Genomic DNA, 56,678 nt, shown 5'->3' with positions numbered 1-56,678 from the left:
GTGTGGCGTTGCTGGTGTTCACAGCAGCGGTAATGGTCAGCAGAGTGTCACCGCGAACCAACGGATCGTAATTGACGCTCACATTCGAAATCAGGCGTTTTTCGCGCACCAGGTCGCTATACAGCAGTGAGCTGTCGCCCTTGCCGAGCATGTCGCAGATAAGTTCCAGTGTTGGCGCTAACGTTGGGTCAAGCGCCGTCGCGCAGCTCGGGACGTTGAACGACATACGCACGCCATTGCTGAGTGCCGGCAGTGCTACGGTGTGTTTGCGTTCATAAGGGACGGAGCCATGGCGGGGGATGGGTGGTTTCGCCAGGGGGGCTCTGGGCAAGCTGGTGAAGTACCGGGATACGTGCAGCCGAAGCGTAGACAGGGCGACATTACCTACCACCACCAGCGTGGCGTTGTTGGGGTGGTACCACGTGCGATACCAGGTTCGCAGTGTTTCAAGCTTGATGTTTTTCAGATCTGCAGGGTAGCCGAAACTCGGTGTGGCATATGCACTCTCGCCATGGGCGAGCATGTCGTGTTGGTTGTATGCCTGCTCCCGCACATTGCTTGCGAACTTGAGCCGATACTCGTCCTCGACCGCTTTGACTCCCTGCCCCATCTCGGGTTGACCGAATGTGGCGGTGCTCATTGCGTCTGCCATGATTTCCAGGGCGATCGGCAAGCGAGCGGCCGGCAGCATCATCTGGTATGCAGTAGCGTCATCCAGGGTGACGGCGTCGCTGGAGCCGCCAAGTCGCGCGATCACTCTGCTGAACTGGCCGGCCGCAAGCTTGCTGCTGCCTTCGAAGACCAAGTGCTCCAACAGGTGTGACAGATTGCTATGGCCGACAGGCTCATGGCTGACCCCCACGTGCACCCACAGCTGGACTGCAGCCAGCGAAGTGCCGAGATCCTCGCGCAGGTAGACGGACAAGCCATTGTCCAGCGTGAAGTGCTGTAAAGGGACGGGGGCAGCGGCCGCGACAGATGCTAGTCCGTCGTTGACCTTTTCAATGTCGAGAGGGGATGTGGATGTCATCGCTGAAGTGCTCCGGTTGCGGTAAACCGGAACAGCTTCAGTGAAAGGGTCAGCCGGGTTGCACTACTTGTTTAGCCCCGCTGCCACAGCGCGTAATGCACCTGGCCGGTTTTTTTCTCGCGGTGCAGGCGCCAGCTGCCGGGCATCTGCAGGCTAGACGGCGCAGCCTCGCTTTCGGTGTAGACCCAGGCTTGCTCGCGCAGCCACCCATTTTGCTCCAGCAGGTTGCAGGTATTGGCCAGCAGGTCCTGATGGAACGGCGGGTCGAGGAACACCACGTCGAACTGCTGCTTGGCCGGGCCTTGCAGGTAGCGCAGGGCGTCGGTCTGCAGGATTTGCCCGCGCGGGCAGCGCAGCAGTTCGAGGTTGTTCTTCAGGTTGGCGATGGCTGCCGCGTTACTGTCCAGCGCCACAGCATTTTCGGCCCCGCGTGACAGGGCTTCGAGCACCAGGGCACCGCTGCCGGTGAAGGCATCCAGTACCTGGGCACCCTCGATATACGGGGCCAACCAGTTGAACACGGTTTCGCGCACGCGGTCGGGCGTTGGCCGCAGGCCCTCGCCCTCGGGCACCGCCAGGCGGCGGCTGCGCCACTCGCCGGCGATAATGCGCAGGTGGCCCTGGCCCTTGCTTTGGCCCGTCTGCGGGCGGGCGGGGGAGGTGGATCTTGGCATTAGTGCTCCGGTACCCCGAGCGCTTGCTCGGAGGGCTTGTCAGTAGGTGCTGGCAGCGGTTGTTGCGGCACTTTCGGGCCGGCGGTGACGATAACCAGTTTATCGGCTGACAGGTGTTTGTTCATGGCCGCCTTGACCTGCTCGACGGTCAGGGCCTGGGACTGCTGCATGAAGTCCTCCAGCCAGGTCAGCGGCAGGTTGTAGAAACCAATGGCGCCCAGTTGGCCGACGATACTGGCGTTGCTGGCATTGGACAGCGGGAAGCTGCCGGCCAGTTCGCGCTTGGCATCGTCCAGCTCCTGCTGGGTGGGGCCGGTCTTGAGGTAGTCGGCAAGAATATCCTGCACCAGCTTGAGCGTGCCTTCGCTGAGTTCGGCGCGGGTTTGCAGGTTGATCATGAACGGACCACGCACCTGCATCGGGCTGAACACCGAGTACACGCCATAAGTGAGGCCGCGCTTTTCACGTACTTCGCTCATCAGGCGGGTGCCGAATGCGCCGCCGCCGAGGATCTGGTTGCCCAGCGACAAGGCCGGCCAGTCCGGGTCCTGGCGGTCGATGCCGAGCTCGGCCAGCATCAGGTGGGTCTGCTTGGACGGGAAGTCGATGTGCGTCAGACCGGCCTTGGCTTCTGCAGGCTGGGCAGGTGCGGCGAGCGCCGGGCCTTTTGGCAGGCCGTCCGATACCTGTGCGGCAATGGCCTCGGCTTCGGCGCGGCTGAGGTCGCCGACCAGGGCTATGACCGCGTTGCTGCCGGTGTAGGCCTTGGCGTGGAACGCACGCAGCTGGTCGAGGGTAATGCCGGTGACGCTTTCGGCAGTGCCGTCGCTCGGGTGAGCGTACGGGTGATCGCCGTAGAGCTTGCCGAACAGCGCCTTGCCGGCAATCTTGCCTGGGTTCTGCTTCTCGTATTCGAAACCGGCCAGCATCTGGTTCTTGATGCGCTTGAGGGCGTCTTCCGGGAAAGTCGGTTTGCCGGCTACCTCGGAGAACAGCTTGAGCGCCGGCTCACGCTTGTCCTTGGCGCTGAGGCTGCGTAGCGAGGCCACGGCCATGTCGCGGTAGGAGCCGTTGCCAAAATCCGCGCCCAGGCCTTCGAAGCCCTCGGCGATGGCGGTCACATCCTTGCCGGCCACGCCCTCGTTGAGCATGGCGTTGGTCAGGGCTGCCAGGCCAGGTGTGCCGCCGTCCTGGCTGCTGCCGGCAGCGAAGGTTACGCGCAGGTCGAACATGGGCAGTTCGCGGGCTTCGACGAACAGCACCCGGGCGCCTTCGGCGGTGGTCCAGTGCTGGATGTTCAGCTCACGCCGGCTGGGTGCCTTGCCATCCAGTTCGGCCAGCGACTGCAACGTGTTGGCCGGGCGCGCGGCGCTGCTGTCGGCCTTTGCTGCGTTATCCGCCATGGCCGGGGTGACCAGCACTGCTGTCAGCGTCAGGGCGCGGATGCCCGTGGCCAGCAAGGTTGGGCGTGATGCGCGGCGATCACTCATGAGCGGACTCCTCGGGCAGTACATGGGCAACGCTCAGGCGTTCGCGGGTGAAGTAGGTGCGCGCGGCGTTCTGGATGTCCTGCGGGGTCACGCGCTTGAGCTCGTCCAGCTCGCTGTCGATAAGCTTCCAGGACAGGCCGACGGTTTCCAGCTGGCCGATGGTGGTGGCCTGGCTGCTGATGGAGTCGCGGTCGTAGACCAGGCCAGCGATGACCTGGGCGCGAACGCGTTCGAGTTCCTCGGCGCTGGGCGGTGTGGTCTTGAGTTCGTCAAGCAGCTGCCACACGCCCTTTTCGACATCGGCGAGGGTTTTCTGCTTTTGCACGTTCGGCGTGGCCGAGATCAGGAACAGGCTGTCGCCGCGGGTGAAGGCGTTGTAGCTGGACGAGGCGCCGGCTACCAGCTCCTGGCCACGCTCCAGGCGCGCCGGCATGCGGGCGCTGTAGCCACCGTCGAGCAGGGCCGAGATCAGGCGCAGGGCATGCACCGTGCGCGGCTCCTTGGCGGTGGGCAGGCCGGGGACGTTGAAGCCGTAGATCAGGCTGGGCAGCTGGGTGCGTACGTGCAGGGTCAGCTGGCGCTGGCCAGGTTCGGCCAGCTCCAGGGGCAGTTTGGCCGGCGGCACCGGGCGCTTGGGGATGGCGCCGAAGTACTTCTGCGCCAGGCCCTTGACCTCGTCGGCGGTGACATCGCCGACCACCACCAGGGTGGCGTTGTTGGGCGCGTACCAGGATTCATACCAGTGGCGCAGCTCCTCGACCTTCATGCGCTCCAGGTCGGCCATCCAGCCGATGGTCGGGGTGTGGTAGCCGCTGGCCGGGTAGGCCATGGCGCGGAATAGCTCGAACGCCTTGGAATTGGGCTGGTCATCGGTGCGCAGGCGGCGTTCTTCCTTGATGACCTCGATTTCGCGGCTGAACTCGTCGGCGGGCAGGCGCAGGCTGGCCAGGCGGTCGGCTTCCAGTTCCAGGGCTACCGGCAGGCGGTCGCGGGCCAATACCTGGTAATAGGCGGTGTAATCGTCGCTGGTAAAGGCATTTTCTTCGGCGCCGAGGTCGCGCAGGATGCGCGATGCTTCGCCGGGGCCGACTTTGGCGCTGCCCTTGAACATCATGTGTTCCAGCGCATGGGAAAGCCCGGTCTGGCCCGGGGTTTCATAGCTGGAGCCGACCTTGTACCAGATCTGCGAGACCACCACCGGGGCGCGGTGGTCCTCGCGCACGACCACTTTCAGGCCATTGTCGAGGATGAATTCGTGGGTGGGTTGCACATCGGCGGCCAAGGCCGCGAGCGGCAGGCAGAGCGTGCCGAGCAACAGGCCAGCGGCGCGGCGGGCTAGAGCATTCATACGGTGTTTAACCTGTTCGGCGGCCTGCTGGGTTTAGCGTCGGCGGGCCAGGAGATGCTAGGATACTGATCCGGTTGCCTGGCGACCATGCCTGTCGCCGTTCTGGCCCACAGGACACTTCGACAAAACGTTGCGCATGAACCAGCCGGCTTCAAGATAGTCTGTTCTGCGTAGAAAGAATTCCCGATGCGCCATTGCTGGCTCATCGCTACCCTGAGATAGCCGTCTTCCATGTTTGGTTCCAACGACGACAAGAAAGCGCCGGCCGAGGCTGGTGAAAAGAAAGGCCTGTTCAGCTGGTTTCGCAAGAAACCGCAGCAACCCGACTTGCCCGCGAATGAAGCCCCCGCCGTCGAGCCGCCAGTAGCCGCTCCGGTCGAGGTATCGCCTGCCGAAACACCGCATGCCGGCGAGCCCGTCAAGGCCCCTGCGGCTGCGCCGCTGGTTGAGCCGACGCAGGTCGCGGAATCCGTCCAGTACCCGGTAGCCGAAGCCTCCGAGGCTGAACCGGTTGCCGTTCAGCCGTTGCCGGCTCCGGAGCCGGTCGCGGTGCCGCCGCTGGATGCACCAGCCGTGCAGCCTGTCCAGGCCGCGCCGGCCGAGCCTGGCCCGGTCGTCGAGCAGGCCGCGCCAGTCAGCAACCTGGTATTGCCAGTCGCCGAAGAGCCTGTGGCCCTGGTGCCAGATCTGGAGCCCAAAGCGCCGCCCGTCATCCCTGAGCGTCCTGAGCCAGCGCCTGCTGCGCCGGTGGCCACCGCCGCGGTAGCGACCACCGTCGTCGAACCACAGGCTGAAGCCGCGCCCGCCGTGGCCGAGCAGGCCAAACCCGGCTTCTTCGCCCGCCTCAAGCAGGGCCTGTCGAAGACCAGCGCCAGCATCGGCGAGGGCATGGCCAGCCTGTTCATGGGCAAGAAAGTCATCGATGACGACCTGCTCGACGAAATCGAAACCCGCCTGCTGACCGCCGACGTCGGCGTGGAAGCCACGTCGGCCATCGTCCAGAACCTGACCCAGAAGGTCGCGCGCAAGCAGCTGGCCGATGCCGATGCCCTGTACAAGTCGCTGCAGGAAGAGCTGGCCGCGCTGCTGCGCCCGGTCGAGCAGCCGCTGAAGGTGCAGGCGCAGAACAAGCCCTACGTGATCCTGGTTGTTGGCGTGAACGGCGCCGGCAAAACCACCACCATCGGCAAGCTGGCCAAGAAGCTGCAGCTTGAAGGCAAGAAGGTGATGCTGGCCGCTGGCGATACCTTCCGCGCTGCAGCGGTCGAGCAGTTACAGGTGTGGGGCGAGCGCAACCAGATCCCGGTCATCGCTCAGCACACCGGTGCCGACTCCGCCTCGGTGATCTTCGATGCGGTGCAAGCCGCCAAGGCCCGTGGCGCCGATGTGCTGATCGCCGACACTGCCGGCCGCCTGCACACCAAGGACAACCTGATGGAGGAGCTGAAAAAGGTTCGCCGGGTCATCGGCAAGCTCGATGCCGACGCGCCGCACGAGGTGCTGCTGGTGCTCGATGCCGGCACCGGCCAGAACGCCATCAGCCAGGCCAAGTACTTCAACCAGAGCGTCGAACTGACCGGCCTGGCCCTGACCAAGCTGGACGGTACTGCCAAGGGCGGGGTGATCTTCGCCCTGGCCAAGCAGTTCAAGCTGCCCATCCGCTTCATCGGTGTCGGTGAAGGCATCGACGACCTGCGCACCTTTGAAGCCGAGCCGTTCGTCAAGGCTCTGTTCGCCGAGCGAGACTGACCATGATCCGATTCGAACAGGTTGCCAAGCGCTATCCCAATGGTCATGTGGGTTTGCATGAACTGAGTTTCCGGGCGCGCCGGGGCGAATTCCTGTTCGTCACAGGCCACTCGGGTGCTGGCAAAAGTACCCTGCTGCGCCTGCTGCTGGCCATGGAACGCCCGACCAGTGGCAAACTGCTGCTGGCAGGCCAGGACCTGGGCCAGATCAGCAATGCGCAGATCCCGTTCCTGCGCCGGCAGATCGGCGTGGTGTTCCAGAATCACCAACTGCTGTTCGACCGCACGGTGTTCAACAACATTGCCCTGCCGCTGCAGATTCTGGGCCTGTCCAAGGCAGAGATCAGCAAACGGGTGGACTCGGCGCTGGAGCGTGTATCGCTGGCCGACAAAGGCGAGCTGTTTCCGGCCGATCTGTCCACCGGGCAACAGCAACGGGTAGGTATTGCCCGCGCCATCGTTCACCAGCCGGCCCTGCTGCTGGCCGACGAACCCACCGGTAACCTCGACCCGCGCCTGGCTGCAGAGATCATGGGCGTGTTCGAGGACATCAACCGCCTGGGTACCACGGTATTGATCGCCAGCCACGACCTGGCACTGATTGCGCGCATGCGCCACCGCATGCTGACCTTGCAGCGCGGCCGCTTGATCGGCGATGGGGAGGCCGGGCAATGAGCACTACACGTACGCCGAAAGTTTCCGAGCGGGTTGCGCCGAAGCCGGCCGACCCGCAGCCGACGAAGAAAAAGCGCGGTGAAGACGATGACGGCCCGGATTTTCGCACCCTGCTGCATGCCTGGCTGGAAAGCCACCGTGCCAGCATGGCCGACAGCCTGCGCCGCCTTGGCAAGCAGCCTATCGGCAGCTTCTTTACCTGCCTGGTGATGGCGGTGGCGCTGAGCATGCCCATGGGCTTGTCGTTGCTGCTGAAGAACGTCGAACAGTTGGGTGGCTCGTGGCAGCGCGCTGCGCAGATTTCGCTATACCTCAAGCTCGATGCCGGTAGCCGCGATGGCGAGGCGCTGCGCGACGAGATCAAGGGTATGCCGGGGGTGTCGGACGCCCAGTATGTCAGCCGCGAGCAGGCGCTGGAGGAGTTCCAGCAGCAATCCGGCCTGGGCGAGGCCTTGCGTGAACTGCCTGATAATCCGCTGCCTGGTGTGGTGGTGGTGACCCCGACAGAGGTCGACAAACCGGCGCTGGAAGCCCTGCGTCAGCGGCTTTCGGAGCTGCCGCGGGTTGAAGTGGCACAGCTTGACCTGGTGTGGGTCGAGCGTCTGGCGGCGATTCTCAAGCTGGGTGACCGTTTCGTCTTCGGCCTGGCCGTGATGCTGATTTCGGCCCTGCTGTTAGTAATCGGTAACACAATTCGTCTACATATTGAAAACCGCCGTGTCGAGATCGAAGTGATCAAGCTGGTAGGTGGCACCGACGCCTATGTACGCCGGCCTTTCCTGTACATGGGCGCCCTGTATGGCCTGGGTGCGGGCCTGTTGGCGTGGGCCATCCTGGCGTTTGGCCTGAACTGGCTGAACGAGGCCGTAGTAGGGCTTTCCGGGCTGTACGGCAGTGACTTCGCCTTGGGCGGGGTGCCGGCGTCCGATGGTCTGTCGCTCTTGATCGGAGCGGTGCTGTTGGGGTATATCGGTGCATGGATTGCAGTCGCCCGCCACCTGAACGAGCTGGCGCCGCGATAGTTTTTACGTGCCAGCATTGACATTTTCTTCACTTTGGAACTTGTACCGTCGTTCCAGGTCAATGTTGGCAGCACCCACAAGGTGCGAGTCTGGTAAGTCGGAGGTTCTTGAATGACCACATCGTTGCAACCTGCCTATGCCCTGGTACCCGGTGCAAACCTGGAAGCCTATGTGCACACGGTCAACAGCATCCCGCTGCTGACGGTCGAGCAGGAGCGGGATCTGGGCGAGCGTCTCTATTATGAGCAGGATGTCGAGGCCGCTCGTCAAATGGTGATGGCCCACCTGCGTTTTGTCGTACACATTGCCCGTAGCTACGCCGGCTACGGGTTGGCCCAGGCCGACCTGATCCAGGAAGGCAACGTCGGCCTGATGAAAGCCGTCAAACGCTTCAACCCGGAAATGGGCGTGCGCCTGGTGTCTTTCGCCGTGCACTGGATCAAGGCAGAGATCCACGAGTTCATCCTGCGCAACTGGCGCATCGTCAAGGTGGCTACCACCAAGGCCCAGCGCAAGCTGTTCTTCAACCTGCGCAGCCAGAAAAAGCGCCTGGCCTGGCTGAACAATGACGAAGTGCATCGCGTAGCGGAAAGCCTTGGCGTCGAGCCGCGTGAAGTGCGCGAGATGGAAAGCCGCCTCAGCGGCCAGGACATGGCCTTCGACCCGGCAGCGGAAGCTGACGACGACAGCGCCTTCCAGTCGCCTGCGCATTACCTGGAAGACCACCGGTACGACCCGGCGGTGCAGCTGGAGGATGCCGACTGGAGCGATAACTCCACCAGCAACCTGCATGAAGCGCTGCAAGGGCTGGACGAGCGTAGCCGCGACATTCTGTATCAGCGCTGGTTGGCCGAAGAGAAAGCCACGTTGCATGAGCTGGCGGACAAGTACAGCGTTTCGGCTGAGCGCATTCGCCAGCTGGAGAAGAATGCGATGAACAAGGTCAAGGCGTTGATCGCTGTTTGATCCAGCCTTGGCTACACTGAAAAGCCGCTGGCCCTGATCGGGTGAGCGGCTTTTTTGTTTGTGGCTTCAAGGGCCTCTTCGCGGGCGTGCCCGCGAAAAGGCCCTTAAAGCTTCCGCGGAGTGTCGAGCTGCATCAGATAGCTGGGCCCACCCAACTGGCTCATCTGCCGGCGAATCCATCCGGCACGGCTGGCCACGTAGGCACTCGGCCGGCTGGCACTCCACTTGATCGGGCTCGGCAGCACCGCCGCCAGCTGCGCGGCCTGCTGACGGCTGAGCCGGCTGGCATCGACGCCAAAGTGATAGCGCGCCGCTGCCTGGGCGCCAAATACACCCTTGCCCCACTCGGCACTGTTCAGATAAACCTCGAGAATTCGTTCTTTCGACCAGAACAATTCGATCAGCGCGGTGAACCAGGCCTCCAGGCCCTTGCGCAGCCAACTGCGGCCCGACCACAGGAACAGGTTCTTGGCCACCTGCTGAGTGAGGGTGCTGGCACCACGCACGCTGCCACCGCGCTCGTTGTAGGCCAGTGCCGCCTGGATGGCCGGGATGTCAAAACCCCAGTGGCTGGCGAACTTCTGGTCTTCGCCAGCGATGACCGCGACCTTGAGCTCGTCGGAAATGTTTTCCCACGGCTGCCAGTCGCGCTGCAGGTCGATCGGCTCGCCATTCACCCAGGACTGTACCTTGCGCTCGACCATCAGGGCAGTGCCGGGCGGCGGCACCCAGCGAAACACCAGCACCAGCACGATGCTGCCGGCAGCAAACCAGAGCAGGGCACGGGTGAGGCGGCGAAGAAGGGTTGGCAGCATGTCGATGGCTTGGCCGTACGGGTGGAAGGGGCCATTATACAGACCCGATCCTAGGAGTCGTCCCATGCTTCGCAGCTTCCTCATGCTTGCCGCCTTTTTCGGCTTTACCGGGGTCGCCCTGGGTGCCTTCGCTGCCCACGGCCTGAAGAACCGGCTGACGGCGGACTACCTGGCGATTTTCCACACCGGTGTGACCTACCAGTTGGTCCATACCCTGGCGATCCTTGCCGTTGCGGTGCTTTCAGCGCACCTGCCGGGGCGCCTGGTCGGCTGGGCCGGCGGCCTGTTCGCCCTGGGCATTGTGCTGTTCTCCGGCAGCCTGTACCTGCTGACCCTCAGCGGCGTGAGCAAGCTGGGCATCATCACCCCAATCGGCGGCCTGTGCTTCCTCGCCGGCTGGCTGTGCCTGGGCCTGGCAGCCTGGCGGCTGGGCTGACCAAGTGGTCCACAATCGCGACTAATGGCGTGCACCGCCCTTGGGTTGCAGGGTGGTTCGGCGCTAGAATGCGGGCCCCAAAGAACAATGGTGGCCGTGCGCATGCGCATTCAACTGAACGGTGAACCTTACGAACTGCCTGCCGGCGAGAGCGTTGCAGCCCTGCTGACGCGTCTGGAGCTGGGCGGGCGCCGGGTTGCAGTGGAACTGAACCTGGACATCGTGCCGCGTAGCCAGCACGACAGCACGCTGCTGAACGACGGCGACCAGGTCGAAGTGGTCCACGCCATCGGTGGCGGCTGACAGCAGCCCGGCGGTTCACAAGCAAGCCCTGCAACCTTTTCCCGAGGAACAACGATGAGCAACGTTCGTAGCGACAAGCCCTTCACCCTGGCCGGGCGTACTTTCCAGTCGCGCCTGCTGGTCGGCACCGGCAAGTACCGTGACATGGAAGAAACCCGCCTGGCCACCGAGGCCTCGGGTGCCGAAATCGTCACTGTCGCCGTGCGCCGCACCAACCTTGGCCAGAATGCGGGCGAGCCGAACCTGCTCGACGTGCTGTCTCCCGACAAATACACCATCCTGCCGAACACCGCAGGCTGCTTCGATGCGGTGGAAGCCGTACGCACTTGCCGGCTGGCGCGCGAACTGCTCGATGGGCGCAAATCGCATGAGTCCCGGACGCTGGTGAAACTGGAAGTGCTGGCCGACCAGAAAACCCTGTTCCCCAACGTGATCGAAACCCTCAAGGCCGCCGAAGTGCTGGTCAAGGACGGTTTCGACGTGATGGTGTACACCAGCGATGACCCGATCATCGCCCGTCAGCTGGCCGAAGCCGGCTGCATCGCGGTCATGCCCCTGGCTGGCCTGATCGGTACCGGCCTGGGGATCTGCAACCCCTACAACCTGCAGATCATCCTGGAAGAATCCAAGGTACCGGTGCTGGTCGATGCCGGCGTGGGTACCGCTTCCGACGCCACCATTGCCATGGAGATGGGTTGCGAGGCCGTGCTGATGAACTCGGCCATCGCCCATGCCCAGCAGCCGGTGCTGATGGCCGAAGCCATGAAGCACGCCATCGTCGCTGGTCGCCTGGCCTACCTGGCCGGCCGCATGCCGAAGAAACTCTACGCCAGCGCCTCTTCGCCGCTGGATGGTCTGATCAAGTAAGAGCCACAGATGACTGAATCGCACGATACGCCGAGCACCCCTGACGGCGAAGCCCGCCCGCACCGCCGCATCAAGAGTTTCGTGATGCGCGCCGGGCGCATGACCGAAGGCCAGCAGCGCGGCCTGGACCAGGGCGGCCCGCTGTACATCCTGCCGCTGGCCGACAGCCCGGTGGACTACGACCAGGTATTCGGCCGTTCGGCGCCGCGCACCCTGGAGATCGGCTTCGGCATGGGCCATTCCCTGCTGGAAATGGCGGCTGCCGCGCCTGATCAGGACTTCATCGGCGTGGAAGTGCACCGCCCGGGTGTTGGCGCGCTGCTCAACGGCGTGCTGACCCAGGGGCTGAAGAACCTGCGGGTGTATGACTGCGATGCGATCGAAGTGCTGAACCGCTGCGTGGCGGACAACAGCCTCGACCGCTTGATGCTGTTCTTCCCCGACCCATGGCACAAGGCGCGCCATCACAAGCGCCGCATCGTCCAGCTGGAATTCGCCGAGCTGGTACGGCGCAAGCTCAAGCCCGGTGGCGTGTTCCACATGGCCACTGACTGGGAGCCGTATGCCGAGTACATGCTTGAAGTGATGAGCGCGGCCCCGGGCTACCGCAACCTTGCAGCCGACGGCAGCTACGTGCCACGCCCTGAAGAGCGCCCGATCACCAAGTTCGAACGTCGCGGTGAGCGGTTGGGGCATGGGGTGTGGGACTTGAAGTTCGAGAAGGTGGATTGATCGGCTGATCCGGCCTTTCGGTGCGCTGCTGCCTGCAGAAATGCAGGCGCAAAAAAACCGCCTTGAGAAAGGCGGTTTTTTTTATGTGAGCGACAGGACTGAGTATCCTTTCGCTCCGGGGCGTCACTGAAAACCCTCCACACGAAAATGTCGGGATTTCATGCGCGATCACTTCGATGACGCCCGCTAAAGGGTAGTCGGGTGGTAGGGCTGCCCTGGTTCTCCGGGGCAGCTTTTAGCAGGCTTACCCGCGGCGGTCAGCCACCACGCCAATGATCACCAGCACCACCAATAATACCGGCGCCAACGCATAGTTGTTGAACTGGCTCAGCCCCTTGACCACCCAAGGCGTGGCATAGATCAGCGCCGCACCGCTGCCGATCATCACCATCAGTGCCATGAACGGCACGCGCAGGGCACCCGCCAGACTGCCCAGGCGTTGTTCGGCCCAGCCTTTGACATCGCTGCCAAACAGCACCAGCAGGCAGCCTACCAAGGCCAGCGAAATCTCCGACAGGTTGCCGCGGCTCCAGCGGGAAACCGTCGCAAGCAGATCAAGTACCAGATCCATGGGTCGTCCTTAGGTCAAGAAATACTGCAGCAGGTCATTGAGGAACAACTGGCCCCGTGGCGTGGCTGCCAGTCGATCCGGTTCGACCTGCAAAAGGCCTTTTTGTTCGGCAGCACGGCGTGCCTCGCGCAGTTGCTCCAGTGGCAATCCGGTGCGCTGAGTAAACAGTTCAGCCTCCACGCCATCGGTGAGGCGCAGCGCATTCATCAGGAACTCGAACGGCAGCTCGTCCACTGGCAGCAGCTTCTCGCCGGCCTTGAACGGCTTGGCCAGGTTCAGGTAGTCCTTGGGCAGGCGGGTTTTCCAGGTACGCAGGATGCGCCCGTCGGCAAAGGTCAGCTTGCCGTGTGCGCCGGCGCCGATGCCGATGAAGTCGCCAAAGCGCCAGTAGTTGAGGTTGTGCCGGGCAGCACGGTCTGGCTGGGCATAGGCCGAAACCTCGTACTGGTGGTAACCGTGCCTGGCCATCAGCGCCTGGCCGGCTTCCTGGATGTCCCAGAGAATGTCGTCCTCCGGCAGCTCGGGTGGCTGGTTCCAGAACACCGTGTTCGGCTCCACGGTCAACTGATACCACGACAAGTGGGTCGGCCCCAGGTCGATGGCCTGGCGCAGATCGCCCAGTGCGTCGTCCAGCGACTGGTCGGGCAGCCCGTGCATCAGGTCCATGTTGAAGTTGTCGAAGCCGGCGGCGCGTGCCATGCCGGCGGCGCGGATCGCTTCATCACCATTGTGGATGCGCCCCAACGCCTGCAGCTTGGCCGGCTGGAAGCTCTGCACGCCGATCGAAAGGCGGTTGATGCCGGTCTGCCGATAGGCCTTGAACTTGTCCTGCTCGAACGTGCCGGGGTTGGCCTCCAGGGTGATCTCGATGTCGGGCGCGAACGGGATGCGCTGCTCCACGCCCCGCAGCAGCTGGCCAAGGGTATTGGCACTGAACAGGCTAGGGGTGCCGCCGCCGAAAAAGATCGAGCTGATCGGGCGGCCCTGTACGGCGGCCAGCTCCTGGTCGAGGTCGGTCAACAGGGCGGCGACGTAGGCGTCTTCCGGCAGTTCAGGGCCGGCAGCGTGGGAGTTGAAGTCGCAGTACGGGCATTTGCGTACGCACCACGGGATGTGGATGTACAGCGCCAGCGGCGGCAGGCTGGTAAAGCCGGCCACGCCGGAATGGGACAGCGTCGCGATCATGCCAGGCCCAGACGTTGGCGCAGCAGGACCATGGCGCGGGCGCGGTGGCTGAGCTGGTTCTTGTCTACCGGGGCCAGGTCGGCGCTGGAGCAGTTGCGCTCTGGTACCCAGAACAGCGGGTCGTAGCCAAAACCGTGCTCGCCGCTGGCCTGGAGCAGAATGCGCCCGTGCCACAGGCCTTCGCACAGGATCGGCAGCGGGTCGTCGGCATGCCGCACCAGCGCCAGCACGCAGACGAACTGGGCACCGCGTTCGGCTTCCGGCACGTCTTTCAGGGCTTCGAGCAGCTTGGCGTTGTTTGCCGCGTCGCCCTTGCCATCGGCATAGCGCGCCGAGTAGATGCCCGGTGCGCCGCCGAGAAAGTCCACCGCCAGGCCCGAATCGTCGGCCAGGGCCGGCAGGCCGGAAATGCGTGCGGCATTGCGTGCCTTGAGGATGGCGTTTTCAACGAACGACAGGCCGGTCTCTTCCGGCTCGACCTGGCTGAACTCGCCGATCGAGCGCAGTTGCACAGACTGGCCGAGCATGGCCTGGAGCTCCTTGAGTTTGCCGGCGTTGTGGCTGGCCAATACGAGTTGCTGGAAATTCATCATTCGCCTGGGAACACTTCCTGGTTGAAGCTGAGGGAGTTGCTGATGCCGCCGGTTTCGATATTCAGGTCGAAGGTGACGGTTTCGGGCTGTTCGATCTTGAACTGGGCGATGTAGTACACCGCGCCCGGTTCGGTAATCTGTTTGAACGACAGCGGGCTGCTGCGCCCGGTCAGGTCCTTGACCGTGCCGCTGACTAACGCCGTGGCAGGCTTGTTGGCCTTGAGCACTGCAACGTTGAGCACACCCTGGTTCTTGCTGCGCACCAGGCCGGTGGCTGCGGCCACCTCGGGTGTGAGCATGCTCGATGTGAAGGCGCTGTAGTGCACCGTCACATCGCCAAACACTTCCTTGCGCTCGGGGCGGGCGGCATCGGCAGCCAGCACCGGCAGGGCCAGGCACAGGCTGATCAGGAGCAGGGTCAGGCGACGCATGGGGTGATTCCTCCGCGGGGCGTCAGACTGCGACCTGGTGCTGTTGCAGGCCCGGGCTGCTGACGCGATAGATGCCGATCTCACCTAGAAGATTAGGCCAAAGCCGGCCGACCCACCCGTTGCGATGCAAGTGGTCGACCGCCAGGCGGTCGAGCACCTTGGCCCTGCGCTCGTGCACCAGTTCCTCGAAGTCGGCGAAGGTGCAGAAGTGGATGTTCGGCGTGTTGTACCAGGTATACGGCATGAAGTCCGACACCGGCATGCGGCCTTTGGTCGCCAGGTACCAACGGCAGCGCCAGTGGCCGAAGTTGGGGAAAGTGATGATGCACTGACGGCCCACACGCAGCATCTCGTCGAGGATGCGGTCAGGGTACTCCACGGCCTGCAGGGCCTGGGTCATGATCACCACGTCGAAACTGTTGCTGGCGAAGTTGCCCAGGCCTTTGTCCAGGTCCTGCTCGATGACGTTGACACCCTTGGCCACGCACGCGGCAATGTTGTCGGCGTCGATCTCCAGGCCATAGCCGGTGACCTGCTTGCGGTCACGCAGCGAGGCCAGCAGTTCGCCGCTGCCGCAGCCCAGGTCGAGTACCCGGCTGCCGGCGGGGATCCAGTCGTGGATGATTTCCAGATCGGCTCTCATGCTGTCCTCAGATGGCAATGCGGTTCATGTAGTTCGAGAAACCCTGCATGTAGCGAGGTGTGGGGATCAGGAAGGCATCGTGCCCGTAGGGCGAGTCGATCTCCAGGTAGCAGACGTTCTTGCGTGCGGCCATCAATGCGTCGACGATCTCGCGTGAGCGCGCCGGGGAGAAGCGCCAGTCGGTGGTGAACGACATGATGCAGTAGTCCGCCTTGACGTGGGCCAGCGTGGCAGCCAGGTCGCCGCCCTGGGCAGCTGCCGGGTCGAAGTAGTCCAGCGCCTTGGTCATCAGCAGGTAGGTGTTGGCGTCGAAACGCCCGGAAAACTCCTCGCCCTGGTAGCGCAGATAGCTTTCGACCTGGAACTCGACGCTGTGGAAGTCGTAGTTGAGCTTGTCGCTTTTCAGCTCACGGCCGAATTTTTCACCCATCGAGTCGTCGGACAGGTAGGTGATATGGCCGACCATGCGCGCCAGCATCAGCCCGCGCTTGGGGATCACACCCTGGTCCTGGAATGAACCACCGTGGAATTCGGGGTCGGTAAGAATGGCCTGGCGCGCTACTTCGTTGAAGGCGATGTTCTGTGCCGACAGCTTGGGCGCCGAAGCGATGTCGATGCAGTGGCGCACGCGGTCGGGGTAGCTGATGGTCCATTGCAGCGCCTGCATGCCGCCCAGGCTGCCGCCGACGATGGCGGCCCATTGCTGGATGCCAAGGCGCTCGCCCAGGCGTACCTGGCTGTGCACCCAGTCTTCCACGGTCAGTACCGGGAAGTCGGCGCCATACGGTTTGCCGGTGGCAGGGTTGGTGCTGCTGGGGCCGGTACTGCCGTTGCAGCCGCCGAGGTTGTTCAGGCTGACCACGAAGAACCGGTTGGTGTCGATGGGCTTGCCGGGGCCGATGCAGCTGTCCCACCAGCCCGGCTTGCGGTCGGTGGCGGCGTGATAGCCAGCGGCATGGTGGTGGCCGGACAGGGCATGGCAGATCAGAACGGCGTTGCTCGCGCTGGCGTTCAGGGTGCCATAGGTCTCGTAGACCAGTTCATAACTGGCCAGCGAACGGCCACAGGCCAGGGCCAGCGGTTCATCGAACCGGGCGGTTTGCGGTACTACCAGACCGACGGAATCTTCGGGAAAGACAGTGGACATCGACCCTGCTCACGCTTGACGGAGGCGTAAGTCTAAAGAGCGCTACCCCCAGCGGCAAGCGAAGGCTTGCGCCGGGGGCAACCAAGGTCAGTTGAGGCTCAGATCATGCGCCACAGTTCTTGTGGCATGCCGGCGTAGGCAGCCAGCGGGGGCATGACGAACGACTGGATCACCTGGATAGCCAGGAAGGCGAAAATCGGCGAAATATCCATGCCACCCAGGTTGGGCACGATGCGGCGGAACGGCGCCAGCACCGGCTCGCTGATCTGGTAGGCCAGCTCGGCCGCGGGGTTGTGGCTGTTGGGGGCAACCCACGAAACGATCACCATGACGATCATCGCTACCCAGAAAATCTTCAGGAACAGCGAGGTGATGCCGATGATCGCCCACATCAGCAGGTGCAGCACGTCGCCGAAGGTGCCGTAGGTAACCATCAGCACAAAGCCCATCAACAGGGCCTGGATGATGATCGCCAGCAGCAGCGACGAGGTGTCCAGACCGGCGACACTCGGGATGACACGGCGGATCGGCTTTAGCAGAGGCTGTGTGGCGCGGACGGCGAACTGGCACAGGGGGTTGTAGAAGTTGGCCTTGACCAGTTGCAGGACGAAGCGCAGCAGAACGATCACCAGGTACAGGCTGACCAGGGTTTGCACCACGAAGATCGCGGCGCCGGACAGTGCATTCATTTAAAGCTCCTTATTTGCCCAGTTGCTCGGCCAGCTCGGCGGAACGTGTGGCCGCAGCCTGCAGCGCCTGCTCGACGATGGCTTCGAAGCCGCTGGCCTGGAACGACTTGATCGCCGCTTCGGTGGTGCCGGCAGGCGAGGTCACACGGCGGCGCAGTTCGGCGGCATCGACGTCGCTGGCTACCGCCATGCGGGCGGCGCCCAAGGCCGTCTGCAAGGTCAGCTGGGACGCGGTTTCGCGCGGCAGGCCCAGTTTTTCGCCCGCTGCCGTCATGGCCTCGATCAACAGGAAGAAGTACGCCGGGCCGCTGCCGGAGACGGCGGTCACGGCGTCCAGCTGCTGTTCCTGCTGTAACCACAGGGCAGTGCCGACGGCTGACAGCAGTTGTTCGGCCTGTTGGCGTTGTGCTTCGGACACTTCGGCGGTGGCATACAGGCCGCTGACACCCTGGCGCAGCAGTGCCGGGGTGTTGGGCATGCAGCGCACCACCGGGCGAGCGCCCACCCAGCTTTGCAGGCTGGCGCAGGTGATGCCTGCGGCGATGGACACGATCAGCTGGCCGTCCTGCAGGTGGGGTTGCAAGGCTTGGCACACGGCTTTCATGACCTGCGGCTTGACCGCGAGCACGATCACGTCGGCACGGTCGATGGCCTGGGCGTTGTCCTCGAAGGTTGCAATGCCGTGTTCGGCCTGGATGCGGGTGCGGGTGTCGGCGCCCGGGTCGCTGGCGCGGATATGCGAGGCGTCCAGGCCCTGGGCACGCAGACCACCGATCAGGCTGGCGGCCATGTTGCCGGCGCCGATAAAGGCTATACGGGTCTTGCTCATGTCAGGTCCTTTTGGAAAAGAGTGAGTTAAGCATGGAGTCAGGCGTGGTTGCTGTAGTCGCGGGCACCGAACAGGGCGGTGCCGATCCGTACCCAGGTTGCGCCCTGTGCGATGGCGGCTTCCAGGTCGTGGCTCATGCCCATGGACAGGGTGTCCAGGCCAAGCCCAAGTTCTTCCTGCAGTTGGCGCAGGCTGGCGAAGGCGCGCTCCTGAGCTGCACGGTCATCGGTGGGCTCGGGAATGGCCATCAGGCCGCGCAGATGCAGGTTGGGCAGCGCAGCCACCGCCTTGGCCAAGGCTGGCAGGTCGGCGGGGGCGCAGCCGGACTTGCTGTCTTCGCCACTGACATTCACCTGCAGGCAGATATTCAGCGGCGCCAGCCCGGCAGGGCGCTGCTCCGACAGGCGTTGGGCGATTTTCAGGCGGTCCACGGAATGTACCCAGTCGAAATGCTCGGCAATGGCTTTGGTCTTGTTCGACTGAATGGGGCCGATGAAGTGCCAGATCAAGGGTAGGTCTCTGAGTTCCTGCTGCTTTGTCAGCGCTTCCTGTAGGTAGTTTTCACCGAAGTCGCGTACGCCAGCGGCGTGGACCTCACGGATGGCGCTGGCGGGCTTGGTCTTGCTCACGGCCAGCAACTGGACGCTGGTCGGCTCACGCCCGGCAGCCTGGGCAGCACTGGCGATGCGGGCGGAAATCGCGGAAAGGTTGTCTGCTAGGGTGGACATGGATCGATGCCGGCAGCTGTAGGGTCTGCCGCATTCTACCTACTTGAAGGCCGTTGGGGAGTCTCATGGATGTGACCGACCTATTGGCCCGGGCCCTGGACGCAGGGGCTTCGGACCTGCACCTGGCAGCGGGCCAGATACCGATGCTGCGCCTGGATGGCGAGTTACGGCGCATGGCGCTACCACCCTTGGGCCAGGCTGCGCTGATCGACGCCATGGCCGCGGTGCTGGATGAAGACCAGAGCCGGCAGTGGGGCCAAGGCGATGAACTGGACCTGGCGCTGGAACTGCCCGGACTCGGGCGCTTCCGGCTCAACCTGTTTCGCCAGTTGAACGGCGCTGGGGTTACCTGGCGCCTGATCCCGGGGTGCATTGCCACGGTGGATGAGCTCGACCTCGCTGATGTGTTTCAAGCTGTTGCGCAATGCCGTGATGGCTTGATTCTCGTGGGTGGGCCGACTGGCAGCGGCAAGTCCAGCACCCTGGCGACGGTAATTGATCAGCTGAACCGGGATCGGGCGCTGCATATCATCACCCTGGAAGACCCGGTCGAGGTTATCCACAGCAGCCAGCGTAGCCTGATCAACCAGCGCGAGATCGGTCGGCATTGCAGCAGCTTTGCCCAGGGGTTGCGCAGTGCGCTGCGCCAGGACCCGGACGTGATCATGATTGGTGAGCTGCGAGACCTGGAAACCATTCGCCTGGCGCTGCGGGCCGCCGAGACGGGGCACCTGGTGCTGGCGACCGTACATACACGGTCAGCAATGAGCAGCATTGACCGGTTGGTTGAGGTCTTTGCTGCCGAGGAGAAGCCGTTGGTGCGGGCAATGCTGGCCGAGTCGTTGCGCTTGGTGGTGGCGCAGGTGCTGGTCAAGCGTGCAGATGGTGGGCGGGTTGCCGCGCGGGAGGTGCTGGTGGCGACACCGGCGGTGCGCAACCTGGTCAGGGAAGGGCGGATGGCGCAGTTGTGTTCGGTGATGCAGGCGGGTGGGGCGCAGGGGATGCGGACGATGGAGGGGGCTTTGCGGAGGCTGAAAGAGAAAGGGTTGATCAGGGACTGGTAGTGTTTGTGCCAGCCTCTTCAAGGGTTTACCCGCGAAGAGGCCGCACCTGTCAACGCTTGGCCAGGCTCAGCTGCTGCTGTTCTTTCGGCAGCACCCGCTTGGCCACTACGTAATGCTTCTGCCAGTAAGGCTTGCTCAGGTTGTCGATGCTCACCCGCTTGCCACGCCGCGGGGCGTGGATAAAGCGATCGTTGCCCAGGTAGATGGCAACGTGGTTTACCCGGCGGCTTTTGATGTTGAAGAAAATCAGGTCGCCGGGCTTCAGGTCACCCTTGGCTACCTTGACGCCGTGGCCCTGGGCCATGGCGTTGGAGGTGCGCGGCAGGTCGACGTCAGCGACATCGTTGAAGGCGTACTTCACCAGGCCACTGCAATCGAAGCCTTTTTTCGGGCTGCTGCCACCCCAGACGTAGGGGGTGCCGAGTACGTTCACCGCACGGCTGAGCACGTCGCTGCTCTGCTTCGGCGACATGGCGGCGACCGGCATGCTGCGGTTGCTGCTGGCGGCGTTGCCAGGCCGGGCCCGCAGCGCGGTCTGCTTGACCGGTGCGTGTTTCACCGAGGCATTGGTGGTGTAGCCGGTGAAACCATTGGGAAGACGTTGCTCACGATTGGTGGCGTGGGCTGCCAGGGGCAATAATAGGCAGAGGGTCAGCCATGTCTTGAGTAAAGGCGGCATAGATGAAGCTCTTATGAATAGTTATGTGTTGGGCGCGCAACTTTATAACAGCTTTTTGATCAATCTTTGATCCGTTGGTCGATTCAACGGCTGCCATACGTCGGCCTGCGATCAAAAAGTCACATTTTTTCTTAGAAAATTTTCAGATAACCCAAAGGGGCTATGAATGAACAGTTATCAACAGGGGGCGCCCTTTCACGACACGCACAGCAAGGTCATTGGCTACCTGCTGTGGATTTTCGGCTTCACCGGCTCGCATCGCTTCTACTACGGCAAGCCGATAACCGGGACCATCTGGTTCTTCACCTTCGGCCTGCTGGGTATCGGCTGGCTGATCGACCTGTTCCTGATCCCGTCCATGGACCGTGAGGCTGACCTGAGGTTCCAGTCCGGGCGCATCGACTACAACATCGCCTGGATCCTGCTGACCTTCCTCGGGATTTTTGGCCTGCACCGGCTGTATCAGGGGAAGTGGGTGACCGCGATCATCTACTTCTTCACCGGCGGCCTGTTCCTGGTGGGCGTGCTGTATGACTTCTGGACGCTGAACAGCCAGGTTTCCGAAAGGAACGCCGGGCGGGGATGAGGGCTTCGTGACGTGACAGGGGGCGCAAAGCGCCCCCTGTGTGCAGGTTACTGGCGGGTTTGGCGCTGTTGCAGCAAGAGGTTGCTGAAGCCTGCTCCGGCCAGCTGTTTCTGCGCGCCGGTCAGCTGTTCACGGTTGCTGAACGGCCCGACAAGCACGCGGTACCAGGTTTCATCCTTGACCGTACCCGATTCCACCTTCACCGACTGCCCAAGAAGAATGATCTGCGCGCGCACTTTGTCGGCGTCCGCCTGTTTGCGGAACGAGCCGGCCTGCAGGAAGAACTGGGTAGTCGCCGCCGGCTTGATCACCGGTGGTGCCGGTGGCGGGGTTTGGCCCAGCAGTGCCGCCTGCGCCCTTGCAGTGTCGATCTTCGCCGCTTCTGCCTGTGTCACCGGGGTTACCGGCTGGGCTGGCACGGGTGGCGTTTTCTCGGGCACCGCCTCGGGCGGTACGATCACCTCGGACTCCGGCAGCAGGGTATAGAAGTCGTACTTCGGCTTCACCGGCTGTTGCGGGGTGGCCTGCCCTGGCTTGCTGGCTTCGGCCACTTTCTCCGGCTTCTGCTGCTCGGGCTTGGCGCGCTTGATGTCGTCGCCACCGGGCTCGAGCTTCATCAGGAATACGATGAACGCGCCTACGGTCAGGCCGACCGCCAGCCATACCCAGCCTGGGATGGGCTGTTTGGCCGGCGCCGTCTGGCGGCTGGCGCCGCGTTTTGGGGCAGGTTTTTTCTTGGCAGCCAACTTACATGCGCTCCAGGGTTTCCAGGCCGAGCAGTTCCAGACCTTGTTTGAGGGTGCGGCCAGTCAGGGCCGCCAGGCGCAGGCGGCTCTGCTGCTGCTGCGGGGTTTCGGCGGCGAGGATCGGGCAGTTCTCGTAGAAGCTGGAGAACAGCCCGGCCAGGTCGTACAGGTAGCTGCACAGGACGTGCGGGGTGCCTTTTTCGGCGACGCTGTTCAGGACCTCGCCGAACTGCGCCAGGCGCGCGGCCAGGTCCTGCTCGTGCGGGGCCTGCAGCACGATGCTGCCGTCGACTTCGTCAAAGCCCTTGCCCAGCTTGCGGAACACACCGGCTACGCGGGTGTAGGCGTACAGCAGGTAAGGGGCGGTGTTGCCTTCGAAGTTGAGCATCAGCTCGAAGTTGAAGCTGTAGTCGCTGGTGCGGTGCTTGGACAGGTCGGCGTATTTCACTGCGCCGATGCCCACCACTTCGCCGATGTGGCGCAGGTCTTCGTCGGCCAGGCTCGGGTTCTTTTCCTTGACCAGCGCGTAGGCGCGCTCCTTGGCCTCGGTGAGCAGGTCGATCAGCTTCACGGTGCCGCCGTCACGGGTCTTGAACGGGCGGCCGTCGGCGCCGTTCATGGTGCCGAAGCCCATGTGCTCCATCTGCATCGGGTGGCCGACAAAGCCTGCGCGGCGCGCCACTTCGAACACCTGGTTGAAGTGCAGGGCCTGGCGCTGGTCGACGAAGTACAGGGCGCGGTCAGCCTTGAGCACGTTGCTGCGGTAGCGTACGGCTGCCAGGTCGGTGGTGGCGTACAGGTAGCCGCCGTCGGCCTTCTGCACGATCACCGGCAGGGGCTCGCCTTCGCTGTTCTTGAACTCGTCGAGGAACACGCACTGGGCGCCTTGGTCCTCGACCAGCAGGCCTTTGGCCTTGAGGTCGGCAACCACATTGGCCAGGTCGTCGTTGTAGGCGCTTTCGCCCATCACGTCGGCCATGGTCAGTTTGACGTTGAGCAGCTCGTAGGTCTTCTGGCAGTGCGACAGCGAGATGTCCTTGAAACGCGTCCACAGGGCCAGGCACTCCGGGTCGCCGGCTTGCAGCTTGACCACCAGGCCGCGCGCGCGGGTGGCGAACTCTTCGGACTCGTCGAAGCGCTTCTTGGCGGCGCGGTAGAAGTTTTCCAGGTCCGACAGCTCGTCGCTGGTGATCGGGTTTTCCTGCAGGTAGGCCATCAGCATGCCGAACTGGGTACCCCAGTCGCCCACGTGGTTCTGGCGGATCACGTTGTCGCCGAGAAACTCGAGCACCCGCGCCACACTGTCACCTATGATGGTCGAGCGCAGGTGGCCAACGTGCATTTCCTTGGCCAGGTTGGGTGCCGACATGTCGATCACCACCTTTTGCACAGGGCCGGCCTTGCGCGCGCCCAGGTGGGCATCGGCCAGGGCGGCATCCAGGCGGCTGGCCAGGGCGTCGGTGTTCTGGAAGAAGTTCAGGAAGCCGGGGCCGGCGATTTCCACCTTGCTGATGTCGGCGCTGGCCGGCAGTGCGTTGATCAGTTTTTCGGCGAGGTCGCGTGGCTTCATGCCGGCCGGCTTGGCCAGCATCATGGCGATGTTGCTGGCGAAATCGCCGTGGGTCTTGTCCCGGGCGTTTTCCACCTGGATCGCCGGCGACAGCCCGTCAGGCAGCACACCGTCGTTGACGAGTTGGGTGAGGGCTTGCTGGATCAGCTGGCGAATGGTGTCTTTCATGGGGATCTCTTTTCGACCGCAAGCGCGGTGAGCGCCTGGATGCGCAGGTGGAAAAACTGGGCATTATCCGTGGCTGGGAGCGGGTTGCCAACCTTTGAGCTGCAAGCCGCAAGCTCAGTAGAGGTCGACCGGGTCGACATCCAGCGACCAACGTACCTGCCGCCCGCTCGGCAACTGCTCCAACACTAACAACCACGCGCTGATCAGTCGATGCAAAGGCGCCCGGGTGTTGGCCTGTATCAATAGTTGCGCGCGGAAGCGCCCGGCGCGCCGTTCCATGGGGGCGGGCACCGGCCCCAGCAGCTCGACGCCCGGCAGGCGCTGTTCGGCCACCAGGCGTTCGGCAGCGGCGCAAGCCTCGTCGAGGAAGCCTTCGGCTTGCCCCGGCTTGTGCGCTTCGGCACGTAGCAAAGCCAGGTGGGAGTAGGGCGGCAGCCCTGCTGCCCGGCGTTCGTCCAGGGCCTGCTCGGCAAAGGCGAAATAGCCTTGTTCGGTAAGTTGTACCAGCAGCGGATGGTCGGACAGGTGGGTCTGGATGATGACCTTGCCGGGCTCTTCGGCACGCCCGGCACGTCCGGCCACCTGCACGATCAGCTGCGCCATGCGTTCGCTGGCGCGAAAATCGCCGGAGAACAGCCCGCCATCGGCATCGAGGATGGCCACCAGGGTTACCCGCGGAAAGTGGTGGCCCTTGGCAAGCATCTGGGTGCCAACCAGGATGCTTGGCTGGCCGCGCTGGATGGTGCTGAACAGGTTGTGCATGGCGTCCTTGCGCGAGGTGCTGTCGCGGTCCACCCGCAGGATCGGGTAGTCCGGGAACAGCACCTTCAGGCGTTCCTCGGCCCGCTCGGTGCCAGCGCCGACCGGGCGCAGGTCAACGTGGTTGCATTTCGGGCACTGGTGCGGCAGGCGTTCGTCGTAACCGCAGTGGTGGCAGCGCAGCACCGCAGAGCGCTGGTGCACGGTCATGCGCGCGTCGCAGCGCGGGCATTCGGACAACCAGCCGCAATCGTGGCACAGCAAGGTGGGGGCAAAACCGCGGCGGTTGAGGAACACCAGTACTTGCTGGCCGGCTTCCAGTGTCTGGCGGATTGCCTGCTGCAGCGGGCCGCTGATGCCGCTGTCCAGTGGCAGGCTCTTCACATCCAGGCGCAGCATGCGCGGCGGGCGGGCGCCGCCTGCGCGCTGGTTCATGCGCAGCAGGCGGTAGCGGCCAGTAAGGGCGTTGTGCAGGGTTTCCAGGGACGGCGTGGCGGAGCCGAGCAGAATCGGGATGTTTTCCTGGTGAGCGCGTACCAGCGCCAGGTCGCGGGCGTGGTAGCGCAAGCCCTCCTGCTGTTTATAGGAGCCGTCGTGCTCTTCGTCGATGATGATCAGGCCAGGGTTCTTCATTGGCGTGAACAGGGCCGAGCGGGTGCCGATGATGATGTCTGCCTCGCCGTCCCGTGCGGCCAGCCAGGCGTCAAGGCGCTCGCGGTCGCTCACCGCTGAATGCACCAGGGCGATGCGGGCATTGAAACGCTGCTCGAAACGCGCCAGGGTCTGCGGGCCGAGGTTGATTTCGGGGATCAGCACCAGCGCCTGCTTGCCGGCTTCCAGGGTTTCGCGGATCAGTTGCAGGTACACCTCGGTCTTGCCGCTGCCGGTGACGCCGGCCAGCAGAAATGCGCCAAAGCCGCCGAAGCCTTCGCGCACGGCCTCGAAGGCGTCTTGCTGCTCTTCGTTGAGCGGCAGCTCGGGCTGGGCCAGCCAGTGTTCATGGCGTAGCGCTGGCAAGTGGCGGCGGACCTCTATCTGCACCAGCTCCTTGGCCAGCAGCAGGTCGAGGCTGTCCTTGTTCAGGTTGAGCTTGGCCAGCAGGCTGTGGGCCACGCCATGCGGGTGTTGGCCCAGGGTTTTCAGGGCATCGCGCTGGCGCGGCGCACGGGCAATGCGCGGGTCTTCCAGGCGGGCACCGGGTGCTATGTGCCAGAAGCGTTCCTGGCGCATCTCGGCGGCTTCGCCCTGGCGCAGCAACGTCGGCAAGGCCCAGCTCAGCGTGTCGCCCAGGCTGTGCTGGTAGTACTGGGCGGTCCACAGGCAAAGCTTGAACAATGCCGGTGGGATCGGCGACACCGGGTCGAGCAGGGCGCTGGCTGGCTTCAGCTTGTCGGCAGGTACTTCGCTTTGTGCGCAGACCTCCACCAGCACACCGATCATTTCGCGGCGGCCGAAGGGCACGCGGATGCGCATGCCCGGGGTCAGGGCCTGGCGCGCCATGCTCGCCGGCGCCTTGTAGTCGAACAGGCGGCGCAACGGGGAGGGCAGGGCAAGGCGCAGGATGACGTCGGACACGCGAAAAGTCTCGGAGGGTATTACAGGACTGGCGAGCCTAGCAGACGACGGTCGGTGCAAGCGACAACTTGCGCTGGCGCTGTGCTCTGGTATTATTTGCCGCCTAATTACGTGCGGTATTCAACAATTGGTGTTGGGTGGCGGCACGCAGCTCGAGGAAGTGACCATGAAAGAAGGTATCCACCCGAACTACGAAGTAGTTGCAGTCACCTGCAGCTGCGGCAACAAGTTCGAAAGCCGTTCGACCCTGGGCAGCACCCTGTCGATCGACGTTTGCAACCTGTGCCACCCGTTCTATACCGGTAAGCAGAAAGTCCTGGACACCGGTGGTCGCGTACAGAAGTTCGCCGATCGCTTCGGTATGTTCGGTACCAAGAAGTAATCATGCGCATGGCGAACCCCTCGGGTTTCGCATTGCTGCAAAAAAAGGCGCCCCTTGTGGGCGCTTTTTTTATGGGCGTCATCTGGCATGTCCCGGCCCTGGCCTTCTGCCCGCTGCCGGAGCGGCCGCAGCAGGTGGCGGTGCGCCAGGTGGTGGATGGCGATACCGTGCGCCTGGTCGATGGCCGCAGCGTCCGGCTGATCGGCATCAATGCCCCGGAACTCGGCCGTAACGGGCGCAGCAGCGAACCCTATGCCGAGGCTGCCAAGCGTCGCCTCCAGGCCTTGGTCAAGGCCAGTGACGGGCGTGTCGGGCTGGTGCGGGGTGCTGAAGGCAAAGACAGATACGGCCGCACGCTGGCACATATCTACGGCCGCAATGGCGACAATCTGCAAGCACAGTTGCTCAGCGAGGGCTTGGGCTACCGCGTGGCGGTGGCGCCGAATGTGCGCCTCAGCAGCTGCCTGCAGCTTGCCGAGCAGGCAGCGCGCAAGGCCGGGGCCGGGATGTGGCGGCGTTCGCCGGTGGTACGTGCGAGTGATGTCAGACAATCAGGTTTCGCCCTGATCGGTGGCCGTATCGAAGGCATCGAGCGCAATCGCGGCGGCGTCTGGCTGACCCTGGGCAATAGCGTGGTGTTGCAGGTTCCCGCTCGTCTGCAGCGCAACTTCCCCGCCAGCTTCTTCGATAACCTCAAGGGACGCCAGGTCGAAGCGCGCGGTTGGGTGCTGGATCGTTCCCGCAAGGGCGGCCTCAAGCCCGGGCAGCGGCGCTGGGTGTTGCCATTGACCGATCCGAGCATGTTGGAGCGAACTTCAGGCTGAAAGATGTAGACATTTCGCTATGAGATTGTACACACTGTGAGCCGTATGCCCCCGTGGGTTATAGCGTAAAGTCGTAGCCTAAAGGCCTTGACACAAGTGACCGACCAGTCTTGTGACTCCCCGGCTCTTTGCGTATCCTCGGCGGTCCGTCAGAACAGTAAATAGCGGAATGCCCACCATGTCAGACCTGAAAACCGCCGCTCTCGAATACCACGCTCAACCTCGTCCGGGGAAACTGAGCGTCGAGCTTTCCAAGCCCACCGCCACCGCCCGTGACCTCGCCCTGGCCTACAGCCCAGGTGTTGCAGAGCCTGTGCGTGAAATCGGCCGTGATCCAGAGCTGGCTTACAAATACACCGGCAAAGGCAACCTGGTTGCGGTGATTTCCGATGGCACCGCCATCCTCGGTCTGGGCGACCTCGGCCCACTGGCTTCCAAGCCGGTCATGGAAGGCAAGGGTGTTCTGTTCAAGCGTTTTGCAGGTATCGATGTGTTCGACATCGAAGTCGAATCGGAAAGCCCGCAAGCCTTCATCGACACCGTACGCCGCATTTCGATCACCTTCGGTGGCATCAACCTCGAAGACATCAAGGCACCTGAGTGCTTTGAAATCGAGCGCACGCTGATTGAACAATGCGATATCCCGGTCTTCCACGATGACCAGCACGGCACCGCCATCGTCACTGCGGCCGGCATGATCAACGCCCTGGAAATCGCCGGCAAGAAGCTCGAAGAAGCGAAGATCGTTTGCCTGGGTGCCGGCGCTGCCGCCATCTCCTGCATGAAGCTGCTGGTGAGCATGGGCGCCAAGGTCGAAAACATCTACATGATCGACCGCAGCGGCGTGATCCACGCTGGCCGTGATGACCTGAACCAGTACAAGGCACAGTTCGCCCACGCTACCGACAAGCGTACCCTGGCTGACGCGCTCAACGGCGCCGACGTGTTCGTAGGCCTGTCCGGCCCGAACCTGCTGAGCCCGGAAGGCCTGAAGTCGATGGCTGCCAACCCGATCGTGTTCGCCTGCTCGAACCCGGACCCGGAAATCTCGCCAGAGCTGGCCCACGCCACGCGCAACGACGTGATCATGGCTACCGGTCGTTCCGACTACCCGAACCAGGTCAACAACGTACTGGGCTTCCCGTTCATCTTCCGTGGTGCCCTGGACGTTCGCGCCAAGCGCATCAACGAAGAAATGAAGATCGCTGCCGCCATCGCCCTGAAAGACCTGGCCAAGCTGCCGGTGCCGAAAGAAGTCTGTGAAGCCTACGGCGTCGACGGCCTGGAATTCGGCCGTGAGTACATCATTCCGAAGCCGCTGGACGCTCGCCTGATCACCGTCGTTTCCGACGCCGTGGCCAAGGCCGCCATCGAATCCGGCGTGGCTACCCTGCCGTATCCGAAGCACTACCCGCTGACCAGCGTGGATGAGGTGTTCAACGGCTGATTGCCGTTGTAGCTGTCATTAAGAAGCCCCGGCTCTTGTGAGTCGGGGCTTTTTTGTGGGCGGTGGGAATGTGTCAGGGCTAACAGGTGCTTGCCACAGCATTTTTGGCGCCTGTGAGATCGAGCGCCGCCCGCGCAGCGCTCGATTTACGCGCCCACGCAAAACCAGAGTCGGGCACCTAGCCAGCATCCAGCCTTAGAACAGATCCATCGGCGCCGCTTCATCCGCTGGCAGCGGGCTACCCGGTACCGAACCATTGCCCAGTTCATCCACCGACGGCGGTGAATCTTCGGCCTTGAACAGCTCGAAGTAGGCGTTCGGTGTGCCCGGCGAGGCGGCGCGGCCGCTGACCGGATCGACGCGCAGGCTGAGGATGCCTTCCGGCTCTGCCGGCGCATGCGCAGGCTTGTCCTTGAGCGCCGCACCCATGAAGCTCATCCAGATCGGCAGCGCTGCGGTGCCACCGTATTCGCGGCGGCCGAGGGTTTCTGGCTGGTCGAAACCCACCCACACGGTTGTCACGTAATCGGCGTTGTAACCGGAGAACCAGGCGTCCTTCGACTCGTTGGTGGTACCGGTCTTGCCCGCCAGATCGGTGCGGCCCAGGGCAAGCGCCCGGCGGCCGGTACCACGCTTGATCACGTCCTGCAGCATGCTGGTGAGAATGTAGGTGGTGCGCCCGTCGATGATCTGTTCGGCGATGGCCGGCACCTGCGGTGCAGGCGCCACCTGGCCGAAGGCCGAGGGCGCTTCGCCTGGCAGGGCAGCAGTACTGATCGGCTGTTCGGGCGCAGCCAGGCCTGCCTGGTCCTCGCTGCCTTGCGGTACGCGAGGCGGGTTGGCGGTGAACAGAGTCTCGCCGCTGCGGCTTTCGATGCGGTCGATCAGGTACGGGGTGATCTTGTAGCCGCCATTGGCAAAGGTGCTCCAGCCGGTGGCGATCTCCATCGGCGTGAGGGTGGCGGTACCCAGGGCCAGCGACAGGTTGCGCGGCAGGTCCTGCTTGTTGAAGCCGAACTTGGCGATGTAGTCGATGGTGCGGTCAACGCCCATGGCCTGCAGCAGGCGGATCGATACCAGGTTACGCGACTTGTACAGCGCTTCGCGCATGCGGATCGGGCCGAGGAAGGTGTTGGTGTCGTTCTTCGGCCGCCACACTTTATCCACGGACTCGTCGACGAACACGATCGGCGCATCGTTGACAAGGCTGGACGCGGTGTAGCCGCTGTCCAGGGCCGCGCTGTAGATGAATGGCTTGAAACTCGAACCTGGCTGGCGCTTGGCCTGCATGGCACGGTTGTAGTTGCTTTGCTCGAACGAGAAGCCGCCCACCAGTGCCCGGATGGCGCCATTGTAAGGGTCCAGGGTAACCAGGGCGCTTTGTGCACCTGGCACCTGGCTGAACTTGAGCTTGCCATCCTCAAGGCGTTGCAGGCGCACCAGGTCACCGACCTGAGCCACGTCAGCCGGCGACTGCGGTGCGCGGCCCATGGAGTTGGTATTGATGAACGGGCGCGCCCATTTCATGGTGTCCCAGGCGACCTCGGCTTCCTGGCCGTCACGGGTCAAAACCCGGAGGCCGGTTTTTTCTACCTGGGTGACGATGGCCGGCTCCAGGCCGCCAAGGGTGCGCTGCTTGCCCAGTTCCTGCAGCCAGGCTGCCTGGGTGCGGCCCGGGAAGCGTGCTTCGGGGCCGCGATAGCCGTGGCGCTCATCGTAGTCGGAGAGGCCGCCGAGGATGGCCTTGTTAGCCATCTCCTGCATGTCGCTGGGCACTGTGGTGGTGACGCGGAAGCCTTCGGTGTAGGCCTCGCTGCCGTAGCGGCCGACCATTTCGGCGCGGGCCATTTCTGCAATGTAAGGCGCGTTCACTTCCGGGGTCGGCACGTGGTAACTGGCGTTCAGCGGTTCGGCCAGTGCGGCCTGGTAGCTGGCCTGGTCGATCTTGCCCAGCTTGTACATGCGGCCGAGGATCCAGTCGCGGCGCTCCTTGGCGCGCGCCGGGTTGGCCAGCGGGTTGAAACGCGACGGTGCCTTGGGCAGGCCGGCGATCATCGCCATCTGCGCCAGGCTCACGTCGCGGATCGACTTGCCGTAGTACACCTGCGCGGCGGCATCGATGCCGTAGGCGCGGTTGCCCAGGTAGATCTTGTTCACATACAGCTCAAGGATCTCGTCCTTGGTCAGTTCGCGCTCGATCTGCAGGGCCAGCAGAATTTCGTTGGTCTTGCGCGAGAAGCTGCGTTCGCTGGTCAGGAAGAAGTTCTTGGCCACCTGCATGGTGATGGTGCTGCCGCCGGTCTGGATGTGCCCGGTCTTTACCAGCTGGGTCGCGGCGCGCATCAGGCTGCTGGGGTCTACGCCATAGTGGTTGAGGAAATTGTCGTCCTCGGCTGACAGCAGTGCCTGAATGAATTGTGGGGGGATTTCCGCGAAGCGGATCGGCGAGCGGCGCATTTCGCCAAATTCGGCGATCAGTTTGCCATCGCTGCTGTACACCCTGAGGGGGATCTGCAACTGGATGCTTCTGAGGGACTCGACCGAGGGCAGGCTGGGGCTAAGATACAGAAACGCACCGCTCACACCGAGTACGAGCGCGCAGATGACTGCGACGGAAGACCACCAGAAGAACTTCAGCAGACGTATCAAGGCTTTTCGGTGTCCAGGTTGGGAGTGGATTGCACGCAGGTCCAGCGGACCAGAAAACGCTGGGCATTATAAGCATTTTTTCGCCTCTCCGGGTTACCGGCCAGGCTGCCCGTCGCCTCGATGGGCAGCCTCGGCCCAGTGTTGCCGCGGGGTCGCACCGCACAGCAAGGAGGCCGCAGTGCTAGGACGCTTTGGCAAGGATGCCGGTTCACTCGTGGGGTTGGAAATTGCCTCCGACGCCGTTCGGATACTGCAAGTGCAGCAGCGCAACCGGCGCTGGCGGGTAGTGGGTTCGGCACAAGAGCCGCTCCATTCGCCGCTTGGCGATGATTGGCGGGGCGAGTCCGGGCTGGTGGTCGCTGCATTGCAGCGTGCCTACCGGCGCAGCGGTGTCAGGCAGCGCCGGGTAGCGCTGGCGCTGTCCGCCAACCAGGTCATCTGCAAGCTGTGTCATCTGCCCGGGGAGCGGGATGGGGCAGAGATGGAGGTGCAGCTGCTGGCCGACGCTGAACGGCTGTTTCCGTTTCCGCTGGAAGACCTGGCCCTGGACTTTCAGGCGCTGGGGCCATCCCGCGTGCAGCCAGGTTGCCTCGAGGTGATGGTCGCGGCCTGTCGGCAGAGTGCGTTGGCGTCGCTCGCAACGGTGGTTGAAGAGGCCGGCCTGGAGTTGGCGGCCGTTGAAGTCGACAACATTGCCCTTTCTCGCATGTTGCCACAGGGCTGTATGGAGGGATCGGCGCTGCTGCGTCTCGAAACGCGTAGCGTCACCCTTTATGGCTGGCAGCCGGGCAAGGCCTTTCTGCGCGTTGAATTGCCACAGGATGAGTTGCGCGCAAGCGGGCAGCTGCCAGAGCATTTGCAGGCACTGTTTGCCGAAGCGTATCTGCCTGCGCGGCTTTGGGTTGCCAGCAGCGCACTGATCGATCCCGGTTGGCTGCAGGGCCTGAGCGAGCAGCTTGAGCTGCCATGTCGGCAGCTGCCCGGTCTGGCGGGTCTTGAGCAAGTTGATGGCTCGATGCTGCTGGCTGGCGCCCTCTCGGTTGGAGGGTGGCAGCCATGATGCGGCTGAACCTTCTGCCCTGGCGCGAGCGGCAACGCCAGGCGGCGTTGCGGCGTTTTCGCAGGCAGCTGGTCGCTGCTGCACTATTGGGCTTGTGCGCCGTGATGCTGGTCGACCAGCTTGCCCGTGTGCGAGGGCAGCAACAGGCGCTGGTCAATACACACCACCAGGCAGGCCTCGGGATGTTGGGCGAGCAGTTGCAGCCGCTGGCCGATATCCGTGCGCAACATGCGGCGCTGCTCGTCAGCGTGGCCGAGCTGGAGGGCTTGCGCAGCGGTCAGGGGCTCCTGGCCAGCGTGTTTGTCGACCTCGAGGGAGCGCTGCCAGTGGGGGTGCAACTGCTCGATCTGAGCCTGGAAAACGGCCGCCTGCACATGACCGGCCTGGCCCCGTCCGCTGCCGTTGTCGCACAGTTCATGCGCGATCTTGGCCGCTCGAGTGTATTGATCGATCTGGAACTCAAGCGCATCAAGAGCCTGGCGGGGGGCGATGAATTTCTGCTGTCTGCGCGTGTTTCGGCGTTCTGGTCGTGACCGCAGCACGGATGCTCGCCTGGCTGGCGGTTGCACAGGGCTCCCGCCGGCTCAGGCGGCTGGCACCCGTGCTGGTGGCCGTGCTGCTGTTCAGTCTGGGTTGCGCGATCCGCCTGCCGTCGCTTTTGCAGCAACAGGCTCAGGAGCATGCCAGGTACGCCGCACTGGACCAGCAACAGGCTGCCAGCAGCGCGCAGCTGGCGGAACTGGAGCACCTCCAGGCTGCTGTGGCAGATGCCGAGCGGCGGCTGCGTGAGGCGCACTGGCACTTGGCCGCAGGCGAGAGCATGAGCGATCTGCTGGACCGCCTGGCGGCGTCGGGCCGTGCGCAGGGCTTGCTCATCGAGCGACTTGAGGTGCATGAAGACCAGCAGCAGGCTGGTTTTCGCAGAGTGCCGCTGGAGTTGCAGGTGGTGGGGCGTTATGCCGCTTTGCGAGTGTGGCTGGACGACTGGTTGAGCCAGACGCGCATACTGCGCAGCGGTGACATGCGCCTGGAGGCTGCCGATGATCAGCCTGGGTTGTTGCGGCTTCGGTTACAGGTCGATGCCTATCACGCATCGGCACCTATGCCCGCTGCTGGCCTACTTGCGCAGTTGCCTGCCGTGGCCGCATCGCCAGCGCCTGCGCTTGACCCATTTGCGCCCAAGGCTATGCAAATGGCTAGTAGTGGGCTGGCCAGCGTGCCCCTTGGGCAACTGGAAATGGTCGGCAGCCTGTCACGTGGGGCCGCGCACGAAGCGCTGCTGATGGCGGCTGGCAGGCTCTATCGCGTGCGCCAGGGAGATCGCCTCGGGCGCGACCTGGGGGTGGTGACGCAGGTCGACCCGCGTCATGTCGAAGTACGTGAACGGCTGTTCCTGGCAGGGCTGTGGCACGAGCGCACAGCGTTCGTCAGCCTCGCAAGGCGCCTGGGCAAGGAGGCCCCGGATCAGGATGAAAATAGTGAAGAAATGGGCACTGGCGGCGTTGCTGCCTATCCCGCTGGTGTCGGCGACGCCTTATAAGGGTGAGCCGATGTCGTTGAACTTCCAGGACGTGGAAGTGCGTGCGGTGCTGCAGGTGCTGGCCGACTACGCCGGCGTCAACCTGGTTGCCAGCGATTCGGTGCAGGGCAGTGTCACCCTGCGTTTGCAGGATGTGCCATGGGACCAGGCCCTTGACCTGGTGCTGCGCAGCAAAGGCCTCGCCCGGCGCCAGGACGGCAATGTGCTGTTGGTCGCGCCTGCGGGGGAGTTTGCCGGCCAATCGTCAGATAGCCGTGTGGGGCCGTCATTGGATGCGCAAGTGCAGCCGCTGCGCCGAGAACTGCTGCCCATCTATCACGCCAAGGCCGCTGAACTGGCCGATTTGCTGATGGCGAGCCTCGCGGATGACGGCATTCTTGCGGGACGTGGCAGCCTGAGTGTCGATGAGCGCACCAATACCCTGGTTGCGCACCAGCCAGCCGACCGCCTTGCCGAGATACGGCAGTTGGTGCAGCAGCTGGACGTGCCGGTCCGTCAGGTAGCGATCGAGGCGCGTATCGTCGAGGCCAGCGTCGATTATGAGAAGAGCCTGGGAGTGCGCTGGGGCGGGCCGTTGTACGGGGAAAATATCCGGCCGGGCAAGGAGCTGTTCGTCGACCTCGGAGTAGAACGCGCCGGCAGCAGCATTGGCCTGGGCCTGCTGCGCGGGGGCGTGCTGCTCGACCTTGAGCTCAGTGCCATGGAAAAAAGCGGCAACGGCGAAATCATTTCGCAGCCCAAGGTGGTCACGGCCGACAAGGAAACGGCCAGGATCATCAAGGGCACCGAAGTGCCGTACCAGGAGACCACCCATAGCGGCGCTACGTCGGTGACGTTTCGCGAAGCCTCACTGTCGCTGGAGGTCACCCCGCAGATCACCCCGGACAACAAGGTGATCATGACCGTGAGGGTGACCAAGGACGAGCCGGATTACGTCAATGCCTTGAACAACGTTCCGCCGATCCGCAAGAACGAGGTCAACGCCAAGGTTCGTGTGGCCGACGGCGAGACGATCGTTATTGGCGGGGTGTATTCGACTTCGCAAAACAATGTGGTCGACAAGGTGCCATTTTTCGGTGATCTGCCGTATGTTGGGCGGCTGTTTCGACGCGATGCATTACAAGAGAAAAAATCCGAGCTGCTGGTCTTCCTGACTCCGCGTATCATGAGTGACCAGGCGATTGCTGTGAGTCGTTGATTCTGTGCGAAATTTGATACTTGTGGGGCCCATGGGCGCTGGTAAAAGCACCATCGGACGCCTTTTGGCCAAAGAGCTGCGCCTGCTGTTCAAGGATTCCGACAAGGAAATCGAACTGCGATGCGGCGCCAACATCCCGTGGATTTTCGACAAGGAAGGAGAGCCCGGTTTCCGTGATCGCGAGCAGGCGATGATCGCTGAATTGTGCGAACTTGACGGCGTGGTGCTGGCCACCGGTGGCGGCGCGGTAATGCGCGAAGCCAACCGCCAGGCACTGCGCCAGGGTGGCCGGGTAATCTACCTGCATGCCTCGGTGGAACAACAGGTTGGCCGTACCGCGCGCGACCGTAATCGCCCGCTGCTGCGCACTGCCAACCCCGAAGCAACCTTGCGTGCCCTGCTGGCAGCCCGTGACCCGCTCTATCGCGAGATCGCCGACCTGGTAGTAGAAACCGACGAGCGGCCGCCACGCATGGTGGTGATCGATATTCTCGAGCGCTTGCAGCAGTTGCCGCCCCGTTAAGCCGGGACTATTCTCGGCGACCAGCGCCGAGGCGAGGTTCAACGTTACCGCGCGGGTCGCCCCCGCGCCCAAGTACATTGTGGGGATACATGCAGACACTTAAGGTCGACCTGGGCGAGCGTAGCTACCCGATCTACATTGGCGAAGGCCTGCTGGACCAGCCCGAGTTGCTGGCGCCGCACATTGCCGGGCGGCAGGTGGCGATTGTTTCCAATGTGACCGTCGCGCCGTTGTATCTCGAACGCCTGAGCAAGACCCTGGGTGCCTACTCGGTGCTGCCGGTGGTATTGCCCGACGGCGAAGCCCACAAGAACTGGGAAACCCTGCAGCTGATCTTCGACGGCCTGCTGACTGCCCGGCATGACCGGCGCACCACCGTGGTCGCCCTGGGCGGCGGCGTGATCGGTGACATGGCCGGCTTCGCCGCGGCCTGCTACCAGCGCGGCGTCGACTTCATCCAGGTGCCGACCACCCTGCTGTCCCAGGTCGACTCCTCGGTGGGCGGCAAGACCGGTATCAACCACCCGCTGGGCAAGAACATGGTCGGCGCGTTCTATCAGCCCAATGCAGTGCTGATCGACACCACCAGCCTCAAGACCCTGCCGGCCCGCGAGTTGTCTGCAGGCCTGGCCGAAGTGATCAAGTACGGCCTGATCTGCGACCAGTCGTTCCTCGCCTGGCTCGAAGACAACATGCAGGCCCTGCGCGCCCTCGACCAGAAAGCCCTGACCGAAGCCATCCGCCGCTCCTGCGAGGCCAAGGCTGCAGTGGTCGGTGCCGACGAGCGCGAAGCCGGCGTGCGAGCCACGCTGAACCTGGGGCATACCTTCGGGCATGCCATCGAGACTCACATGGGCTACGGCGTCTGGCTGCACGGTGAAGCCGTGGCGGCCGGCACGGTAATGGCCCTGGAAATGTCCATGCGCCTCGGCTGGATCAGCCAGGCCGAACGTGATCGCGGTATCCGCCTGTTGCAGAACGCAGGTTTGCCGGTGGTGCCACCACAGGAAATGACACCGGCGCATTTCATGGAACACATGGCGGTCGACAAGAAGGTGCTCGACGGGCGTCTGCGTCTGGTGCTGTTGCGCCAGATGGGGGAAGCCGTGGTGACCGACGACTATCCGAAAGAGATTCTACAGGCCACGCTGTCGGCGGATTACCGCGCGATCGTGGCCCAGCTTTGAGGTTGTGACAGCGCAATGACCAGTTTGCATGCCGATGAGGCCTTTCTCGACCATTACCAGTTGAGCCACGATCCGTTCGCGCCGCGTGTGCCCGGCTTCAAGTTTTTCCCGGCCCAGCGCAAGCCCGTGCTCGGGCAGCTGCACCACCTGGCACGCTACAGCCAGTTGATGCTGGTGGTCACCGGCCCGCTGGGCAGCGGCAAGTCGCTGCTGCGCCAGGCCCTGGTGGCCAGCACCAACAAGCAGACCGTGCAGAGTGTGGTGGTGTCCGCCCGTAGTGCCAGCGATGCCGGCAGCGTGCTTGCGCAGGTCGCGCAGGAGCTGGATGTGGCCCAGGCTGAAATGCAGGCGATCCTGTCCAAGGTCGTGCAGCTGGCATTGACCGGGCAGGAAGTGTATTTGCTGGTGGACGATGCGGAACAACTCGACGAGTCGGCACTCCAAGCGTTGCTGGAGTTGGCAGCGGGCGTGCCAGAAGGGCGACCGCACGTGTTCCTGTTCGGTGAGCCATCACTGATTGCCGGGTTGGACGAACTCGATGTCGAGGAAGAACGTTTCCACATCATCGAGCTTGCCCCCTACAGTGAAGAAGAGACCCGCGAGTACCTGGAACAGCGCCTGGAAGGGGCTGGCCGGGGCATCGAGGTGTTCAGCCGTGAACAGATCGTCGATATCCATGAAAACTCCGACGGCTGGCCTGGCAACATCAACCAGGTCGCCCGTGACACTTTGATCGAAGCCATGATCGCCAGCCGCTCGACGGCCAAGCGACCATCCATGGGGTTCAAGATGCCTAAAAAACATGTGCTCGCACTGTCCGCTGTGGTTGTGGTCGCCGTTGCGGCTGCGGTATTGATGCCCAAGAAAGGCGACAAGCCACCTGCCGAAGCGCCCGCCCAGGCCCAGCTGCCGCTCGGCGAAGGCAAGCCTGGCGCTGCCATCGAATTCTCCGGCTCGTCCCAGCCGACGCCCCTGCCGCTGGGGGGCCAGTCGCAACCGGTGATGCGCGAACCGTTGGCCCAGGCCGCAGGCATGGGTGAGGGTGAAGAAGGCAGCCCGGCTGGCGATACGGCCCTGCAGCCTGGCAACCCGCCGCCGACCGTTACCACCATCGCACCGCCTCAAGGTGTACCAGCCGGCCCGGCGCCTGCGCCTGCGCAGCCGATTGCCACGGCCCCTGCCCAGCCACGTCCGGTTGCGCCTGCGCCAAAACCGGTCGCAACCCAGCCTGCCAAGCCGGTTGCGCCTGCCAAGCCTGCGCCAGCGCCGGCCCAGGTCGCAGCTGCCAAGCCTGCCGAGAAACCAGCGGCCACTGGCAGCGCTGGCGGTGGTTGGTACTCCGGGCAGAAACCAGGCAACTACGTGGTGCAAATCCTGGGTACCAGCTCCGAGGCTTCGGCCCAGGCGTTCGTCAAGGCCCAGGGTGGCGACTATCGCTACTTCAAGAAAAACCTGCAGGGCAAGCCCCTGTACGTCGTCACTTACGGCAGCTTCGCCAACCGTGACGCTGCGGTTGCGGCAATCAAGAACTTGCCAGCGAAGGTCCAGGCTGGTAAACCTTGGCCACGTACCGTCGCCAGCGTCCAACAAGAGCTGGCCTCGGCCCGCTGATACCTGCCGGGCGGCAACACCCCGCCGCCCAGTTGCTGAGCGATAACTGACTTTTCGTCTAGCCTGCTGCGCCTGAGCGCGGCAGGCTTTTCTGTCCCGGACTGCCGGCCACAAGCCCCTAGTTGCAGTCATGGCTGAAACGCTTCAGACTCCGGCCAAGCCGTTATCACGGCGCATGGCGCAAAAACATTCAAAATTGCGACATAAATTTTCAATGGTGAGACATGAAAATTTGTGGGCATCGCTGTCGCTGTGCAACAATGGTTTTCCATGACCACCGCAAAAAAGCTGGCGTTTGATCGGCGTGGATGGTAAGTGGTTGTTAAAAAAGAGATTTACCTCCGTTGAGAGGTGAACCTGGTGAGAATGTGTCTATGAAAACAGGTCTGTACCATCCCGAAGAATTCAAGGACAACTGTGGTTTTGGCCTGATCGCCCATATGACGGGCGAACCGAGCCACCACCTTCTGCAAACCGCCATGCAGGCCCTGACTTGCATGACCCACCGCGGCGGTATCAACGCCGACGGCAAGACCGGTGACGGTTGCGGTCTGCTGATGCAGAAGCCCGATCAATTCCTGCGTGCCGTGGCCCAGGAACACTTCGCCGTCGAGCTGCCAAAGCAGTACGCCGTTGGCATGGTGTTCTTCAACCAGGACCCGGTCAAAGCCGAAGCTGCCCGCGCCAACATGGACCGCGAAATCCTCGCGGCCGGCCTGAAGCTGGTCGGCTGGCGCAAGGTGCCGATCGACACCAGCGTGCTCGGCCGTCTGGCCCTGGAGCGCCTGCCGCAGATCGAGCAGGTGTTCATCGGCGGTGAAGGCCTGAGCGACCAGGAATTCGCCATCAAGCTGTTCAGTGCGCGTCGCCGTTCGTCCGTGGCCAACGCCCACGACGCCGACCATTACATCTGCAGCTTCTCGCACAAGACCATCATCTACAAAGGCCTGATGATGCCGCGCGATCTCGCGGCGTTTTACCCTGACCTGGATGACCCGCGCCTGCAGACTGCGATCTGCGTGTTCCACCAGCGCTTCTCCACCAATACCTTGCCGAAATGGCCGCTGGCGCAGCCGTTCCGCTTTCTCGCCCACAACGGCGAGATCAACACCATTACCGGCAACCGCAACTGGGCCATGGCCCGTCGCACCAAGTTCGCCAACGACCAGATCCCCGACCTCGAAGAGCTCGGCCCGCTGGTCAACCGCGTCGGTTCCGACTCCTCCAGCATGGACAACATGCTCGAGCTGATGGTCACCGGCGGCATCGACCTGTTCCGCGGCGTGCGCATGCTGGTACCGCCAGCCTGGCAGAACGTCGAGACCATGGACGCCGACCTGCGCGCCTTCTACGAATACAACTCCATGCACATGGAACCGTGGGATGGCCCGGCCGGTATCGTCATGACCGAAGGCCGCCACGCGGTGTGCCTGCTCGACCGCAACGGCCTGCGCCCGGCGCGCTGGGTGACTACCACCAATGGCTACATCACCATCGCCTCGGAAATCGGCGTATGGGGTTACCAGCCCGAGGACGTTGTGGCCAAAGGCCGTGTCGGCCCGGGCCAGATCCTTGCCGTGGACACCGAAACCGGGCAAATTCTCGACACCGACGCCATCGACAACCGCCTGAAGTCGCGCCACCCGTACAAACGCTGGCTGCGTCAGCACGCCACGCGCATCCAGGCGACGCTGACCGATGACCAAGGCGCGGCCAGCTACGACGCTGACCAGCTCAAGCAATACATGAAAATGTTCCAGGTCACGTTTGAAGAGCGTGACCAGGTGCTGCGCCCACTGGGCGAACAGGGCCAGGAAGCGGTCGGCTCGATGGGTGACGACACGCCGATGGCGGTTCTGTCGCAGCGCGTGCGTTCGCCGTACGACTTCTTCCGCCAGCAGTTCGCGCAGGTGACCAACCCGCCGATCGACCCGCTGCGCGAAGCGATCGTGATGTCGCTGGAAATCTGCCTGGGCGCCGAGCGCAATATCTTCCAGGAGTCCCCGGAGCACGCTTCGCGGGTAATCCTCAGCTCGCCGGTCATTTCGCCCGCCAAGTGGCGCTCGCTGATGAACCTGGAGCGCGAAGGCTTCGAGCGCCAGCTGATCGACCTCAACTATGAACAGAGCGTGGGCCTGGAAGCGGCCATCCGCAACATCGCCGACCAGGCCGAAGAAGCCGTGCGCGCCGGCAAGACCCAGCTGGTGCTGAGCGACCGCTACATTGCCCCGGGCAAACTGCCGGTGCACGCCTCGCTGGCCGTGGGTGCGGTGCACCACCGCCTGACCGAAAAGGGCCTGCGTTGCGACAGTAACATCCTGGTGGAAACCGCCACCGCCCGTGACCCGCACCACTTTGCCGTGCTGCTGGGCTTCGGTGCTTCGGCCGTTTACCCGTACCTGGCTTATGAAGTGCTGGCCGACCTGATCCGCACCGGCGAAGTGCTGGGCGATCTGGACGAAGTCTTCAAGTACTACCGCAAGGGTATCTCCAAGGGCCTGCTGAAGATCCTGTCGAAGATGGGCATCTCCACCATCGCCTCGTACCGTGGTGCGCAGCTGTTCGAAGCCATTGGCCTGGCCGAAGAAGTGGTTGGCCTGAGCTTCAAGGGTGTATCCAGCCGCATCAAGGGTGCACGCTTTGAAGACCTGGAAAGCGACCAGAAGCTGCTGGCTGCCGAAGCCTGGAGCGCGCGCAAGCCGATCCAGCAAGGTGGCCTGCTGAAGTTTGTTCACGGTGGCGAGTACCACGCCTACAACCCGGACGTGGTGAATACCCTGCAAGCCGCCGTGCAACAGGGCGACTACGCCAAGTTCAAGGAATACACCACGCTGGTCGACCAGCGCCCGGTGTCGATGATCCGCGACCTGCTGAAGGTGAAAGTTGCTGACCAGCCGCTGCCGCTGGAGCAGATCGAGCCGCTGGACGCCATCCTCAAGCGCTTCGACTCCGCCGGTATCTCGCTGGGTGCACTGTCGCCAGAAGCCCACGAAGCCCTGGCCGAGGCGATGAACCGCCTGGGCGCGCGCTCCAACTCCGGCGAGGGCGGTGAAGACCCGTCGCGCTACGGCACCATTCGCAGCTCGAAGATCAAGCAGGTGGCCACCGGCCGCTTTGGCGTGACCCCGGAATACCTGGTCAACGCCGAGGTGCTGCAGATCAAGGTTGCCCAAGGCGCCAAGCCCGGTGAGGGCGGCCAGCTGCCAGGCGGCAAGGTCAACGGCCTGATCGCCAAGCTGCGCTATGCGGTACCGGGCGTGACCCTGATTTCGCCACCGCCGCACCACGACATCTACTCGATCGAAGACCTGGCCCAGCTGATCTACGACCTCAAGCAGGTCAACCCGCAGGCCCTGGTTTCGGTCAAGCTGGTGGCAGAAGCCGGCGTCGGCACCATCGCCGCTGGCGTCGCCAAGGCCTATGCCGACCTGATCACCATTTCCGGTTACGATGGTGGTACCGGCGCGTCGCCGCTGACCTCGATCAAGTACGCCGGCGCCCCGTGGGAGCTCGGCCTGGCTGAAACCCACCAGACCCTGCGTGGCAACGACCTGCGCGGCAAGGTACGGGTACAGACCGACGGCGGCCTGAAAACCGGCCTGGACGTGATCAAGGCAGCCATCCTCGGCGCCGAAAGCTTTGGCTTTGGCACCGCGCCGATGATCGCCCTGGGCTGCAAGTACCTGCGCATCTGCCACCTGAACAACTGCGCCACCGGTGTAGCCACGCAGAACGACAAACTGCGCAAGGACCACTACATCGGCACCGTCGACATGGTGATCAACTTCTTCACCTTCGTCGCCGAAGAAACCCGTGAGTGGCTGGCCAAGCTGGGCGTACGCAGCCTTGGCGAGCTGATCGGCCGTACCGACCTGCTCGACGTGCTGCCAGGCGACACCGAGCGCCAGCAATACCTGGACCTGACCCCGCTGCTGGGCAGCTCGCACATTCCGGCGGACAAGCCGCAGTTCTGCGAAGTCGACAGGAACCCGCCTTTCGACAAGGGTGAACTGGCCGAGAAAATGGTGGAAATGGCCATGCCGGCCATTCGCGACCAGGCCGGTGGCGAGTTCAGCCTCGATATCTGCAACTGCGACCGCTCCATTGGCGCCCGTATCTCTGGTGAAATCGCCAAGCTGTACGGCAACCAGGGCATGGCCGCCAACCCGATCACCTTCCGCTTCAAAGGCACTGCAGGGCAGAGCTTCGGCGTGTGGAACGCCGGTGGCCTTAACCTGCTGCTGGAAGGCGACGCCAATGACTACGTTGGCAAAGGCATGACCGGTGGCAAGCTCACCATCGTGCCGCCAGCCGGTAGCCCGTTCGCAACCCAGCACAGCGCCATCGTCGGCAACACCTGCCTGTACGGTGCCACTGGCGGCAAGCTGTTCGCCGCCGGTACTGCGGGCGAGCGTTTTGCTGTGCGTAACTCCGGCGCCCACGCTGTTGTCGAGGGTACTGGCGATCACTGCTGTGAATACATGACCGGCGGCTTTGTCTGCGTCCTGGGCAAGACCGGTTACAACTTCGGTTCTGGCATGACTGGCGGCTTCGCCTACGTGCTCGACATGGACAACAGCTTCGTCGACAAGCTCAACCACGAGCTGGTGGAAATCCAGCGTATCAGTGGTGAAGCGATGGAAGCCTACCGTAGCCACCTGGCGCGGGTCCTTGGCGAGTATGTGGAAGAAACCGGCAGCGAGTGGGGGCGCGAGCTCTCGGAGAACCTGGACGACTACGTGCGGCGCTTCTGGCTGGTCAAGCCGAAGGCGGCCAACCTGAAGCAACTGCTGTCCAGCACCCGTGCCAACCCGCAGTAACAACAGCTGCAAGTGGCAAGCCCCGAGCTGCACGTAGAAGCGCTCGAGGTTTGCCCGGCTTAAGTGATCGTCTTGCGGCTTGCAGCTTGTAGCTTGCAGCTGCTGTAAAGAGGTTTTGAAAAATGGCTGAACGTCTGAACAACGACTTCCAGTTCATCGAAGTGGGCCGCAAGGACCCGAAGAAAAAGCTGCTGCGCCAGCGCAAGAAGGAGTTCGTGGAAATCTACGAACCCTTCAAACCGGCGCAATCCGTGGAGCAGGCGCACCGCTGCCTGGGCTGCGGTAACCCTTACTGCGAGTGGAAGTGCCCGGTGCACAACTTCATCCCCAACTGGTTGAAGCTGGTTTCCGAAGGCAACATCCTGGCCGCGGCTGAGCTGTCGCACCAGACCAACACCCTGCCGGAAGTGTGCGGCCGGGTATGCCCGCAGGACCGGTTGTGCGAGGGTGCCTGCACCCTGAACGACGGCTTCGGCGCGGTGACCATCGGCTCGGTGGAGAAGTACATCACCGACACCGCCTTCGCCATGGGCTGGCGCCCGGACATGTCCAAGGTCAAGCCCACCGGCAAGCGCGTCGCCATCATCGGCGCAGGCCCGGCTGGGCTGGGTTGCGCCGACGTGCTGGTGCGTGCCGGAGTGACCCCGGTGGTGTTCGACAAGAATCCGGAAATCGGTGGCCTGCTGACTTTCGGCATCCCCGAGTTCAAGCTGGAAAAGACCGTGCTCAGCAACCGCCGCGAGGTGTTCACCGGCATGGGCATCGAGTTCCGCCTGAACGTCGAGGTGGGAAAGGACGTCAGCATGGAGCAACTGCTGGCCGAATACGACGCGGTGTTCATGGGCATGGGTACTTACACCTACATGAAGGGCGGCTTCCCTGGCGAGGACCTGCCAGGCGTGCATGACGCGCTGGACTTCCTGATCGCCAACGTCAACCGCAACCTGGGCTTCGAGAAGTCGCCGGAAGACTTCGTCGACATGCAGGGCAAGAAGGTCGTGGTACTGGGCGGTGGCGACACTGCGATGGACTGCAACCGCACTTCGATTCGCCAGGGCGCGCAAGCGGTAACCTGTGCCTATCGCCGTGACGAGGCCAACATGCCAGGCTCGCGCAAAGAGGTGAAGAACGCCAAGGAAGAGGGCGTGAAGTTCCTTTACAACCGCCAGCCCATCGCCATTGTCGGCGAGGACAAGGTTGAAGGCGTGAAAGTGGTCGAGACCCGTCTGGGTGAGCCGGATGCCCGTGGCCGCCGCAGCCCCGAGCCGATCCCGGGTTCCGAGGAAATCCTGCCGGCCGATGCCGTGGTGATCGCCTTCGGCTTCCGCCCGAGCCCGGCACCGTGGTTCGAGCAGCATGGTATCCAGATGGACAGCCAGGGCCGAGTGGTGGCGCCGGAGCAGGGCAAGTTCAAGCACCAGACCAGCAACCCGAAAGTGTTTGCCGGTGGCGACATGGTGCGCGGTTCGGACCTGGTTGTGACGGCGATCTTCGAAGGGCGTACCGCTGCCGAAGGGATCCTGGACTACCTCGAAGTCTGATGCTGCCTGCACTGGCCTCATCGCCGGCAAGCCAGCTCCCACAAGAGCTGCGGCTACCCTGTGGGAGCTGGCTTGCCGGCGATAGGGCCATCGGTATCGTGCATCATTAAGTTTTTGTATACAAAATCTATTGATCCACGACATACCTATAAAGAAAAGGCACGGCAAACAGCCGTGCCTTTTCTTTGTGCGTCTGAGAAAATGCCCGCACTATTTTTCCGGATGCCGACATGACTGCCCTGAAGAACGATCGTTTCCTGCGTGCACTGCTCAAGCAACCCGTAGACGTCACCCCCGTGTGGATGATGCGCCAGGCCGGCCGCTACCTGCCGGAGTACCGCGCCAGCCGCGCCAAGGCCGGCGACTTCATGAGCCTGTGCATGAACCCGCAATTCGCCTGCGAGGTGACCATGCAGCCGCTGGACCGCTACCCGCTGGACGCGGCGATCCTGTTCTCGGACATCCTCACCATCCCTGACGCCATGGGCCTGGGCCTGTACTTCGAAACCGGCGAAGGCCCGCGTTTCAGGAAGGTCATCAGCACCCCGGCCGATATCGAAGCGCTGCAGGTCCCCGACCCGCAGAAAGACCTTGGCTACGTCATGGACGCGGTCAGCACCATCCGCCGCGAGCTCAATGGCCGCGTGCCGCTGATCGGTTTCTCCGGCAGCCCGTGGACCCTGGCCACCTACATGGTCGAAGGCGGCTCGTCGAAGGACTTCCGCAAGACCAAGGCGATGGCGTACGACAACCCTCAGGCCCTGCACCTGTTGCTGGACAAGCTGGCCCAGTCGGTTACCAGCTACCTCAACGGCCAGATCCTGGCCGGCGCCCAGGCCGTGCAGATCTTCGACACCTGGGGCGGCAACCTGTCGGCGGCGGCCTATCAGGAATTCTCGCTGGCCTACATGCGCAAGATCGTCAGCGGCCTGATCCGCGAGCATGAAGGGCGCAAGGTGCCGGTAATTCTGTTCACCAAGAATGGCGGCCTGTGGCTGGAAAGCATCGCCGACGCCGGTGCCGACGCGCTGGGCCTGGACTGGACCTGCGAAATCGGCGACGCCCGCCGCCGTGTGGGTGACAAAGTGGCACTGCAAGGCAACATGGACCCGACCGTGCTGTACGCCAAACCCGAGGCCATTCGCCAGGAAGTGGCGCGCATCCTGGCCAGCTATGGCCACGGCACCGGCCACGTGTTCAACCTGGGCCACGGCATCACCCCGGAAGTCGACCCGGAGCATGCCGGCGTGTTCATCAACGCCGTGCACGAGCTGTCGGCGCAGTACCATCAATGAACTGATGGCTGAACACCGAAGCCCGGCCCTGTGCCGGGCTTTTTATTGCATTAAGTTTCAATTCAGCGATCGTCGTTAATCTGGGGCCATCGAAACCGAAACAGGACCCGATCCTCATGAAAGCTCGCTACCTTGCCTTGATCCTCGCCCCTCTGTTCAGCACTGCAGCATTGGCTGCGGGTTACACCGGCCCAGGTGCACAGTCGGTGACCACCGTTGCTGCCGCCAACGACGCCGCAGATGACACGCCGGTGGTGCTGCAGGGTTATGTGACCAAGAAGATCAACAACGATGACAAGTACGAGTTCAAGGACAACACCGGCGTCATCACCGTCGAAATCGACGATGAAGACCTTCCGGCTACTCCGTTCAACGACAAGACCAAGGTCAAGCTGACCGGTGAGGTGGAGAAGCACCTGATGAGCCGGGAAGTGGATGTGGATATCGTCGAGATCATCAACTGATCCGATGGCCCTATCGCCGGCAAGCCAGCTCCCACAACTACTTCACAGGCCATGAGCCTTGGGGCACCTGTGGGAGCTGGCATGCCGGCGATGGGCTGCAAGGCAGCCCCATTCTCAGGCTGTTTTGGGCGGTAACTTGCTCAGGTGCAGCGCCACCAGCAACGCCACCGCCAGCAAGCTGCCAATGAACAACCCGATCCCGTTCCACCCCCACTGGTGCCAGAACACCCCGCCCGCCGTACCCGCCACACTCGACCCTGCGTAATAGCTGAACAGGTACAGCGACGAAGCCTGCCCCTTGGCCTTCAACGCTCGCCGCCCAATCCAGCTGCTGGCCACCGAATGCGCGCCAAAGAAGCCGAAGGTAAATACCAGCATGCCCACGATCACCATCGCCAGCGGGCTGGCCAGGGTCATCAGCAGGCCTGCGGCCATCACGACGATACTGGCCCAGAACACCTTGCGTCGGCCCAGTCTGTCAGCCAGCGCGCCGACTTGCGCCGAGCTGTAGATGCCCGACAAGTACACTATCGACAGCAAACCGACCAGCGCCTGGTTCATGTGGTAGGGCTCCGCCAGCAGGCGGTAGCCGATGTAGTTGAACAGAGTGACGAATGCGCCCATCAGCAGGAAGGCCTCAAGGAACAGCCAAGGCAGCCCGGCATCCTTGAAATGCACGACAAAACCGTCCAGCAGGCTGCGCGGGTGCAGTGCCTGTGGGCGGAAGTTGCGGGACTCTGGCAGCACCTTCCAGAACACCAGCGCCGCCATCAGGGCCAGGCCGCCGATGGTCAGCATCGCCGTGTGCCAGCTGACGAAGTCGATCAGCACGCCGGTGATAAGCCGCCCGCTCATGCCGCCGATGGCGTTGCCGCCGATGTACAGGCCCATGGCCAGGCCGATGTGCTGCGGGTGGATTTCTTCGCTCAGGTAAGTCATCGCCACTGCCGCCAGGCCGCTCAGCGACAGGCCCACCAGCGCGCGGGTGGCCAGCACCAGCTCCCAGCTTGGCATCACCGCGCTGGCCAAGGTGGAGAGGGCGGCGCAGACCAGGGCAAACACCATTACCGGCTTGCGCCCGATGCGGTCGGAGATGGGCCCGGTGATCAACAATCCGAACGCCAGCATGCCCGTGGACACCGACAGCACAAGGCTGCTCTGCGCCGCATTGATGGCAAATTCCCGAGAGAGCAGCGGCATCATCGGCTGTACGCAGTACAGCAGGGCGAAGGTGGCGAAGCCGCCGCTGAACAGCGCCAGCACGGTTTTCATGAAGGCGGGGGTGCCTTTTTCGATCCACATTTCGTTCAGGGGAGTGGGCTCTGGCTCGGCGGGAAGGGGGGCTACAGCAGTTTTCACGGGCGGGTACCTCTGGCGCAATGAAAAAAGCATATAGCTGGCTAATGATTAGATCCAATATATTGTTCGACCTATTTAAGACGTTTTTCGACCTGTTCGGAGCCGATCATGGAACTGCGCCATTTGCGTTACTTCATCGCTGTGGCTGAAGAGCTGCACTTCGGACGCGCCGCCCAGCAGCTGGGTATCTCACAGCCACCCCTCAGCCAGCAGATCCAGGCACTGGAGCAGGAACTGGGCGCACGGCTTTTCGAGCGTACCAATCGTCGGGTCGAGTTGAGCGAGGCCGGGCGGCTGTTTCTGGAGGAGGCTCGGCAAGTGCTGGCGCAGGTCGAGAAAGCGGCGGATGTAGCCCGTCGTGCGCAGTTGGGCGAGCTAGGCGAGATGAAGATAGGTTTTACTTCCTCGGCACCGTTCACCTCGAAGATTCCCAAGGCCATTCATGCCTTTCGCCAGCGCTTCCCCGCTGTGCACCTGAACCTCAAGGAGATGAGCAGCCGCGACGTTGCCGCAGGGGTGTTCGACGAGTCCATCGAGGTGGGGCTGATGCGGCCGATGCCGCTGCCGGCAGGCTTGCTGGCCACGGAGCTGTTCCGTGAGCCGCTGGTGGCGGTGATCAACGCTTCGCACCCGCTTGCCGAAGGCACTGAACATGGCCTGCACATGGCGGCGCTGGCCGATGAGCCGTTCGTGTTCTTCCCTCGCAGTTATGGCAGCGGCCTGCATGCGCAGTTGCTGAGCCTGGCGCGGCAGGCCGGCTTCAGCCCGCATTTTGCCCAGGAAGCTGGAGAGGCCATGACCATCATCGGCCTGGTGTCGGCGGGGCTTGGGGTTTCGGTGCTGCCGGCGTCGTTCCAGCGCATGCGCATTGAAGGCGTGGTGTACCGCACCTTGCTAGATGAAGGGGCGATGTCTGCGGTGTGGCTGGTGCAGCGTGAGCACGCAGGCTCGGCGATGGCCAAGGCATTTGCCGAGCTGCTTACCGGGCAGGCGGTCGGCCAGGGCTGACGCAGGCCAAATGGCACTGGCCATTGCCGCGGCCTCGCCACATACTCGGGCATTCGTCGAAACACGGAGGTCAATCATGCGGCGCGTGGTGTTCAATCAGAAAGGTGGCGTGGGCAAGTCGAGCATCGCCTGCAACCTGGCGGCGGTCAGTGCCAATGAAGGCTACCGGACACTGTTGATCGACCTGGATGCCCAGGCCAACTCGACCCAGTACCTGACCGGCCTCACCGGCGAGGATATCCCCATGGGGATTGCCGACTTCTTCAAGCAGAGCCTGTCCAGCGGGCCGTTCAGCAAGAAGAACAAGGTCGACATCTACGAAACCCCGTTCGACAACCTGCACGTGGTCACCGCCACGGCAGAGCTGGCCGACCTGCAGCCCAAGCTTGAGGCAAAACACAAGATCAACAAGCTGCGCAAGCTGCTCGACGAGCTGGACGAGGACTACGAGCGCATCTACATCGATACCCCGCCGGCGCTGAATTTCTACGCAGTTTCTGCGTTGATCGCAGCTGATCGTGTGCTGATCCCTTTCGACTGCGACAGTTTCTCGCGGCAGGCCCTTTACGGGTTGCTGGCCGAGATCGAAGACCTCAAGGAGGACCACAACGAAGCACTGGTGGTCGAAGGCATCGTGGTCAACCAGTTCCAGTCCCGCGCCAGCCTGCCCCAGCAGATGCTCGACGAGCTGCTGGCCGAGGGCATGCCGGTACTACCGGTGTACCTCAGCAGTTCGGTGAAAATGCGCGAATCGCATCATGCCAGCCTGCCGCTGATTCACCTCGAGCCGCGGCACAAGCTGACCCAGCAGTTTGTCGAGTTGCATTCGCTGCTCGAAGAGAACGCCTAGACCCCTTGGCTGCGCAACCACGCCAGCAACGACTGGAGTGGAAACGCTCCGGCCTGGCGGCTCACTTCGCGACCGTTCTTGAACAGCAGCAGGCTGGGGATCGAGCGTATGCCCAGTTGCCCCGCCAGGTTGCGGTTTGCTTCGCTGTCGAGCTTAGCCAGGCGGCAGCGCCCCGCCAGCTGCCGCGCAGCTTGTTCGAAGGTGGGGGCGAAGGATTTGCAGGGGCCGCACCAGTCGGCCCAGACGTCGACCAGCAGCGGCAGGTCGCCTTTGATCTGGCTGGCGTAGCTGGCCTCGGTCAGCTCGAAGGGCTGGGCCAGCAGCACATCCTGCTTGCAGCGGCCGCATTTGGGGGCGTCGCTCAAACGTTCGGCGGGCAGGCGGTTCAGGCCGTTGCAGTGCGGGCAGGGGATTACCAGAGGGTCGGACATATCAATTCCTTGTGGTGTTTGTTCGGGCCCTGTCGCCGGCAAGCCGGCTCCCACAGGGCTACCGCTTGCCTCAGGTGCGGCACTGTACCTGTGGGAGCTGGCTTGCCGGCGATAGGGCCGGTACAGCAGTCATCAATCAAGAAGAGCAGCTGATTTCCAGGTGCTTGCCCCACTCCGGCGGTCGCTCGGCGTACGCCTGCATCCCCGGCTGCTCTTCAAACGGTTTGCTCAACACCTGATGCAGCCGCCGCACTTCGCTGTAATCCCCCGCCTCAGCCGCTTCGATGGCTTTCTGCGCCAGGTAGTTGCGCAGCACGTACAGCGGGTTGACTGCGTGCATCCGTTCACGCCGCCCCTCGGCATTGCCCGCTTCGCGCTCGCAGCGGGCCAGGTAGTCGGCGCCCCAGGCATCGAAAGCTGCCAGGTCGATGAAGTCGTCACGCACCACCTTCAGCGCTTCGGCCGCCGGTTGTTCGCCCAGCTTGCGGAAGAACAGGCTGTAGTCCACGCCCCCACGCTGCATGCACTGCAGCAAGCGTTCGACCAGCGCCATGTCGTCGTCCTCGGCCGTGGTCAGGCCAAGGCGCCGGCGCATCAGGTCCAGGTAATGAGCCTGGTACAGCGGCAAGAACAACCCCAGCGCTTCCTTCAGTGGCTCCACCTCGATCACCGTGGTCAGCGCCTGGGCCAGCGCGCTGAGGTTCCAGTGGGCAATCGGCACCTGGTTGGCATAGCTGTAGCGGCCACGGTCGTCGGAGTGGTTGCAGATGAAATTGGCGTCGAAGTCGTCGAGGAAAGCGTAAGGGCCGAAATCGAAGGTAATGCCGAGGATCGACATGTTGTCCGTATTCATCACCCCGTGGCAGAACCCATAGGCCTGCCAGCGGGCGATCAGCTCGGCGTTGCGCTCGACGATGGTGCGGAACATGGCCAGGTATGGCTGCTCGGCACCGCGGCATTCGGGGTAGTGATGCTCCAGCACGTGATCGATCAGCAGCCGTTGCTGTTCAGGCTGCTTGGTGTAATAGAAGTATTCGAAGTGGCCAAAGCGCACATGGCTCTGCGCCAGGCGCGTGAGCATGGCGGCACTTTCGCGGGCTTCGCGCCACACCGCCGTGCTGGAGCCGATCACGCACAGTGCCCGGCTGGTGGCGATACCAAGGGCGTGCAGGGCTTCGGAACCGAGGAATTCGCGAATGGATGAGCGCAGCACGGCGCGGCCGTCGCCCATGCGCGAATACGGCGTCTGCCCGGCGCCCTTGAGGTGCAGGTCCCAGTGTTGGCCCTGGTCGTTCAGCACTTCGGCCAGCAGCAGGCCACGGCCATCGCCCAGGCGCGGGTTGTAGGAGCCGAACTGATGGCCGGAATACACCATTGCGCGTGGGTCGGCCTGTTCCCACAGCTTGTGGCCGCTGAACAGCTCGGCGAACACCGGCAGTTCGGCCTGCGCGGGGTCGAGGTCAAGCAGGGCCATGGCCGACTCGCTCGCAACCACCAGGCGCGGGTCCGCGATGGGTTCGGGCAGGACCTGGGTGGAGAACGCGTCGCCCAGGCGGGCGAAGCGGTTGTCGAAGGTGAGTTGGTCGAGGGCTTTCACGGGCTGCTCCTGGAGATCGATGCCTAGGGGGCCGCTTTGCGGCCCATCGCCGGCAAGCCAGCTCCCACAGAGAATACACAGGGGGTCGGTGTGGGAGCTGGCTTGCCGGCGATCGAGAGCGAAGCCCTCGCAGGCATTTTGGGCGTTCATGCCCTATGGAGTCCACTCACACAGGTTGAGTGCCATCCGGTTTCGGCTGTTCCATGGGAATCAGCTGCTGCTTGCCACCTTTCGGGTCCATCAGGAACACCTCCACCTGGCGCACCGAGATCTTGATGTCGTGCGCCTTGAACTCACGGCTGATATAGCGGTTGAGTTCGTCCAGGGTCGGGTTGCGGTCGCCCAGGTCACGCACATGCATGCGCAGCTCATGGTCCAGCGAGCTCTCGCCGAAATTGAGGAAGTACACGATCGGCTCCGGGTCCTTGAGCACCCGTGGGTTCTCATGCGCGCCCTTGAGCAGCAGGTCGCGCACCAGGTCGAGGTCGGAGCCGTAGTCGATGCCCAGCTTCAGCGTCACCCGGGTGACCGTGTCGGTCAGCGACCAGTTGATCAGCTGGCCGGTGATGAAGGTCTTGTTGGGGACGATGATGTCCTTGCGGTCGAAGTCGGTGATGGTGGTGGCGCGAATGCGGATCTTGCTCACCGTGCCGGACAGGTTGCCGATGGTGATGGTGTCGCCAATGCGCACCGGGCGCTCGAACAGGATCATGATGCCGGAGATGAAGTTGGCGAAGATTTCCTGCATGCCGAAGCCCAGGCCTACCGACAGTGCGGCCACCAGCCATTGCAGCTTGTCCCAGCTCACCCCGAGGGTCGACAGGGTGCTGACGATACCGATGCCGACGATGGTGTACGACAACAGCGTGGTGGTGGCGTAGGCGCTGCCCTGGGCAAGGTTCAGTCGCGACAGCACCAGTACCTCCAGCAGGCCCGGCAAGTTGCCGGCCAGGGCAAAGGTGATGCCGACGATGACCAGCGCGCCCAGCAGGTCGCCGAGGCTGATCGGCACCATGCTGGCGGCGGCGCCGGTACCGCTGGTGTATTCGTACAGGACGAAGTTGTTGAGGTAGGCGAACACCGAGATCAGGTCGGACCACACCCAGTACAGCCCGGCGATGAAGCCGCCGAGCAGGGCCAGGCGGATCAGGCGCAGCGACTGTTGGTTGACCTGCTCGATGTCCAGGGTCGGCTCTTCGGTGATGACTTCGCCGTCCAGCCCTTCCTTGGCAGCTGCGCGCTTGCTCAGGGCGCGCTGATAGGCCAGGCGCCGCGCCGCCACAGAGAGGCCGCGCACGAATGCGGCTTCGATCACCAGCCAGAACATCAGCAGGTACAGGGTGTAGATCAGGCGGTCGGTAAGCTTCAGCGCGGTGTAGTAGTAGCCGAAGCACACCGCCACGAACAGGGCGATGGGCAACGCGGTGAACGCCACCCCTACAGCCCTGCGGAACAGCGAGGCATCACGGTGCGCCGGGCTGCTGAGCAACAGCCGGCTCAGCAGCCAGGCCATCAGTGCATAGCAGGTCAGCACCACGCCGATGCCCAGTACGTCGTCGGCCAGCGCCGAAGGCTGGTGCTCGGCCACCGCCACCACACCGACCAGGGCCAGCACCACGGTGCCCAGGCGGCGCACCCAGCCGCGCAGGAACTCGACCTGCGGCTTGTGCCAGCGGAAGTGGATTTCGGCCACGCCGCCGGGGGCGAGGATGCGGTAGGCGGTATAGAACACCAGCCAGGCCTGGGCCAGCTGCCAGAGTGCGGCGCCCAGGTTGGCGTTCTGCCCGCGGGCGTCGATCTGCAGGGCGTAGCTGCACAGGGCCAGGCCCAGGCTGACCGGCATCGCCAGCAGGATGTTGATGAGGATGGCCTGAGGTGTATGCCACTGGCTGTCGCGGCGGAAGTGGCCGATATCCTGGTGCACCTTGCTCAGGCGCTGATACAGGTACTTGCGCCGCCACAGCAGGCCGCCGATAACCAGCAGCAACGGCAGGAACAGCAACGGTCGCTGGCTCAGGCCATCGGCCAGCTCCTTGATACCCGAGCCCCACGGCAGGTCGGCCACCTGCTTGGCGAAGCGCTCCGGCACGTATTTCAACCAGTCCCAGTCCAGCGGCTTGTTGCTGGGGATCCAGAACATCTGTTCATCGAGCGTGGTACGCAGGCCCTGCGCCGTACCCAGCAGCTGCTTCTGGTTAAGCTGCAGGGTGATCGATTCATTGAGCAGCGCCGACAGTTCGCGGTTCAACCGTTCGAGCAGGTCGCTGCGGGTGATGGCGACTTCCAGCAGCGCCTTGCGCAGTGCCGGGGTGACATCTTCCTGGGGCTGGTTGGCCAGGAGCTTGTCGACGTAGGTGACCGGGCTGCTCATCTGTTCGCGCTGCTGGTTGATCTCGAACTGGTACAGGCGGATATCGGCGATCTGGTCGGCCAGGTCGCGATCGACTTTCAGGTGCGGCAGGGTCTGCTTCTGCTTGTAGAGGATCTTGGACAGCAGCAGGCTGCCCTTGAGCACGTTGATCTGCTCGTCCAGCGCCTGGTCCGCCTGGGTCAGGCTGTCCAGCTGCTGTTTGGTATGCAGGTTCTGCTGGGTCAGTTCGTTGAGGCGGTCGGTGCTTTTGAGCAGGTAGTCGGAAAGCTTGAGGTTGGCCGCGCTTTCGCTGGCCAGCAGGCTGCTGCCACCGGCTTTCTGGGCCTCGATCGACTGCTGGGTAACCGCTTCCTGCGACTGGGCCAGGCGCTTGTCGTTGATCAGGGTCTGCAGGTCCTGAATCTCCTGCTCCAGGCGCGCGGCGCGCTCGATCAGCAGGTCGTGCCGGGCGTTGCCGAGGTCTTGCAGCAGGCTGTTGCCGGCCAGCTCCTGACGGCGCAGCAGGGTCAGTGCGTTGAGCGAGGCCAGTTCGGCATTGAGCTGGTTGCGCTGGTCGGCATTGATGGATTTGCCGCCGTCCTTGCCGGCTTTGAGGATGTTGTTGATCTGCTGGGTGCGGGTCTGGCTGCTGCTGATCTCGGCTTGCGCGCGCTCGGGGCGGGTTTGCGAGTTGATGATCAGGCTGTTGGCTTCGGACAGCGCTTTTTGCAGCTCACCCTGCAGGGTGTTGCGCTCGCTGAGCAGCTTCTCGAGCTGCGGCACGGTAAGGTTGGCGTAGCGCTGGGTAACGGGCTGCGGCTTGCTTTCCTTGAGCTTGGCGAGCTCTTTCTGGCTGTCGCTGGTTTCCTTGGGGGCACCTGCAAGTTGCTGCTTCAGTGCAGCCAGTTTTTTCTCGTTGTCCTCCTTGCTGGCCAGCAGGCTCAATGTTTGTTCGAGCACCTGCTGCAGCGCCTTCTGGTCGGCTTCGGGCAGCTTGCGATCGGCGATCTTGTCGAGGCTGTGCTGGATGCTGGCGGTGGTCGGGGCTTCAGCCGCAGTGGCGGCAAAGGAAAGAGACAGGCACAGCCCGAGCAGGGCTGTGCGGAGGTACACGCGCAGGGACATAGGCAGGCTACTTGTGGATCCGGCAGAAACGAAGTTTAGAGGAACAATCCTGGTCCGGGTCGCGTTCCTTCGGGGAATCTGACGCCTACTTTCTGGATCTTGTTCCCGTCCATGGTCGCCACGGTCCAGATCGTGCCATGCCAATCGACCTGGTCACCTACTACTGGAGCGCCTCCGACCTTCTGTCGGATGAACTGCGCCAGCGGCATTTTCGCGTCCAGGCCGTCGAGTTTCAGGCCGTACAACGCTGCCACCGCACCCAGTTCGGCATCGCCTTCGAGCACGAAATCGCCGAAGAAACGCAGGTCCAGGCCACGCTGTGGCGCCTGGCTGAACAGTTTGCCCAGGGCTGGCAGGTTGTGCTCGTGGCCGATCACGCAGAGCATGTCGCCCACTTCCAGCACGGTACTGCCCGAAGGGTGCAACAGTTGCTCGCCACGAAACAGCGCGGCGATGCGCGTGCCTTCGGGCATCTTCAGTTCGCGCAGGGCGGCGCCGATGCACCACTTTTCCGCGCCCAGGCGGTAGACGAACATTTCCCATTCGCTGGTGATGTGCACTTCCAGCGCGGAACGGGAGATCGGCGCCGGGTCTGGCGGTACCGTCACTTTCAACAGCTTGGCCATCCACGGCAGGCTGGTGCCCTGCACCAACAGCGACACCAGCACGATGAAGAAGGCCAGGTTGAAGAACAGCTGGGCGTCCGGCAGGCCGGCCATCAACGGGAACACCGCGAGGATGATCGGTACTGCGCCGCGCAGGCCAACCCAGGAAATGAAGCCTTTCTCACGGCCGTGGAAGGCCTTGAATGGCAGCAGCGCGGCGACCACCGACAGCGGCCGGGCGACCAGGATCATCCACAGGGCCAGGCCAAGCGCCGGCAGGGCGATGGGCAGCAGGTCGTGGGGCGTGACCAGCAGGCCCAGCACCAGGAACATGCCGATCTGGGCCAGCCAGGCCATGCCGTCGAGCATGTGCAAAATCCCGTGGCGGCTGCGGATCGGCTTGTTGCCCAGCACCAGGCCGCACAGGTACACGGCAAGGAAGCCGCTGCCGTGCAGGGCGTTGGTCAGCGAGAACACCACCAGGCCGCCGGCCACCACCAGAATGGGGTAAAGGCCGCCTGCCAGGTTGATGCGGTTGACCATTTGCAGCATCAACCAGCCACCCCCCAGGCCCAGCAGGCCACCGATACCGAACTCGCGCAGCAGGTGGCCCAGCAGGCCCCAGTGCAAGCCGGTCTGGCCGCTGGCGATCATGTCGATCAGGGTCACGGTAAGGAACACTGCCATCGGGTCGTTGCTGCCCGACTCGATCTCCAGGGTGGCAGTAACCCGCTCGTTCAGGC

General features: G+C 63.4%; 50 protein-coding genes (2 of these 50 cut by a window edge). 26 read left to right on the top strand and 24 right to left on the bottom strand.

What is annotated here, in order from left to right; genetic code table 11:
- The 4 genes from AC5O5I_RS26525 to AC5O5I_RS26510 all read right to left on the bottom strand — a co-directional run.
- Positions 1–1,030: the 5' portion of a M16 family metallopeptidase gene (locus tag AC5O5I_RS26525; RefSeq protein ID WP_494511804.1), read on the bottom strand. It extends 308 nt beyond the left edge of the window; only the first 1,030 of its 1,338 coding nucleotides appear in the window; the start codon lies at positions 1,028–1,030; its stop codon lies off the left edge, out of view.
- Positions 1,031–1,101: 71 nt separating this feature from the next.
- Positions 1,102–1,704, bottom strand: a complete 603-nt coding sequence (gene rsmD, locus AC5O5I_RS26520) for a 16S rRNA (guanine(966)-N(2))-methyltransferase RsmD (protein ID WP_172227235.1) — start codon at positions 1,702–1,704, stop codon at positions 1,102–1,104.
- Complete coding sequence (locus AC5O5I_RS26515) at positions 1,704–3,194, bottom strand: M16 family metallopeptidase (RefSeq protein ID WP_494511803.1); 1,491 nt, start codon at positions 3,192–3,194, stop codon at positions 1,704–1,706. Before AC5O5I_RS26515 ends, rsmD begins: the two co-directional genes overlap by 1 nt.
- On the bottom strand, positions 3,187–4,542 hold the full coding sequence (locus AC5O5I_RS26510) for a M16 family metallopeptidase (protein ID WP_172233070.1): 1,356 nt from the start codon (positions 4,540–4,542) through the stop codon (positions 3,187–3,189). The genes AC5O5I_RS26515 and AC5O5I_RS26510 overlap by 8 nt, the downstream gene beginning before the upstream one ends.
- Positions 4,543–4,773: 231 nt before the next feature.
- Between AC5O5I_RS26510 and ftsY the strand changes: the two genes are divergently transcribed.
- From ftsY to rpoH, 4 genes are all read left to right on the top strand, one after another.
- The gene (gene ftsY, locus AC5O5I_RS26505) at positions 4,774–6,291 is read left to right on the top strand and encodes a signal recognition particle-docking protein FtsY (protein WP_494511802.1); all 1,518 of its coding nucleotides are present in this window, start codon (positions 4,774–4,776) and stop codon (positions 6,289–6,291) included.
- A 2-nt stretch (positions 6,292–6,293) separates the two neighbouring features.
- The gene (gene ftsE / locus AC5O5I_RS26500) at positions 6,294–6,965 is read left to right on the top strand and encodes a cell division ATP-binding protein FtsE (protein ID WP_172287395.1); all 672 of its coding nucleotides are present in this window, start codon (positions 6,294–6,296) and stop codon (positions 6,963–6,965) included.
- The gene (gene ftsX, locus AC5O5I_RS26495) at positions 6,962–7,987 is read left to right on the top strand and encodes a permease-like cell division protein FtsX (protein WP_172287394.1); all 1,026 of its coding nucleotides are present in this window, start codon (positions 6,962–6,964) and stop codon (positions 7,985–7,987) included. Before ftsE ends, ftsX begins: the two co-directional genes overlap by 4 nt.
- A gap of 111 nt (positions 7,988–8,098) precedes the next feature.
- Positions 8,099–8,953 (top strand): RNA polymerase sigma factor RpoH, encoded by an 855-nt coding sequence (rpoH, locus tag AC5O5I_RS26490; protein WP_015272155.1) that lies wholly within the window; start codon positions 8,099–8,101, stop codon positions 8,951–8,953.
- Positions 8,954–9,057: 104 nt separating this feature from the next.
- Here the strand turns inward: rpoH and mtgA are convergent, their stop codons facing one another.
- Positions 9,058–9,768, bottom strand: coding sequence for a monofunctional biosynthetic peptidoglycan transglycosylase (gene mtgA, locus AC5O5I_RS26485; RefSeq protein WP_172228362.1), 711 nt, complete (start codon positions 9,766–9,768; stop codon positions 9,058–9,060).
- A 64-nt stretch (positions 9,769–9,832) separates the two neighbouring features.
- On the opposite strand from mtgA, the gene AC5O5I_RS26480 reads away from it, so the two are divergent.
- The 4 genes from AC5O5I_RS26480 to trmB all read left to right on the top strand — a co-directional run bounded on the left by AC5O5I_RS26480 (position 9,833) and on the right by trmB (position 12,106).
- A complete protein-coding gene (locus tag AC5O5I_RS26480) occupies positions 9,833–10,204 on the top strand; it encodes a DUF423 domain-containing protein (RefSeq protein ID WP_172228364.1) in 372 nt (123 codons plus the stop codon).
- Between the two features lie 102 nt (positions 10,205–10,306).
- Positions 10,307–10,507 carry a sulfur carrier protein ThiS gene (gene thiS / locus AC5O5I_RS26475; protein ID WP_172228366.1) on the top strand — a complete coding sequence of 67 codons (201 nt, stop codon included), beginning with the start codon at positions 10,307–10,309 and terminating at the stop codon, positions 10,505–10,507.
- A 54-nt stretch (positions 10,508–10,561) separates the two neighbouring features.
- A complete protein-coding gene (locus tag AC5O5I_RS26470; protein WP_028698437.1) occupies positions 10,562–11,374 on the top strand; it encodes a thiazole synthase in 813 nt (270 codons plus the stop codon).
- A gap of 9 nt (positions 11,375–11,383) precedes the next feature.
- Complete coding sequence (trmB, locus tag AC5O5I_RS26465) at positions 11,384–12,106, top strand: tRNA (guanosine(46)-N7)-methyltransferase TrmB (RefSeq protein ID WP_172287393.1); 723 nt, start codon at positions 11,384–11,386, stop codon at positions 12,104–12,106.
- Positions 12,107–12,350: 244 nt separating this feature from the next.
- On the opposite strand, the gene AC5O5I_RS26460 is transcribed toward trmB, so the two are convergent.
- The 9 genes from AC5O5I_RS26460 to AC5O5I_RS26420 form a co-directional block, all read right to left on the bottom strand.
- The gene (locus tag AC5O5I_RS26460; protein WP_172228370.1) at positions 12,351–12,677 is read right to left on the bottom strand and encodes a DUF3392 domain-containing protein; all 327 of its coding nucleotides are present in this window, start codon (positions 12,675–12,677) and stop codon (positions 12,351–12,353) included.
- 9 nt (positions 12,678–12,686) lie between these two features.
- On the bottom strand, positions 12,687–13,862 hold the full coding sequence (gene hemW, locus AC5O5I_RS26455; protein WP_494511801.1) for a radical SAM family heme chaperone HemW: 1,176 nt from the start codon (positions 13,860–13,862) through the stop codon (positions 12,687–12,689).
- Positions 13,859–14,455, bottom strand: coding sequence for an RdgB/HAM1 family non-canonical purine NTP pyrophosphatase (gene rdgB, locus AC5O5I_RS26450; protein ID WP_172228374.1), 597 nt, complete (start codon positions 14,453–14,455; stop codon positions 13,859–13,861). The genes hemW and rdgB overlap by 4 nt, the downstream gene beginning before the upstream one ends.
- Positions 14,452–14,886 (bottom strand): DUF4426 domain-containing protein, encoded by a 435-nt coding sequence (locus tag AC5O5I_RS26445; RefSeq protein WP_172228376.1) that lies wholly within the window; start codon positions 14,884–14,886, stop codon positions 14,452–14,454. The genes rdgB and AC5O5I_RS26445 overlap by 4 nt, the downstream gene beginning before the upstream one ends.
- 22 nt (positions 14,887–14,908) lie before the next feature.
- Positions 14,909–15,529 (bottom strand): methionine biosynthesis protein MetW, encoded by a 621-nt coding sequence (metW, locus tag AC5O5I_RS26440; protein WP_494511800.1) that lies wholly within the window; start codon positions 15,527–15,529, stop codon positions 14,909–14,911.
- Positions 15,530–15,536: 7 nt separating this feature from the next.
- On the bottom strand, positions 15,537–16,676 hold the full coding sequence (metX, locus tag AC5O5I_RS26435; protein WP_172226024.1) for a homoserine O-succinyltransferase MetX: 1,140 nt from the start codon (positions 16,674–16,676) through the stop codon (positions 15,537–15,539).
- Between the two features lie 98 nt (positions 16,677–16,774).
- Positions 16,775–17,365 carry a YggT family protein gene (locus tag AC5O5I_RS26430; RefSeq protein WP_172226027.1) on the bottom strand — a complete coding sequence of 197 codons (591 nt, stop codon included), beginning with the start codon at positions 17,363–17,365 and terminating at the stop codon, positions 16,775–16,777.
- Between the two features lie 10 nt (positions 17,366–17,375).
- Complete coding sequence (proC, locus tag AC5O5I_RS26425; RefSeq protein WP_494511799.1) at positions 17,376–18,194, bottom strand: pyrroline-5-carboxylate reductase; 819 nt, start codon at positions 18,192–18,194, stop codon at positions 17,376–17,378.
- 38 nt (positions 18,195–18,232) lie between these two features.
- Positions 18,233–18,922, bottom strand: coding sequence for a YggS family pyridoxal phosphate-dependent enzyme (locus AC5O5I_RS26420; protein WP_494511798.1), 690 nt, complete (start codon positions 18,920–18,922; stop codon positions 18,233–18,235).
- A gap of 65 nt (positions 18,923–18,987) precedes the next feature.
- On the opposite strand from AC5O5I_RS26420, the gene AC5O5I_RS26415 reads away from it, so the two are divergent.
- Positions 18,988–19,986, top strand: a complete 999-nt coding sequence (locus AC5O5I_RS26415) for a type IV pilus twitching motility protein PilT (RefSeq protein WP_172226036.1) — start codon at positions 18,988–18,990, stop codon at positions 19,984–19,986.
- A 49-nt stretch (positions 19,987–20,035) separates the two neighbouring features.
- Here the strand turns inward: AC5O5I_RS26415 and AC5O5I_RS26410 are convergent, their stop codons facing one another.
- On the bottom strand, positions 20,036–20,665 hold the full coding sequence (locus AC5O5I_RS26410; RefSeq protein WP_494511797.1) for a C40 family peptidase: 630 nt from the start codon (positions 20,663–20,665) through the stop codon (positions 20,036–20,038).
- Positions 20,666–20,831: 166 nt separating this feature from the next.
- Here AC5O5I_RS26410 and AC5O5I_RS26405 point away from each other — a divergent pair, with 166 nt between their 5' ends.
- The gene (locus AC5O5I_RS26405) at positions 20,832–21,251 is read left to right on the top strand and encodes an NINE protein (protein ID WP_172288272.1); all 420 of its coding nucleotides are present in this window, start codon (positions 20,832–20,834) and stop codon (positions 21,249–21,251) included.
- 47 nt (positions 21,252–21,298) lie between these two features.
- Here AC5O5I_RS26405 and AC5O5I_RS26400 read toward each other — a convergent pair whose 3' ends face one another.
- The 3 genes from AC5O5I_RS26400 to AC5O5I_RS26390 all read right to left on the bottom strand — a co-directional run bounded on the left by AC5O5I_RS26400 (position 21,299) and on the right by AC5O5I_RS26390 (position 26,069).
- On the bottom strand, positions 21,299–21,997 hold the full coding sequence (locus AC5O5I_RS26400; RefSeq protein ID WP_172226092.1) for an SPOR domain-containing protein: 699 nt from the start codon (positions 21,995–21,997) through the stop codon (positions 21,299–21,301).
- 1 nt (position 21,998) lies between these two features.
- Positions 21,999–23,735: an arginine--tRNA ligase gene (gene argS, locus AC5O5I_RS26395; RefSeq protein WP_494511796.1), complete on the bottom strand. Its 1,737-nt coding sequence runs from the start codon at positions 23,733–23,735 to the stop codon at positions 21,999–22,001.
- A 114-nt stretch (positions 23,736–23,849) separates the two neighbouring features.
- Positions 23,850–26,069 carry a primosomal protein N' gene (locus tag AC5O5I_RS26390; protein ID WP_172226098.1) on the bottom strand — a complete coding sequence of 740 codons (2,220 nt, stop codon included), beginning with the start codon at positions 26,067–26,069 and terminating at the stop codon, positions 23,850–23,852.
- Between the two features lie 166 nt (positions 26,070–26,235).
- Between AC5O5I_RS26390 and rpmE the strand changes: the two genes are divergently transcribed.
- The 3 genes from rpmE to AC5O5I_RS26375 all read left to right on the top strand — a co-directional run bounded on the left by rpmE (position 26,236) and on the right by AC5O5I_RS26375 (position 28,722).
- Positions 26,236–26,451: a 50S ribosomal protein L31 gene (gene rpmE / locus AC5O5I_RS26385; protein ID WP_172226101.1), complete on the top strand. Its 216-nt coding sequence runs from the start codon at positions 26,236–26,238 to the stop codon at positions 26,449–26,451.
- A gap of 2 nt (positions 26,452–26,453) precedes the next feature.
- Entirely contained in the window at positions 26,454–27,275 is an 822-nt protein-coding gene (locus AC5O5I_RS26380) for a thermonuclease family protein (protein ID WP_494511795.1), read from the top strand.
- A gap of 178 nt (positions 27,276–27,453) precedes the next feature.
- The gene (locus AC5O5I_RS26375; protein ID WP_172226107.1) at positions 27,454–28,722 is read left to right on the top strand and encodes a malic enzyme-like NAD(P)-binding protein; all 1,269 of its coding nucleotides are present in this window, start codon (positions 27,454–27,456) and stop codon (positions 28,720–28,722) included.
- 195 nt (positions 28,723–28,917) lie between these two features.
- On the opposite strand, the gene AC5O5I_RS26370 is transcribed toward AC5O5I_RS26375, so the two are convergent.
- Positions 28,918–31,368: a penicillin-binding protein 1A gene (locus tag AC5O5I_RS26370; protein WP_494512792.1), complete on the bottom strand. Its 2,451-nt coding sequence runs from the start codon at positions 31,366–31,368 to the stop codon at positions 28,918–28,920.
- 181 nt (positions 31,369–31,549) lie between these two features.
- Between AC5O5I_RS26370 and pilM the strand changes: the two genes are divergently transcribed.
- The 11 genes from pilM to AC5O5I_RS26315 all read left to right on the top strand — a co-directional run bounded on the left by pilM (position 31,550) and on the right by AC5O5I_RS26315 (position 46,610).
- Positions 31,550–32,431, top strand: coding sequence for a type IV pilus biogenesis protein PilM (gene pilM / locus AC5O5I_RS26365; RefSeq protein WP_172228883.1), 882 nt, complete (start codon positions 31,550–31,552; stop codon positions 32,429–32,431).
- Positions 32,428–32,964 carry a PilN domain-containing protein gene (locus AC5O5I_RS26360; RefSeq protein WP_494511794.1) on the top strand — a complete coding sequence of 179 codons (537 nt, stop codon included), beginning with the start codon at positions 32,428–32,430 and terminating at the stop codon, positions 32,962–32,964. The genes pilM and AC5O5I_RS26360 overlap by 4 nt, the downstream gene beginning before the upstream one ends.
- Before the next feature lie 11 nt (positions 32,965–32,975).
- Entirely contained in the window at positions 32,976–33,971 is a 996-nt protein-coding gene (locus AC5O5I_RS26355; RefSeq protein WP_494512791.1) for a pilus assembly protein PilP, read from the top strand.
- Positions 33,901–35,169, top strand: coding sequence for a type IV pilus secretin PilQ (locus AC5O5I_RS26350; protein ID WP_494511793.1), 1,269 nt, complete (start codon positions 33,901–33,903; stop codon positions 35,167–35,169). The genes AC5O5I_RS26355 and AC5O5I_RS26350 overlap by 71 nt, the downstream gene beginning before the upstream one ends.
- A gap of 4 nt (positions 35,170–35,173) precedes the next feature.
- Positions 35,174–35,692, top strand: coding sequence for a shikimate kinase AroK (gene aroK / locus AC5O5I_RS26345; protein ID WP_172228889.1), 519 nt, complete (start codon positions 35,174–35,176; stop codon positions 35,690–35,692).
- A gap of 89 nt (positions 35,693–35,781) precedes the next feature.
- Positions 35,782–36,879, top strand: coding sequence for a 3-dehydroquinate synthase (gene aroB / locus AC5O5I_RS26340; RefSeq protein WP_494511792.1), 1,098 nt, complete (start codon positions 35,782–35,784; stop codon positions 36,877–36,879).
- A gap of 15 nt (positions 36,880–36,894) precedes the next feature.
- Complete coding sequence (locus AC5O5I_RS26335; RefSeq protein WP_494511791.1) at positions 36,895–38,490, top strand: SPOR domain-containing protein; 1,596 nt, start codon at positions 36,895–36,897, stop codon at positions 38,488–38,490.
- A 374-nt stretch (positions 38,491–38,864) separates the two neighbouring features.
- On the top strand, positions 38,865–43,310 hold the full coding sequence (gene gltB, locus AC5O5I_RS26330) for a glutamate synthase large subunit (RefSeq protein ID WP_494511790.1): 4,446 nt from the start codon (positions 38,865–38,867) through the stop codon (positions 43,308–43,310).
- Positions 43,311–43,432: 122 nt separating this feature from the next.
- On the top strand, positions 43,433–44,851 hold the full coding sequence (locus AC5O5I_RS26325) for an FAD-dependent oxidoreductase (protein WP_172219755.1): 1,419 nt from the start codon (positions 43,433–43,435) through the stop codon (positions 44,849–44,851).
- Positions 44,852–45,081: 230 nt separating this feature from the next.
- Complete coding sequence (gene hemE, locus AC5O5I_RS26320; protein ID WP_172219758.1) at positions 45,082–46,146, top strand: uroporphyrinogen decarboxylase; 1,065 nt, start codon at positions 45,082–45,084, stop codon at positions 46,144–46,146.
- Between the two features lie 116 nt (positions 46,147–46,262).
- Positions 46,263–46,610: a YgiW/YdeI family stress tolerance OB fold protein gene (locus AC5O5I_RS26315; protein WP_494511789.1), complete on the top strand. Its 348-nt coding sequence runs from the start codon at positions 46,263–46,265 to the stop codon at positions 46,608–46,610.
- Positions 46,611–46,724: 114 nt separating this feature from the next.
- Here the strand turns inward: AC5O5I_RS26315 and AC5O5I_RS26310 are convergent, their stop codons facing one another.
- A complete protein-coding gene (locus AC5O5I_RS26310) occupies positions 46,725–47,912 on the bottom strand; it encodes an MFS transporter (RefSeq protein WP_256676349.1) in 1,188 nt (395 codons plus the stop codon).
- Positions 47,913–48,077: 165 nt separating this feature from the next.
- On the opposite strand from AC5O5I_RS26310, the gene AC5O5I_RS26305 reads away from it, so the two are divergent.
- Positions 48,078–48,977, top strand: a complete 900-nt coding sequence (locus tag AC5O5I_RS26305) for a LysR family transcriptional regulator (RefSeq protein ID WP_172219767.1) — start codon at positions 48,078–48,080, stop codon at positions 48,975–48,977.
- Between the two features lie 76 nt (positions 48,978–49,053).
- Positions 49,054–49,827 carry a ParA family protein gene (locus AC5O5I_RS26300; protein ID WP_172286715.1) on the top strand — a complete coding sequence of 258 codons (774 nt, stop codon included), beginning with the start codon at positions 49,054–49,056 and terminating at the stop codon, positions 49,825–49,827.
- Here the strand turns inward: AC5O5I_RS26300 and trxC are convergent.
- From trxC to AC5O5I_RS26280, 4 genes are all read right to left on the bottom strand, one after another.
- Entirely contained in the window at positions 49,824–50,258 is a 435-nt protein-coding gene (gene trxC, locus AC5O5I_RS26295; protein WP_172219773.1) for a thioredoxin TrxC, read from the bottom strand. The two genes, AC5O5I_RS26300 and trxC, sit on opposite strands and share 4 nt — an antisense overlap.
- 136 nt (positions 50,259–50,394) lie before the next feature.
- Entirely contained in the window at positions 50,395–51,855 is a 1,461-nt protein-coding gene (selO, locus tag AC5O5I_RS26290) for a protein adenylyltransferase SelO (RefSeq protein WP_172219776.1), read from the bottom strand.
- Between the two features lie 166 nt (positions 51,856–52,021).
- Positions 52,022–55,330, bottom strand: a complete 3,309-nt coding sequence (mscK, locus tag AC5O5I_RS26285) for a mechanosensitive channel MscK (protein ID WP_494511788.1) — start codon at positions 55,328–55,330, stop codon at positions 52,022–52,024.
- 35 nt (positions 55,331–55,365) lie between these two features.
- Positions 55,366–56,678 carry the 3' portion of a potassium/proton antiporter gene (locus AC5O5I_RS26280; RefSeq protein WP_172219781.1) on the bottom strand. The gene runs 430 nt beyond the window's last position, so 1,313 of the gene's 1,743 nt are visible here — the last part of the coding sequence; the start codon falls outside the window, past its right edge; it ends in the stop codon at positions 55,366–55,368.

The organism is Pseudomonas sp. 9_2_1 (assembly GCF_059295275.1).
This window is presented reverse-complemented; position numbering and strand designations above follow the sequence as displayed.

Excerpts from the sequence above, each read along its gene's own strand:
- rsmD (WP_172227235.1), bottom strand. The coding sequence starts at position 1,704 with ATGCCAAGATCCACCTCCCCCGCCCGCCCGCAGACGGGCCAAAGCAAG.
- AC5O5I_RS26515 (WP_494511803.1), bottom strand. The coding sequence starts at position 3,194 with ATGAGTGATCGCCGCGCATCACGCCCAACCTTGCTGGCCACGGGCATC.
- AC5O5I_RS26510 (WP_172233070.1), bottom strand. The coding sequence starts at position 4,542 with ATGAATGCTCTAGCCCGCCGCGCCGCTGGCCTGTTGCTCGGCACGCTC.
- ftsY (WP_494511802.1), top strand. The coding sequence starts at position 4,774 with ATGTTTGGTTCCAACGACGACAAGAAAGCGCCGGCCGAGGCTGGTGAA.
- ftsE (WP_172287395.1), top strand. The coding sequence starts at position 6,294 with ATGATCCGATTCGAACAGGTTGCCAAGCGCTATCCCAATGGTCATGTG.
- ftsX (WP_172287394.1), top strand. The coding sequence starts at position 6,962 with ATGAGCACTACACGTACGCCGAAAGTTTCCGAGCGGGTTGCGCCGAAG.
- rpoH (WP_015272155.1), top strand. The coding sequence starts at position 8,099 with ATGACCACATCGTTGCAACCTGCCTATGCCCTGGTACCCGGTGCAAAC.
- mtgA (WP_172228362.1), bottom strand. The coding sequence starts at position 9,768 with ATGCTGCCAACCCTTCTTCGCCGCCTCACCCGTGCCCTGCTCTGGTTT.
- AC5O5I_RS26480 (WP_172228364.1), top strand. The coding sequence starts at position 9,833 with ATGCTTCGCAGCTTCCTCATGCTTGCCGCCTTTTTCGGCTTTACCGGG.
- thiS (WP_172228366.1), top strand. The coding sequence starts at position 10,307 with ATGCGCATTCAACTGAACGGTGAACCTTACGAACTGCCTGCCGGCGAG.
- AC5O5I_RS26470 (WP_028698437.1), top strand. The coding sequence starts at position 10,562 with ATGAGCAACGTTCGTAGCGACAAGCCCTTCACCCTGGCCGGGCGTACT.
- trmB (WP_172287393.1), top strand. The coding sequence starts at position 11,384 with ATGACTGAATCGCACGATACGCCGAGCACCCCTGACGGCGAAGCCCGC.
- AC5O5I_RS26460 (WP_172228370.1), bottom strand. The coding sequence starts at position 12,677 with ATGGATCTGGTACTTGATCTGCTTGCGACGGTTTCCCGCTGGAGCCGC.
- hemW (WP_494511801.1), bottom strand. The coding sequence starts at position 13,862 with ATGATCGCGACGCTGTCCCATTCCGGCGTGGCCGGCTTTACCAGCCTG.
- rdgB (WP_172228374.1), bottom strand. The coding sequence starts at position 14,455 with ATGATGAATTTCCAGCAACTCGTATTGGCCAGCCACAACGCCGGCAAA.
- AC5O5I_RS26445 (WP_172228376.1), bottom strand. The coding sequence starts at position 14,886 with ATGCGTCGCCTGACCCTGCTCCTGATCAGCCTGTGCCTGGCCCTGCCG.
- metW (WP_494511800.1), bottom strand. The coding sequence starts at position 15,529 with ATGAGAGCCGATCTGGAAATCATCCACGACTGGATCCCCGCCGGCAGC.
- metX (WP_172226024.1), bottom strand. The coding sequence starts at position 16,676 with ATGTCCACTGTCTTTCCCGAAGATTCCGTCGGTCTGGTAGTACCGCAA.
- AC5O5I_RS26430 (WP_172226027.1), bottom strand. The coding sequence starts at position 17,365 with ATGAATGCACTGTCCGGCGCCGCGATCTTCGTGGTGCAAACCCTGGTC.
- proC (WP_494511799.1), bottom strand. The coding sequence starts at position 18,194 with ATGAGCAAGACCCGTATAGCCTTTATCGGCGCCGGCAACATGGCCGCC.
- AC5O5I_RS26420 (WP_494511798.1), bottom strand. The coding sequence starts at position 18,922 with ATGTCCACCCTAGCAGACAACCTTTCCGCGATTTCCGCCCGCATCGCC.
- AC5O5I_RS26415 (WP_172226036.1), top strand. The coding sequence starts at position 18,988 with ATGGATGTGACCGACCTATTGGCCCGGGCCCTGGACGCAGGGGCTTCG.
- AC5O5I_RS26410 (WP_494511797.1), bottom strand. The coding sequence starts at position 20,665 with ATGCCGCCTTTACTCAAGACATGGCTGACCCTCTGCCTATTATTGCCC.
- AC5O5I_RS26405 (WP_172288272.1), top strand. The coding sequence starts at position 20,832 with ATGAACAGTTATCAACAGGGGGCGCCCTTTCACGACACGCACAGCAAG.
- argS (WP_494511796.1), bottom strand. The coding sequence starts at position 23,735 with ATGAAAGACACCATTCGCCAGCTGATCCAGCAAGCCCTCACCCAACTC.
- rpmE (WP_172226101.1), top strand. The coding sequence starts at position 26,236 with ATGAAAGAAGGTATCCACCCGAACTACGAAGTAGTTGCAGTCACCTGC.
- AC5O5I_RS26380 (WP_494511795.1), top strand. The coding sequence starts at position 26,454 with ATGCGCATGGCGAACCCCTCGGGTTTCGCATTGCTGCAAAAAAAGGCG.
- AC5O5I_RS26375 (WP_172226107.1), top strand. The coding sequence starts at position 27,454 with ATGTCAGACCTGAAAACCGCCGCTCTCGAATACCACGCTCAACCTCGT.
- AC5O5I_RS26360 (WP_494511794.1), top strand. The coding sequence starts at position 32,428 with ATGATGCGGCTGAACCTTCTGCCCTGGCGCGAGCGGCAACGCCAGGCG.
- AC5O5I_RS26355 (WP_494512791.1), top strand. The coding sequence starts at position 32,976 with ATGCTCGCCTGGCTGGCGGTTGCACAGGGCTCCCGCCGGCTCAGGCGG.
- AC5O5I_RS26350 (WP_494511793.1), top strand. The coding sequence starts at position 33,901 with ATGAAAATAGTGAAGAAATGGGCACTGGCGGCGTTGCTGCCTATCCCG.
- aroB (WP_494511792.1), top strand. The coding sequence starts at position 35,782 with ATGCAGACACTTAAGGTCGACCTGGGCGAGCGTAGCTACCCGATCTAC.
- AC5O5I_RS26335 (WP_494511791.1), top strand. The coding sequence starts at position 36,895 with ATGACCAGTTTGCATGCCGATGAGGCCTTTCTCGACCATTACCAGTTG.
- gltB (WP_494511790.1), top strand. The coding sequence starts at position 38,865 with ATGAAAACAGGTCTGTACCATCCCGAAGAATTCAAGGACAACTGTGGT.
- AC5O5I_RS26325 (WP_172219755.1), top strand. The coding sequence starts at position 43,433 with ATGGCTGAACGTCTGAACAACGACTTCCAGTTCATCGAAGTGGGCCGC.
- hemE (WP_172219758.1), top strand. The coding sequence starts at position 45,082 with ATGACTGCCCTGAAGAACGATCGTTTCCTGCGTGCACTGCTCAAGCAA.
- AC5O5I_RS26315 (WP_494511789.1), top strand. The coding sequence starts at position 46,263 with ATGAAAGCTCGCTACCTTGCCTTGATCCTCGCCCCTCTGTTCAGCACT.
- AC5O5I_RS26310 (WP_256676349.1), bottom strand. The coding sequence starts at position 47,912 with ATGTGGATCGAAAAAGGCACCCCCGCCTTCATGAAAACCGTGCTGGCG.
- AC5O5I_RS26305 (WP_172219767.1), top strand. The coding sequence starts at position 48,078 with ATGGAACTGCGCCATTTGCGTTACTTCATCGCTGTGGCTGAAGAGCTG.
- AC5O5I_RS26300 (WP_172286715.1), top strand. The coding sequence starts at position 49,054 with ATGCGGCGCGTGGTGTTCAATCAGAAAGGTGGCGTGGGCAAGTCGAGC.
- trxC (WP_172219773.1), bottom strand. The coding sequence starts at position 50,258 with ATGTCCGACCCTCTGGTAATCCCCTGCCCGCACTGCAACGGCCTGAAC.
- mscK (WP_494511788.1), bottom strand. The coding sequence starts at position 55,330 with ATGTCCCTGCGCGTGTACCTCCGCACAGCCCTGCTCGGGCTGTGCCTG.